The sequence below is a fragment of the Paracoccus luteus genome, assembly GCF_004522155.1.
In the GTDB taxonomy this organism is placed as follows: Bacteria; Pseudomonadota; Alphaproteobacteria; order Rhodobacterales; family Rhodobacteraceae; genus Paracoccus; species Paracoccus luteus.
This window is the reverse complement of record NZ_SDEA01000006.1, coordinates 1-57671: the sequence shown is the minus strand read 5'-3', so window position 1 is coordinate 57671 and position 57671 is coordinate 1. Positions and strand designations below refer to the sequence as shown.

The window sequence follows — 57671 nt, the reverse complement described above, 5'->3', positions numbered from 1 at the left end:
CGACCTCGTCGCGGTCCTTGATCGAGCCCGTGCGGCGGATGTCGAGGCGCACCGAGGCATAGAACTTGAGCGCGTTGCCGCCCGTGGTCGTCTCGGGGTTGCCGAACATGACGCCGATCTTCATGCGAATCTGGTTGATGAAGATCACCATGCAGTTCGACCGCCCGATCGAGGCGGTCAGCTTGCGCATCGCCTGGCTCATCAAACGGGCCTGGCTGCCCATCTGCATGTCGCCCATGTCGCCCTCGATCTCGGACTTGGGCGTCAAGGCCGCGACGGAATCGACCACGACCAGGCTGACCGCGCCGGAGCGAACCAGCGTGTCCACGATCTCCAGCGCCTGCTCGCCCGTGTCGGGCTGGCTGATCAGCAATTCGTCCAGGTTCACGCCCAGCTTCTTGGCGTATTGCGGGTCCAGCGCGTGTTCCGCATCGACGAACGCGCAGACCCCGCCCTTTTTCTGCTCTTCGGCCACGACATGCAGGGTCAGCGTGGTCTTTCCCGAGCTTTCCGGGCCGAAGATCTCGATGATGCGGCCCTTGGGCAGGCCGCCGATGCCCAGCGCGATGTCCAGCCCCAGCGAACCGGTCGAGGTCGCCTCGATCTCGGCCACCGGATTGTCGGCGCCCAGCTTCATGATCGAGCCCTTGCCGAACTGCCGTTCGATCTGCGCCAGGGCGCTGTCCAGCGCCTTTTGCCGGTCGGCACTGCGCTTTTCGTCCATTTTCAAGATGCTCGCCCCTGCCATGTTCCTGCCTTTCCCGACCTTATGCCAGCGCCGCGTGTCGCACAATCGCGCGCACGGTTCTTTGTTCCCGCAATGTTCTAGATCGTTCCCGCTGAATCGCAAGCGGAATCGCATTGCCTGCCGCATGAATGCACGGCAAATCTTAAGAATTCATTGACGCCGCAGCGCTTGTTCACCGCATCCGGCGGTGGCATGACAAGCCATGCAGTATTTCACCCGGCACCCGTGACCCCGGCAGCCCGCGCCCAGGCCGCGATCGAGATCCTTGACGTCATCCTGGACGGCGCCCCGGCCGAGGCGGCGCTGATCCGGTGGTCCCGCTCCAGCCGCTTCGCCGGTTCTGGCGACCGTGCCGCGGTGCGCGATCTTGTCTTCGCGGCGCTGCGGCGGCGCCGCTCGCTTGGCGCTCTTGGCGGCTCGGCGACCGGCCGCGGCCTGATCCTTGGCCTGCTGCGCGCCGCCGGCACCCCGCCGGACGAGCTGTTCACCGGCCACGGCCACGCCCCCGCCCCCCTGACCGTCGCCGAGCGCGAGGGGGGGCGCGATCCGACCCCGGCCGAGGCGCTGGACCTGCCCGACTGGGTCGCGCAGCGCCTGGCGGCGGAGCTCGGCCCCGACCTGCCCGTCGTGGCCGAGGCGTTGCGCCACCGCGCGCCGGTCTGGCTGCGCATCAACGCAGCCCGCACGGATGCCAGCCAGGCCGCCGGTATGTTGTCGCGCGACGGCATCGAAACGCAGCCGGCGACGCAGTGCCCGACCGCCCTGCGCGTGACGGCGGGCGAGCGCGGCCTGCAGTCGTCGCGCGCCTTTCGCGACGGGCTGGTCGAGCTGCAGGATCTGGCACCGCAGATCGCCTGCGCCGCCGTGCCGCTGGCGCCGGGCGCAACGGTCCTGGACTATTGCGCGGGCGGCGGCGGCAAGGCGCTGGCGCTGGCCGCCCGCGGCGCCAGCGTGACGGCCTGGGACGCCAGCCCCGCGCGCATGCGCGACCTGCCCGCCCGCGCCCGGCGCACGGGAGCCACGATCAACCGTGCGCCGGACCGCGGGCCGGACGGGCGATATGATGTCGTGCTGACGGATGTGCCCTGTTCGGGATCGGGGACATGGCGGCGCACGCCGGATGCGAAATGGCGCCTTTCCGCAGAGCAGCTGGACAGTTTTCCGGCCACGCAGCTGCAGATTATGGAAAATGCGGCGCAATATCTTAGGCCGGGTGGGCGGCTGGTCTACATGACCTGTTCGCTGTTCGCGGCCGAAAACCAAGGGGTAATCTCTCGGTTTCTTTCGGCGCATCAGCGGTTTGCACTGGAATCGTCGCTGTCCCAGCGTCCCGGCGCGGGCGAGGCGTCGCCGGATGGGTTCTTTCACGCGATCCTTCGCGATTTAACCGGCGGTTAACCCGCGTGCGGCTAGTCTGATGCGAATCGGGTCAAGGGGACAGGTGTCGATGACCGAACGGACCAACATTCCGGCCCGCGGCGTGGCGCTGTTGCCCTTGCTGATGCTGCCGGTCGCGATCGGCGCGGTGATGCTGGCCGTGCTGCCGGGCCACCCGCCGGGACGCTGGATGGTCATCGCCGGCTCGGTCGCCTGCGGCTGGTATCTGCTGGGGGGCATGCTGTCGCTGCGTCAGCTGTCCATTATCCTGCAGCGGCGGCGCGACCTGAACCGGGCGGTCCGGTCCTTGCCGGCGGCGGGTCTGGCGTGGGTCGTGGCGCCGGACGGGCGCATCCACGCTCAGACCGACGACGCCCACGCGTCACTGGACGTCGTCGGCGCAGAGGTCGGGGCGCTGGTCGCGAGGTTCACTGCGACGCCGGACCGCGTCGCGTCCTCCATGCTGGCACGCGCGCACGAACGCCGCCCGGCGGCGCTGGACCTGGCCGCAGGCGGGCGGATCGAGGCGCGGCGCATCGGCGGATCGGCCGCGCAGATCTGGCAGCTGACGCCCGCCGACACGCCGGCGGAACCGGCGATCCCGGCCCCCGCGGCCCACGGCGCCGATTTTGCGCGGCTGCCGGTCGCGCTGATGGAACTGGACGCGCAGGGTCTTGTGACCACTGCCAACGATGCGGCGATCGCGTTGCTGGGCCCGGTCGCCCCGGGCATGCCGTTGGGCGATCTGCTGGACGGGCCGGGGCGGCCGCTGGCCGACTGGGTCGCCGAGGTGCGGGAAGGCCGCGACATCGGCCGCGGCGAGGTTCTGCGCTGCAAGGCCGAGGGGCGCGAAAATCATGTCCAGGTCACGCTGGCCGCCGACGCCCGCACCGGCGGCGCCGTGGCCGTGCTGACCGACGCCAGCGCGATCAAGACGCTTGAGGCGCAGTTCGTGCAAAGCCAGAAGATGCAGGCGATCGGCCAGCTGGCCGGAGGAATCGCCCATGATTTCAACAACCTGCTCACGGCGATCACGGGACATTGCGACCTGCTGATGCTGCGGCGCGACAAGACCGACCCGGATTACGCCGACCTGCACCAGATTTCACAGAACGCCAACCGCGCGGCGGCGCTGGTCGAACAGCTGCTGGCGTTCTCGCGCAAGCAGACGCTCAAGCCGCAGATCCTCGACCTGCGCGACACGCTGTCGGACCTGACCCATCTGCTGAACCGGCTGGTGGGCGAGCGGGTGCTTTTGACCTTTACCAACGATCCCGCGCTGCGGCCGATCCGCGCCGACAAGCGGCAGCTGGAACAGGTGCTGATGAACCTGGTCGTCAATGCGCGCGACGCCATGCCGGGCGGCGGCGAGATCGTGATCCGGACCGACAATGTCCGGCTGGGCGCCGCGCAGGCGATGGACCGCGCCAGCCTGCCCCGGGGCGACTATGTCCGCGTCACCGTCTCGGACGAGGGATGCGGCATCGCGCCCGATCAGATCGACAAGATCTTCGATCCGTTCTTTACCACCAAGCGGCAGGGCGAGGGCACCGGGCTGGGCCTGTCGACGGTCTACGGGATCGTCAAGCAGACCGGCGGCTTTATCTTTTGCGACAGCACGGTGGGCGAGGGCACGACATTCACCCTGTTCTTCCCTTCGCAAAAGCGCGAGGCGATGGCGACGCCGGACCCGGTGCCCGCGCCGCAGCCGGTCGTGCAGGATCCGACCCTGCAGGACCGGCAGCGCAGCGTCCTTCTGGTCGAGGACGAGGGCGCGGTCCGCGCCTTTGCCGCGCGCGCGCTGCGCCTGCGGGGGTTCGAGGTGGTCGAGGCGGACTGCGCCGAACGCGCGCTGGACCTGCTGAAGGATGACAGGCTGGCGGTCGACCTGTTCGTGACGGACGTGGTCATGCCCGGCATGGACGGCCCCACCTGGGTGCGGGCTGCGCTGCGCGACCGGCCCGGCACCAAGGTGATCTTCGTGTCCGGCTACAGCGAGGTGACGCTGTCCGACGCGTCCTCGCCGATCCCCGGGGCGCTGTTCCTGCCCAAACCGTTTTCGCTGTCGGAACTGATCGCCAGCGTCGAGAACCACCTGGCGGGCCTTCCCGGGCCGGCCGTCCCAGCCGAGACTGCGGCGGTTGGCTGAGGGTGCGGCGACCGGCACCGGCAGATGGACCGACCCGCGACGCAGCCGGGCTGCGGCGGATGGCCGCCGTGTCGCCGAAAGGCCCCCCCAGAAGGCCACGGCGGGCCGCATCCGGTCCGCAACGCAAGTGCCCAGGGGCTGGGCCCGCCACGCAGCCGGGTTGCGGCCGCCCGATGCAAGCGGCCACAGCGACCTCAGGCCCTGCGCCGCTGGCGGTCGCGCCATTCGGGCGCGATGTCCGCCGGCAGGTTCAGGGGCGCCAGCATGCCGCGGCCCAGCACGTGGTCGGCGGCCTTCTCGCCCGCCATCAGGCTGGGCGCGTTCAGGTTGCCGTTGGTGATGCGGGGAAAGACGCTGCTGTCCGCCACCCGCAGCCCCTCGACGCCGATCACCCGCAGTTCCGGGTCGACCACGGCCAGCCTGTCATCGGCGCGACCGATGCGCGCGGTGCCGCAGGGATGATAGGCGGACTCGGCATGGTCGCGGATAAAGGCGTCGATCTCGTCGTCGCTTCCGGTCTGCGGGCCGGGCTGGATCTCTTCGCCCCGATAGGGGGCGAACGCCGGCTGCGCGAAGATCTCGCGGGTCAGCCGCACGCAGGCGCGGAAGTCGGCCCAGTCCTGCGCGGTCGACATATAGTTGAACCGGATCTCGGGCGTTTCGGCCGGGTCGGGCGATCGCAGCCGCACCGTCCCGCGCGAAGGCGACCGCATCGGGCCGACATGCGCCTGGAATCCGTGCCCCTCGATCCCCGCCTTGCCGTCATAGCGCACCGCCAGCGGCAGGAAATGATACTGGATGTCGGGGTAATCGACGCCTGCGCGCGACCGGATGAACCCGCAGCTTTCGAACTGGTTCGACGCGCCCAGGCCCTTGCCGGTCGCCATCCACTGCGCCCCGATGGTTCCCTTGCCCCACAGGTTCCAGTGCTTGTAAAGCGTGACCGGCAGGATCGCCTGATACTGCATATAGATTTCAAGATGATCCTGCAGGTTCGCGCCGACCCCCGGCCGGTCGGCAAGAACCTCGATCCCGTGGCCGCGCAGGTGTTCGGCAGGCCCGATCCCCGACAGCATCAGCAGCTTGGGGGTGTTGATGCTGCTGGCCGACAGGATCACCTCGGCCCGCGCCGCGACCGTCCAGCGCACGCCGCCCCGGCGCACCGCGACCCCGACCGCACGGTTGCCGTCGAACACCACCCGTTCCGCCAGCGCGCGCACGATCCGCAGCCGCCCCGTGGCCAGCGCCGGGCGCAGATAGGCGTTGGCGGCCGACCAGCGCCGCCCCTGCCAGATCGAGGCCTCCATCGGGCCGAAGCCTTCCTGCCGGGCGCCGTTATAGTCGCCGGTGACCGGATAGCCGGCCTGCGCGCCCGCCTCGATGAAGGCGTTGAACAGCGGGTTCGCCCGCGGGCCGCGGGTCACGTGGACCGGACCGTCGGTGCCGCGATACGGGCTGGGCTCGCCATCGTCGCCGTGCCACGTCTCCATCCGCTTGAAATAGGGCAGCACGTCGGCATAGGCCCAGCCCGCCGCGCCCTGTTCGGCCCAGTGATCGAAATCGCGGGCATGGCCGCGCACGAACACCATCCCGTTGATCGAGGACGAGCCGCCCAGCACCTTGCCGCGCGGCGTGACCAGCCGCCGCCCGCCCAGATGCGGCTCGGGCTCGGACTGGAAACCCCAGTCATAGCGGCGCATGTTCATCGGATAGCTGAGCGCCGCGGGCATCTGGATGAACGGTCCGGCGTCGCTGCCGCCGTATTCGACCAGATCGACGCGGCGCCCGGCCATGACCAGCCGATAGGCCAGCGCGCAGCCCGCCGAACCCGCGCCGACGATGACATAGTCAGCGACCTCGGCCGCGGGGCCGCCACGGCGGGCGTCAATACGGGGCATCGACCGCCCCCATCCCGACATAGACGGACTTGACCTGTGAATAGGCGTCGATCGCGGCGGCCGAGTTCTCGCGCCCGAACCCCGACATCTTCATCGCGCCGAACGGCATCTCGACGGGAGTCAGGTTATAGGCGTTGATCCAGCATGTCCCCGCCTGCAGCGCCGCGACGACCCGGTGCGCGCGCGACAGGTCGCGGGTGAACACCCCGGCGGCAAGGCCATAGATGGTCGCGTTGGCGCGGGCGACCGCCTCGGCCTCGGTGTCGAAGGGCAGGACGGTCATCACCGGGCCGAAGATCTCGTCCGTGGCGACGGACATCGCGTCGGTGGCGTCGGCCAGCACCGTCGGCGGCACGAACGCCCCCTGCCCCGGCCCGCCGCAGACCAGCCGCGCGCCCTCGGCCTGGCCCGTGGCGATGGCGGCGCGGATCCGGCCCGCCTGCGCGGGCGAGATGATCGGGCCCAGTTGCGTCGCCTCGTCCAGCGGATCGCCCGCGACGATGGCCGAGGTGCGTTCGGCCAGCCGGGCGAGGAAGGCGTCATACAGCCCGCGCTGGACAAAGACCCGGGTGCCGTTGGAACAGACCTGCCCCGAGGAATAGAAATTGCCCAGCATCGCCGCGCCGACCGCGTCATCAAGGCTGGCGTCGTCGAAGACGATCAGCGGCGACTTGCCGCCCAGCTCCATCGTGACGTGGCGCATCCCCTCGGCCGCGGCGGCATAGACGCGCCGCCCCGTCGGCACCGACCCGGTCAGCGAGACCTTGGCCACACGCGGATCGCCGACCAGCGCCGCGCCCACCGCGCCCGCGCCCTGCACGACGTTGAACAGCCCTGCGGGCAGGCCGGCCCGGGCCAGGATCGCGGCCAGTTCCAGCGCACCAAGCGGGGTTTCCTCGCTGGGCTTGAACACCACCGCGTTGCCCATGATCAGCGCGGGCGCGGCCTTCCAGCAGGCGATCTGGCTGGGATAGTTCCACGCGCCGATGGCCGCGACGACGCCCAGCGGCTCGCGCCGCGTATAGGCCCAGTCGTCGCCCAGCGGGATCATCTGCCCGGTCAGCGTGGGGCCAAGCCCCGCGAAATATTCCAGCGCATCCGCGCCCGACGGCCAGTCGGCGACGCGGGTTTCCTGGATCGGCTTGCCGGTGTCCAGCGTCTCCAGCCGGGCCAGCTCCTCGGCCCGGTCGCGGATGATGGCGGCGGCGCGGGACAGGACGCGGGCGCGGTCCACCGGCCGCAGGGCGGCCCAGGGGGGCTGGGCAGCAGCGGCGGCGGCGCAGGCCTGCGCGACCTGCGCGGCGCTGGCCTCGTGCAGGGTCGCAATGGTCTCCCCGGTGTAGGGATAGCGGACGGTCAGCGGCGCGCCCTGCCCCTCGACCGGGGCGCCGTCGATCCACAGGGATGCGGCGGGTTGGACGGAATGGCTCATGCCAGCACCTCGTTCAGGTAATCGGCGACCAGCGCGGTGGCGCGGTCGGGATCGGGGTCGCTGCGTTGTTCCAGCACCGCGCGCAGATAGACGCCGTCGATCAGCGCCCCCAGCGTCGCCGCGACGGGCACGGCGCGGTCGCCCAACCGGGGGCGCAGCGCATGGACCAGGTTCGACCGCAGCCGGCGGTGATAGACGGCCAGCAGCCGCGCCGCCTGCGGGTCGGTCAGGGCCAGCGCGTAAAAATTCAGCCACGCGGCAACGGCGTCCCGTTCAAAGTTCCCGCCCGAAAAGCTGGCCCGCACGATGGCAAGCGCGCGCCCATCCGGGCCTGCCTGCGCCAGCCCCGCCCGCACCCCTTCGGCATAGCGCGACAGGATGTGGCGCATGGCGGCCAGGAACATCTGGGTCTTGGACCCGAAATAATGATGCGCCAGCGCCGGCGACATGCCCGCGTGCCGCGCAATCTGCGCCACCGTCACGTCCAGCGACCCCGCCCGCCCGACGACGGCGATTGCGGCGTTGATCAGCGCCGCCTTTCGGATAGGCTCTGCGCCAGCTTTGTGCATGGGCTCACCGGCAGGAAATGGTTGCCAAGCGGGCCTAGCGCATCTTTAATTGACTAGTCAATCAACAACACGGGGAGAAAACCGCATGACATTCCGCCGCACCCTCGCCGCGCTGGCGCTGACCGGCGCGCTGGCCGGCCCCGCGACCGCCGCCGAACCCGAAAGCTGCAAGGCGGTCCGCTTTTCCGACGTCGGCTGGTCGGACATCACGGCGACGACGGCGCTGGCGACCACCGTGCTGCAGGCGCTGGGATACGAGACCGAGATCAAGGTGCTGTCGGTTCCCGTCACCTATACGGCGCTGTCCACCGACGATATCGACGTGTTCCTGGGCAACTGGATGCCCACGATGGAGGCCGACATCCGCCCCTATGCCGAGGCCGGAACCGTGGACACCGTCCGCACCAACCTGACCGGCGCCAAGTATACGCTGGCCACCAACAAGGCCGGCGCAGACCTTGGCATCACGGATTTCGCCGGCATCGCCGCGCATGGCGACGCGCTGGACGCCAAGATCTATGGGATCGAGCCGGGCAACGACGGCAACCGCCTGCTGCTGGACATGGTGGCGCAGGACAAGTTCGGCCTGGGGACGTGGGAGATCGTCGAAAGTTCCGAACAGGGGATGCTGGCGCAGGTCCAGCGCGCCGACGCGGCGGGCAAGCCCGTGGTGTTCCTGGGCTGGGAACCGCACCCGATGAACAGCCAGTTCACGCTGACCTATCTGCAGGGCGGCGACGAGGTCTTCGGTCCGAACCTTGGCGGGGCCGAGGTGCGCACCAACACCCGCGCGGGCTATGCCGCGGAATGTCCGAACGTGGGCAAGTTCCTGCAGAACCTGGCATTCACCCTGCCGATGGAGAACGAGGTCATGGGCGCGATCCTGAACGACGGCCAGCAGCCGCCCGACGCCGCCGCGGCCTGGCTGAAGGCGAACCCGGACGCGGCCGCGCCCTGGCTGGACGGGGTGACGACCTTTGACGGGGGCGACGCCGCCGCCGCGCTGGCCGCGGCCCTGGGCGACTGACGGATGGAGTGGGTGACGGCGCTGCTGACGGACCACAAGCTGCCGGTCGGCAGGACGGCCAAGGTCGTCTTCGACTGGCTCAAGGCCAACGCGGCGCCGTTCTTCGATTCGGTCGCGGCGGCGCTGGAAGGGCTGATCGCCGCCTTTGAACGCGCGCTGGAGTTCCCGCATCCGCTGGTTTTCACCGCGCTGGCCGCGGCGCTGACCTGGGCGATCCGCCGCAACCTGGGCACCTGCCTGCTGGTCGCGGCGGGGCTGCTGTTCATCCTGAACCAGGGCTATTGGGACGAAACGATGCAGTCGCTGACCCTGGTGCTGGCGGCGGGCGTGGTCTGCATGGCGGTGGGCGTGCCGCTGGGCATCGCCGCCGCCCACCGGCCGCGGCTGTATTCCTGGATGCAGCCGGTGCTGGACCTGATGCAGACGCTGCCGACCTTTGTCTATCTGATCCCGGCGATCGTGTTCTTCGGCATCGGGGCGGTGCCGGGGCTGATCGCAACCGTCATCTTCGTGCTGCCCGCGCCGATCCGCCTGACCCATCTGGGCATCGCGTCGACCCCCACCGAACTGGTCGAGGCGGCGCGATCCTTTGGCGCCACCCCCCGCCAGCTTTTGTGGAAGGTGGAACTGCCCAGCGCGCTGCCTCAGATCATGACCGGGCTGAACCAGACCATCATGCTGTCGCTGTCAATGGTCGTCATCGCGGCGCTGGTCGGCGCGTCGGGCTTGGGCGTGCCGGTCGTGCGGGCGCTGAACAGCGTCAACACCGCGATGGGGTTCGAAAGCGGCTTCGTCATCGTCGTCGTGGCCGTCATCTTGGACCGGATGCTGAAGTTCGGGGGCCGGGCATGAACGCGGTCGAGTTCGAGGACGTCAGCATCGTGTTCGGCGACCGCCCGCAGGCGGCCCTGCCGCTGATGGACCAGGGGCTGGACCGTGGCGCGATCCGCGCCGAAACCGGGCAGGTGCTGGGCGTCCACGACTGCCGGCTGGACGTCGCGCAGGGCGAGATCGTGGTGCTGATGGGCCTCAGCGGGTCCGGCAAATCGACGCTGCTGCGCGCGGTCAACGCCCTGAACCCCGTCTGCCGGGGCCAGGTGCGGCTGCTGGCCGACGGGCGCATGGTCAGCGTGACCAACGCCGACGCGAAAACCCTGCGCGAGATCCGCCTGCGCCACGTGGCGATGGTGTTCCAGCAGTTCGGCCTGCTGCCCTGGCGCACCGTGCGCGAGAACGTGGGGCTGGGGCTGGAACTGGCGGGGATGGCCAAGGCCGAGCGCCGCGCGCGGGTGGACGACCAGCTGGCGACCGTGGGGCTGGCCGACTGGGCCGACCGCCGGGTGGGCGATCTGTCGGGCGGGATGCAGCAGCGCGTGGGCCTGGCCCGAGCCTTCGCGACCGAGGCGCCGATCCTGCTGATGGACGAGCCCTTCAGCGCGCTGGACCCGCTGATCCGCGCCCGGCTGCAGGACGAGTTGCTGGAACTGCAGCAGAAATACCGCCGCACCATCATCTTTGTCAGCCACGACCTAGACGAGGCGTTCAAGCTGGGCAACCGCATCGCCCTGATGGAGGGGGGGCGCATCGTGCAGGTCGGCACCGCGCGCCAGATCATCCAGAACCCGGTCAGCCACTATGTCGAGGAGTTCGTAGCCCACATGAACCCGATGGCCGTCCTGACCGCAGCCGACCTGGCCGAGCCGGGCGAGGCCGCGGGCATACCGCTGCCGCGAGAGATGCCCGCCCGCGAGGTGATGGCCGCGCTGTCGGGGACCGAGGCGCTGCCGCTGGCGGGCGGCGGCCGGATCACGCGCGGATCGGTGCTGGAACGGCTGATCGACCCGCGCCGCTGACGGCCCGCGCTGCTGACGACCCGCGCCGCTGACGGTCCTAGTGCGCGGCGAACTGCAGGCTGTCCACCGGCAGCTCCATCACCGCCTGCAACGGCTGGTCGCCGTCCTCGGAAAAGCCGAAGACGTGCAGCGCCTCGCCGTGCAGGACCAGCCGGCAGAACCGGCCCGGCTGCGCCATCGCGGGCGGGCAGTCGGCCAGGTCGGCGTGATCGACCGTCGCCTCGAACGTGGCATAGTTCATCACCGCCATCGGCACGGGCCGCGCCGGGGCCAGGTTGATGGGGGCCGCGACGTGTTCCGTCTGCGGGCCGGTCTTGTATTCGCCGGGCTGCGAGGCAAGCGCGGGCGCGGCAAGCAGGCACAGGGCAAGGGTCAGCTTGGGGGTCATGCCGGAAACTCCTTGGCATTGCGTGCGATTGACTTACTGAAATACTAGGATTCTGGGAACGCGACATTTTGGCAGCGCCGCCGCGCCCCCGCGCCCCCGCGCCGCCGGGGGGGCATGACGCCGGGTCGGGTCACGTCCAGCTTTACGCTGCCGCCCGCTTGGGGCATGACGTCAACCCTGCCCCTTGAACAACAGCCGCCAGGACGCCCGCATGACCCGTTTTGCCGCCCCCATCGCCGAGCAGATCTGGGACATGAAATACCGCCTGCGCGACGCCGACGGCACGGCGCTGGACGGCTCGGTCGAGGAAAGCTGGCGCCGCGTCGCCCGCGACCTCGCCAGCGTCGAGGCCGACCCCGCCGCGTGGGAGGAGCGGTTCTACGCCGCGCTGGCCGATTTCCGGTTCCTGCCCGCGGGCCGCATTCTGGCCGGCGCGGGCACCGGCCGCAGCGTGACGCTGTTCAACTGCTTTGTCATGGGCACCATCCCCGACAGCATGGGCGGCATCTTCGAGGCGCTGCGCGAGGCCGCGCTGACCATGCAGCAGGGCGGCGGCATCGGATACGACTTCAGCACCATCCGCCCCCGCGGGGCCGAGGTGAAGGGCGTCGCCGCCGACGCCTCCGGCCCGCTGTCCTTCATGGACGTGTGGGACGCGATGTGCCGCACGATCATGTCGGCGGGGTCGCGCCGCGGCGCGATGATGGCCACCATGCGCTGCGACCATCCCGACATTGAATCGTTCATTGCCGCCAAGCAGGACAGCGCCCGGCTGCGGATGTTCAACCTGTCGGTGCTGGTCACGGACGCCTTCATGGACGCCGTGCGCGCCGACGGCGACTGGCCGCTGCTGTTCGACGGCGCCGTTTACCGCACGGTGCGCGCCCGCGCGCTGTGGGACCGGATCATGCGCGCGACCTATGACTATGCCGAACCGGGCGTCATCTTCATCGACCGGATCAACGCGGCCAACAACCTGCATTACGTCGAACAGATCGCCGCGACGAACCCCTGCGGCGAACAGCCCCTGCCGCCCTATGGCGCCTGCCTGCTGGGGTCGATCAATCTGGCGCGGCTTGTCACCGACCCGTTCGGCCCCGAGGCCGCGCTGGATCTGGACGCGCTGGACGAGCTGGTGGCGACCGCGGTGCGGATGATGGACAACGTCGTGGACGCCAGCCGCTTTCCGCTGCCCCAGCAGGCGGCAGAGGCGCGGGCGAAACGCCGCATCGGGCTGGGCGTGACCGGGCTTGCCGACGCGCTGATGATGGTGGGCCTGCGCTATGGCGCGCCCGACGCGGTCGCGGCCACGGGTGAGTGGATGCGGCGGATCGCGCGCGCGGCCTATCTGACCAGCGCCGATCTGGCCCGCGACAAGGGGCCGTTCCCCCTGTTCGACGCGGACGCGTTCCTCGCGTCCGGCTTCATGCAGGGGATGGACGATGACGTGCGCGCGGCGGTGCGCACCCACGGCATCCGCAACGCCCTGCTGACCAGCGTGGCCCCGACCGGCACGATCAGCCTTTACGCCGGCAACGTCAGTTCCGGGATCGAGCCGGTGTTCGCCCACGCCTATACCCGCAAGGTGCTGCAAAAGGACGGCACGAGGACCGAGGAAGAGGTCGTCGATTACGCCGTCGCCCTGTGGCGCGAACGGATGGGCGACGCGCCCATGCCCGGCCATTTCGTGGACGCGCAGACCCTGTCGCCGCTGGATCATGTCGCCATGCAGGCCGCCGCGCAGCGCTGGGTGGACAGCTCGATCTCCAAGACGATCAACTGCCCCGAGGATATTTCCTTCGAGGATTTCAAGGGCGTCTACCTTGCCGCCTGGGACCAGGGCTGCAAGGGCTGCACCACCTATCGCCCCAACGACGTCACCGGATCGGTGCTGTCGGTCGCGGCGGACAAGCCCGCCGACACGGCCCCCGCGCCCGCCCCCGCCTATCTTGACGCGCCGATGGACCGCCCGCAGGCGCTGGAGGGCGCGACCTACAAGCTGAAGTTTCCGGGCAGCGAACACGCGATCTATATCACGCTGAACGACATCGTGGACGCGGGCCAGCGCCGCCCGTTCGAGGTGTTCATCAATTCCAAGAACATGGAGCACTACGCCTGGACCGTGGCGCTGACGCGGATGATCTCGGCCGTGTTCCGGCGCGGCGGCGACGTCAGCTTCGTCGTCGAGGAGCTGAAGGCCGTCTTCGACCCACGCGGCGGCGCGTGGATGGAGGGGCGCTATGTCCCCTCGATCCTGGCCGCGATCGGCGGCGTCATCGAACGCCACATGGTCGCCATCGGCTTTCTTGCCGCCGAGGGCGCCGGCCTGAAATCCGACCCCACGGCCGAAGCCGCTGCCGACCGCCCCCGCGGCCCCAGCTGCCCCGCCTGCGGCGCGCCCGGAATGCGGATGGTCGAGGGCTGCATGACCTGCCCGACCTGCGGCCACAGCAAGTGCGGGTAGGATGGGGGGGGTGTCCCGGCAGCGGATAAAGCTCTTTTGCCGGGCATAGTGCTTCCTTTCGCTCGGCAAAAGATTTCACCGGTCGGTCCTTGAGCAAACGGCATCAGAATACCCTCCCTCTGGCGGTCGATCTTCGGAAAGCTACCGGCGCACCTACGGCTGCCGCTTTCCCATTCAGCTGAATGAAGGTCATGTCTTGGGCGACCAGGCTGGCGGCTGTCCACACCGGCGAGCAGATCGTGCCCTTCCTCAACGACATCGAGCTTCCGCTTAATGAGATCCTGAAGGGGACCGACGAGGCGCTCAGCCGGCTCTGCGAGGTCACCGCTGCAGATTTTCCGCACCTGCGCCGGAACGCGATCCACTCCGCGGAATGGCGCAAATACGACCTGCGGGGCGCAGCCTTTTCGGCCGAGTTCGCCCGCGGTGAATCGACGGCCTTGTAGGCGGAATGCCTTCTTGAGGACGATGCGCTGGCCCCCCGCCGCGAGCCGCAAGGGTCGGCTGCTGTGGCTCGTGCGCGCCGTCCGGACCTGCCCTCGCCACTCACACCGCAAGATTGAATCGTATTCGTTCTGAGAGACGACTTCCCAGACACTCCCCATCAGATTTCTAGGGCCGGCGCTGGTCGGCCGCAATCTGCATCGATGACCGACCGTGGCAGGATGTTCGCTCAAGCTACACGGCCGCTCGGCTTATAAGCCGTATCCTCGGCTGGCTCAATAAGGCGTGCGAAGGCGAGCTTCATGGAACCGATCAACCCTTTGATCCTGCCTTCATCTTCGATGGCTTTCGCCAGATTGTTGCGAGCCTTGACGGCCAACGGGCCATCCAGAGAGAAGAGCGGGTCCAAGTCTGGAAGTTAGACGATGCTGCAGCAGTTTCTTCTGATAACTGATTCCAAGTCGAACCACGGCCTACGTGCGGTCAATGTTCTTAGGTGTATTCTATGGTAGCGGCACCCCGGATACTGGTCACAGCAACTAGGCCTGGATCGATTCCTTTGATCCCCAGCCTGATGTTTCCGAGCACACTGCAACTGAGCCGTCCATTACTGGGCGAATTACAGACGATGCAGTGACTGTATCTGCAACCACCATGATCCATGATGAAACTATTCTAATTGCATCGCGAGCTGGGGTTCGCAAAATCAACACCACTAAGAAATCTCCCTGCGCCAGTCAGGACTTCACCACCATTGCCAACGGAAGTTCACCTTGAATACATTGCCTGCGGGGTAATCGGAATAACGTCACGTCTCTTGCGCAAGGAACATCCATAAAGGAAATTCCAACTACTGATATGAACCCCTTGGTTCATCCCCGCGCGTGCGGGGAACAGACCCAGCCCCCCGACCAGTAACACGGGGGCACGGTTCATCCCCGCGCATGCGGGGAACAGTTCCGTTACGATCTGCGGCAGGGCTACCGCTAGGCGGTTTTCCAGCACCTCATCGCCCAGCAGCCAGGCTTCGGTCAGTTCCCAGTGCCGCGCGGCCTGCGGCTTACCCTCGCGGATCATCGCGCGGAAGCCCGCCCCGATCTTGCCCAGGTCATGGAGGGCAATCAGAAGAACAAAGGCCGCCTTCCATTCGGCGGGTAAAGGACTGGGGCGCAGCAACTGCTCGGCAACGGCGGCCACGTCGAGCATGTGATAAAGGGCAGGATGCTCTGGCCCGCCATCCCGCGCGCTTTTTCCCGGCCAGTCCAGCAGATGGGAAGACATGAAATCCTGTCTGTGACGCGATGCCGCCATTCCATTCACTTAGGCCGCCATTTTTCTGGAAGGAAAGACAACCCGCATCCAGCCCGCGATTTTTTGGATGGAATGTGCCCCGACCACCTTCGGCCCGTCTTGAAGGCACATATCCTGCATCAAACGCGGGACGTCGCGGCGTGCCCTGCGGGCTGCTTGCGCCGTGCCGATCGGCGGGCAACAGCCCGCCCGATCGGCCTGCGTCAGTTCCCGGCCGGCTGCTCCGTCCCGCCGGCGCTGTCCGGCGCGGTCGGCTCGCTGGCCGGGGCGTCGCCACCCTCGGCCTCCTGCTCGGCGGCCTCCTGGTCCGAGACGGGCTGATCGCCGGCATGATCCGCCGCCGCCGCGTCACCGTCAGCCGTGTCGCCGGGCGCCGCGTCCCGTTCCGTGGTTGGCGCTGCGCTGCCGCCGCCGGCCGTATAGACGAGGATCGCGCCGGGGTTTTCCAGCCCCCCGGCCCCCCTCGCCCTCGGGCGTCTGCACCCCGCCCTGCGAGTCGGTCAGCAGATAGATCGTGCGGCCGCCGTCCGCGATCTCGATGTCGCGCAGGCGGTTCTGGCCCAGGTAATACCGGGTGAACCCCGCCCCCTCGCCCGCCGCCGGATCGAAGGCATAGATCGATCCGTGCTTCAGCGCGGTGCTGAGCAGCCGTCCCCGCAATTCGGGCACCTCGCCGTCATACCAGGCAATCGACGACGGTCCGACGCTGGGGCGGCAGAAATAGCCGAAATCCTCGCAGCCGGGTATCGGCTCGCTGATGGTGAACATGGTGGCGATGGGGGCGACGTAATTGTCCGGCGCCTGCCATTCGCTTTCCTTCTGCTGCGGCACGCTGTCAGGTGCGCCCTGCGAGGGGCCGATCCATTCCAGCTGCTCGCACGGCTCGGACGCCTCGGACCATTGCGCATAAAGATAGAAATTGTCGTCCTGCTGCCCCGCGACATGCGGCCATCCATAATTGCCGCCAGCGCGGATCAGGTTGATCTCGTCGTCGGAATCCGGCCCGTGCTCGTTGGCGTAAAGGGTGCCGTCGGGCGCGAAGGCGATGCCCTGCGGGTTGCGGTGGCCATAGCTGAAGATGTGGCTGCGCACGCCCTCGATTTCCGGGTTGTCCTCGGGGATGCTGCCGTCAAGGTTCAGGCGCAGCACCTTGCCCTGATAGGCAAAGTAATCCTCGGACCCCAGTTGTTCGGCGGTGGGCAGGGTCTGGGACTCGATCGGGCGGCACCAGTTCGCCAGCTGGTTGTGGCCCATGTCGCCGACGGTCAGATAGATCATGCCGTCCGGCCCGACCTCCATCCGGCCCGAGTTGTGGTCGTTGTTCGCCGGAATGCCGGTCAGCACGTCGGTCGGGTTCGACAATCTGCCGCTGGCCGCGTCATGATCAAGCCGCACGACCTTGTTGAACATGCGGTGATAGGGGTCCGCCTCGTCGGGTCGCGTCCGATCGGTGCGCGCGTCGTCCCGATAAGTGAGATAGACGAAGACCTGCGGGTGCTGCCGAAGTCGGGGTGGAACGCAAATCCCATGACGCCGGTCTGGGCGCCGCTGGTGATCTCGGGCAGCTGGAACTCGTATGCGCTCTGCACGCTGCCGTTCTCGGGGTTGACGCGGCTCAGCCGGCCGGCGGTGCGCTCGGTCACCCACAGCCAGCCGTCGGGACCGACGCGCACCTGGAAGGGATTGCCGAGGCCCTGCACCAGAACCGACTTCTGGAACGGGAACTCGGCGGGGGTCACGTCCTGGGGGGACTGGGCGGCGGCGGGCGACATCATGGCGGCCGCCACCGCGGTCGAAAGGCAAAGGCTGGTCCAGAGGCGCATCGGAAAGCTCCTGTTCCGGGGACGCGCGGGGACAATCACGCGTGCAGCGCAACGCCGCCTGATGCGCCCGGTTCCCGGCGCGGCACGCCTGAGCGGCCGGGGATGGGCGCTGCATTGGCGGGGACCGCCGCTGCGGTGCAGGCGGAAGATGCCGATACGGTCAGGATGAGGCTGTCGGGTAGCCACACCTGTTGACAGCCCGCCAATACCATCCATATACCATCCACATGGATGGCAAATAGAGGCATGTTCGATGAGAGACCCGGTCCCTGCGGATAGCGAGAAGATCACGATCAACCTCGGGCATGTGGATCTGGGCCGGATCGACCTGCTGGTGCAGGAGGGGTTCTATTCGAACCGCAGCGATTTCATCCGCACCGCGATCCGCAACCAGCTGGCGACGCAGGGCGACGCCTTGGGTCGCGCCATCGAGCGGCACACGCTGGAACTGGGCCTGCGCGACCTGACCCGCGCCCAGCTTGAGGCGGCGGTGGCGGCCGGCACCGAACTGCACATCAAGGTCGTGGGGCTGGCGCGGCTGGCCCCGGACATCACACCCGAACTCGCCCGCGCCGCGATCGGCTCGATCACCGTGCTGGGGGCATTGCAGGGGCCTGCCGCCGTCAAGGCCGCCCTGAAGGACCGAACCCGCTGAGACGCGGCTGACAGGAGAGACATGATGGACCAATCCTTTGCGACGGCGATGCGCCGGGCGCTGGAACAGACACGCGCCGGCGATCCCGCCGGGGCCACGCGCACCATCCGGGCGGTCCTTGCGCCGGGCGCATCCCCGCCTGCACCCGCGCCTGCCCGCCGCCGCGATACGGCGCTGATCGAGGATGCCGAGATCGTCGAGGATCGGCCCCGCGCCGCCGCTGGCCGCGTGCGGCCCACGTCGCCGGACACCCCCCCACGGCTGCGGATGCGTCTGGGCGAGGCGGTGCGCGCGCTTCGCCACAAGGTCGCGATGCCGGGCCTGCCCGACACCGCCCCCGCCGCGCCGCCCCCGGTCCCCGAAGGCGCGCGGTATGAGACCCGCAGCCATTCCGGTCGGCACGGCCAGCGCGACTATCGGCTGTATGTGCCCGCGCATCTGCCCGACGGGCCGCAGGGGCTGGTTCTGATGCTGCACGGCTGCACCCAGAACCCCGACGATTTCGCGCGCGGCACCGGCATGAACGCGCAGGCCGAGCGGCACGGGCTGATCGTCGCCTATCCCCATCAGACCCGCGCCCATAACGCACAGGCCTGCTGGAACTGGTTCCGGCCCGGGGACCAGACCGCAACGTCGGGCGAGCCTGCGATCCTGGCGGGTCTCGCGCGCGAGGTGGCGGCAGAGTTCGGCGTTCCCGATGGCCGCATCTTTGCGGCCGGGCTTTCCGCGGGGGGCGCGATGGCCGCCATCCTGGGCCGCGCGCATCCCGAGCTGTTCGCGGCGGTGGGGGTCCATTCCGGCCTGCCGCCGGGGGCCGCCCATGACGTCGTCTCGGCGTTCGCGGCCATGCGCGGCGAACCCGCCGCCCCGGCAGGAAGGGCGGCCCCCGGCGTGCGCACCATCGTGTTCCACGGGACCGCGGACGCGACAGTCCATCCTGCCAATGCCGACGCCCTTGTCGCGGCAAGCGCGGACATCGGCGCGGGCGCAGCCGTCACGGAACGCGGGCACGGTGGCGGCCGCGCGTATCAGCGGCGGCAGATCCGCGCGGCCGACGGCCGGGCGATGGTCGAGCAGTGGACAGTGGATGGTCTCGGCCATGCGTGGTCCGGCGGCGATCCCTCGGGCAGCCACACGGACCCGTCGGGGCCGGACGCCTCGGCCGAAATGACGCGGTTCTTCATGGAGGGGCGCTGACGGCGATCATGCAGGCCGCGACCAACGGCGATGCGGGCGGCGGCCGCCGCCCCGACACCTGCCGCGCGGCCCCGTGGCGAAGGCGCTGATCGTTCCCGATCCTCGCGGCAGGAAACTCTCTTCCTCAGCTGTAATCTTCGCTCGCATTCTCTCCAAGGCTCCAAGCCAGGGAGTCGTCAAAGCCCGCGCAAAACGCCGTCAATGTCTTTTGCGCCAGTTGGGCGATGATCCTTGGCAGCGTCGAGAGCGAGGGATTGGGCCAGATTACAAAATACTCCAGCGGCGGAAAACGCGGATAGACATCCAGGACCTGCAGGCGTCCGTCGCGCAGCTGTTCCTGAATAGCGACGGGCGGCAGGACCGCGATTCCAATCCGGCCTTCGACCATGCCGATGGTGGTGGTCAGGGTGTTCGAATGATGAACGTTAACGTCCCCGGCGGGCGTGCCCAGATACTCCACAATGCGCTGGTGGGTCGGACTGGCGGGTTCATACGAAATGAGCGAATGGTCCAGCAATTCGGCCGACTCAATGCGTCCGGCGCAGCCCGGATAATCCGCGGCCGCCACCCAGAACATCCCGAAGCGGCACAGTGGCTGAACCCGCAGGTTTTGCGGCTCGGCCGGGGCAAAGCCCAGAATGATGTCCAGCTCGCGCCGGTCCAGCTTCTGTTGCAGCACCCACGAGCTTTCCGTCGCGATCGACACCTGCACCCGGGGAAACCGGTCGCGGATCGCATTGACCATGTCGGGCAGGACCGTCAAAGCGAAAGTGGGCAGAACCCCGATGCGGATGGTGCCTTCTGTCGGCGTGACCGGCGACAGTTCGGCAGTAAGCCGGTGCCAGGCCAGCACGATCTTGCGCGCCTCGCGCAGGAACACCTCGCCGTCTCGGGTGAGCGATACCTCACGCGCATCGCGGTCAAAGAGGCGAATGGCCAGTTCCTGCTCGATCGCGGCAATTCGGTTCGAGATGGCGGCCGGCGTGATGTTCATCCGCTCGGCCGTCATCCTGAAGTTGCGCAGTTCGGCCAGGTTCACGACGGTTTCGAGAAAGCGGATGTTCATGTCGATACCGTCGCAAATCCTGCATCCGCAGTTATCGCCTCAACCCGCGAGCTTGGCCAGAACCTTGGCCGAGGCGCCCGACACCTCGCCCAGCTTCACCTCGCGATCGCGCACCTGCGCCTCGCGTTTCTTGCCCGCAGCCTGAATCGACAGGGCGCGCCCGGCGACCTCGCGGACCTCTGCACGGGGCAGGACCAGAACGCCGCTTTCATCGGCAAGGATCGCATCCCCTGGCATGACCACCGCCCCGCCGCAGGAAATCGGAATGTTCATCCCGCCACCCAGATCATAGATCCGTGTCGTGATGGGCGACAATCCACGCGCCCACATCGGGAAGTCGGAATCCCGGATCTCGGACAGGTCGGTGCAGGGGCCGTCCACGATCCCCCCCGCCGCGCCCGACGCCTTGGCCGCGACGGTCACCCCCCCGCCCCAGCAGGCATGACGGTCATCCCCCAGCCGATCGACACACAGCACGTCGCCGGGTCTCAGCAGCCCGGCTGCATGATGCAGAAGCGTCGAATCCGACCCAGAGATCGCCAGCGTCACTGCGGTGCCGACGATGCGGCGCCCCGGCAACAGCGGCTGGATGCGGCGATCCATAAAGCCCCACAGTCGCCAGTGGCCGACCGTTGCGGTTTCCACATCGGCCAGCAGCGCCAGATCGTCAGCCCGCACCTGTTCGGGCATATCACGCACAACATACATCGCGCCTGCCCTCAGCCGCAGGCCAGACGGCGATGCTCGCGCACCGGAATGAGATTACGCACCCGCGAAAGTTGCGCCGGGTCGACGCGAGCCGTCACCCAGCGCGGCCCATCCGAGGCGCGCGCGACCACATGGCCCCACGGATCGCAGACCAGCGAATGACCATAGGTGGCGCGCACCACGCCTTCGGAGACGGTCTGGCCGGTCGTTCCGCAGGCGACGAAATAGGTCTGGGTCTCGATCGCGCGAGCGCGGGCCAGCACCTCCCAGTGATCCTTGCCGGTCTGCAGCGTGAAGGCGGCGGGCAGCACGATCATCTGGCAGCCGCGCTTTTCCAGTTCGAGGAACAGCTCCGCAAAGCGGATGTCGTAGCAGATCGCGCAGCCGACCGTCATACCGTCGACGTCATAGGTCACGATATCCTCGCCCGGTTTGATGGTCGCGGATTCCTTGTAGGCCTGCCCGTCAGGCGAGGTGATATCGAACATGTGGATCTTGCGATAAGCCGCGACCTCATTCCCGGCGCGGTCAAAGACGAAGCTGGTGTTATAGATCCGGTTCTCGCCCTCGACCTTTTCCATGATCGTGCCGGCATGGACATGGACCTTGTGCTCGCGGGCGAAGTCCTGTGCCATGCGATAGGCGTCGCCGCCGTGCGGCTGGGCGAGTTCCATCTTTTCCTGAACCGTGGTGCCCAGCAGTTCGAAATACTCGGGCAGCACGACAAGATCGGGCGCGTCGGACGCGAACGCCTGCTCCATCAGCTTCCTGGCGGTTTCCAGGTTGCGGGCGCGATCCTGCTGCGGGTTGGTCTGGATCAACGAGATTTTCATCAGTGACATCCTTTCTGCATTTCTTTTCAATCTGCCTTGGCGGCGTTCAGCATCGCGGAAATCCCGGCGCGAAGCGTCATGATCTGCGTGGCGACGATCAGCATGTCGGCACCTTCCTCGCGGGCGAAAGCGCGCTCGGCCGGGGTCCAGGCGGGCATGATCCAGGGCTTGCCAGCATCGCGCGCGGCGGCCGCGATCCGGCGCAGATCGACCCGATCCGCATCGTTGAAGGCGTAGGCGCCGCGTCCGCAGGCGAGCGCCAGATCAGAAGGGCCGGGGAACAGTCCGTCCACTGTGTCCAGCGCCGCGATGGCCTCGACCTCGGCAAGGCTCTCGGCGGTCTCGATCATCGCGTAGCAGGGGCGCTCGCGGTTCATTCGATCAAAGACGGAGCTGTCGGGTCGGGCGTAATCGAAGGCCCGTCCGCCAGCATAGGAGCGCACGCCCACCGGCGGGTATTTCGCCCCTCGCGTCACCTCGGCGGCATGTTCGGCGCCCAGGATATGCGGGATGATAACGCCGTGCGCCCCGAAATCCAGCGCCTGCTGGATCGCCTCGGTCGTGGGGGCAAGCACCTTGCACAGCGGCTCGAAGCCGAGCGCGCGGGCAAAGGCAAGGAACTGGTCCAGCGTGGACAGGTCGAAGGTGCCGTGCTCCAGCTCCACCACAAGGTGCCGCGCGCCGGAGACATGGGCAATCTCAAGAAAGCCGAAATGCGGCTGCGACATCCACAGCGCCAGCTTTTCGGTGGGTTCAATGGTCATCTCGCTATTCCCTTACTCGGATTTTCCGACCGTTCGCGACAGCCCGAGGGTGCGCTCGATCACGATGATGAAGGCCAGGGTGACGGCGATGATCGCGACCGACACGGCCGCAGCCATCGGATCGGTGCGGCTTTCGACGTAATCGAAGATCTCGACCGGCAGGGTCCGCAGGCGCGGGCCGGTGACGAAAAGCGAGATCACCACCTCGTCGAACGACATGAGGAACGACAGCGCCGCGCTGGCCACCAGGCCCGGCATCATCAGCGGCAGGGTGATGCGGCGGAACACCGTCAGCGGCGAGGCGCCCAGCATCGTCGCCGCCTCTTCCACCGACGGCGGCAGCGTCGAGAACGAGGTCATCATGATGCGGATGACATAGGGCGTGGTCACCAGCAGATGCGCGAGCGTCAGCCCGGTCCAGGTGCCCAGCAGCCGCCACCGGACGAACACCAGCAGCACCGCAAGGCCAAGCACGATGGACGGCAGCAACAGCGGGGCGGTGAACAGCGCCGCCAGCGCCTCGCGGCCGCGGAACTCGAACCGCTTCAGCGCATAGGCGGCCGGAATACCTGCTGCGAGACTGATGAGCGTGACCACGGTCGCCAGAGTCACGCTGATGCCAAGCGCCTTCACGAAGTCCCGGTGCTGGAACATGGCGACATACCATCTCACCCCCCAGCTTTCTGGCGGGAAGGTCAGGAACTGGTCGTTGCTGAACGACAGCGGGACCACGATCAGCAGCGGTGCCAGAAGAAAGATATAAAGCGCCAGCACCAGCAGCCGGAACGGAATGCTCATATGGCCGATCATCTCGTCCTCCCTCAGTCCAGGCGCCGCGAGACGCGGCCATAGACGGCCAGTGCCAGGCCGAAGATCACCAGCACGACGATCGAGGTCGCCGCCGCGCTCGGCCATTCCAGTTGGATCACCGCCTGATCATAGATCTCGGTCGCCAGCAGGAAGACCCTCCCGCCTCCCAGCAGCTTGGGTGTGACGAAGCTGCTGATCGCCAGCACGAAGCAGAGCAGGCAGCCAAGCGCGACGCCGGGAAGGGTCAGCGGAAAGATCACCCGGCGGAAACGCGTGAAAGAACTGGCGCCAAGCGAGGCGGCCGCCTCCTCGTAGCTGCGCTCGAGCCGGCCGAAACCCGCAATCAGGGACAGCGCCATGTAGGGGATCAGGATTTCGATCAGCCCGATATAGACACCGAGCGTATTGTTGACGAGCCGCAACGGGCTGTCGATGATGCCTGCATTCATCAACAGACCGTTGATGACGCCGCGGTCCCCCATCAGGACCATCCAGCCATAGGTGCGGACAACCGCGCTGACCAGCAGCGGCGAGATCGTCATGACGAACAGGATGTTGCGCCACCTCGGCGACACGCGATGCAGGAAAAGGGCGATGGGATAGGAACAGATCAGCGTGCCGACCGTCACCACCAGCGACATCACGACCGAATTCCATATCAGTTCGAGGCTGAAGGGGTCGGTGAAGAAGCCGATATAGTTTTCCAGCGTCCAGTTGTCGGTCAGAACCCCGCCACCCGTGCTTTGGATGAACGAGATCGAGGTCAGCCGGACCACCGGAATGATGAAGCTCACCAGGTTGATGAGGGCCAGCGGCAGCAGCAGTGCTGCGATCAGCAGGCCGGTCGGAACGCGCTTTCCGGTCGCGACAGTGGGTTGGGTCGCGCTCATGCGTCGTCCCGCCCGAAGATCAGCATGTCGCGGGGCGCCCACTCGCACAGGACTTCGTCGCCCGTATTGTGGTGCAGGCCGCTGCCTTGCGTGTGCTGTTCGATCTTGAGCAGCACGCCTTCGGCGATTTCCACGTCATACTGAACGATGTCGCCGATATAGGTGACAGTGCGCACGATCCCCTTGACCGCATTCGTCGAGTTGCCGACCAGATTCGGGTCGCGCGCGGCGGTCAGATGGATGCGATGGGGGCGGATGGCGGCGATGCCCCGGCCTTCCGGCAGGTCATGCGCTGCGCTGCGACAGACCGTCCCCGCCAGCCTGACCCGATCCCCCGCGACGATCTCGCAGGGCAGCTTGTTGATCCGCCCGACGAACTCGGCCACGAACATCGAGGCCGGACGCTCGTAAATGTCGTCGGGCGAGCCGAGCTGCGCCAGCCGCCCCTTGTTCATGACGCCGACGACGTCGCACATGGTCAGGGCCTCGACCTGATCGTGGGTGACGAAGACGGAGGTGATCCCGAGGCGCTGTTGAATCTCGCGGATTTCCACCCGCATCTCGTCGCGCAGCTTGGCATCCAGGTTCGAGAGAGGCTCATCCAGCAGCAGCAGCCGAGGACGGATCACCAGCGCCCGCGCCAGCGACACACGCTGCTGCTGTCCGCCCGACATCTCGCGCGGCTTGCGGTCGCGATAGCCGGGCAGCCGGACCATCTCCAGCGCCTCGTCGACGCGCGCACGGATTTCCGACCGGGGCACGCCTCGCATCTCCAGACCGAAGGCGACGTTCTCGCCGACCGTCATGTGGGGGAACAGGGCGTAGTTCTGGAAGACAAGGCCGATATCGCGACGGTGCGGCGGTGCGGCAGACAGCTCCTGTCCATCGACGACCAGATGCCCCTCTTCGATCGGGACCAGCCCGGCCACCATACGCAGCGTGGTGGTCTTGCCGCAGCCCGATGGTCCCAGAAGCCCCAGAAGGCTTCCCTTGGGCACGTCGATGTGCAGATCGTCCACCGCCACAAACCCGTTGGGATAGCGCTTGGTCACGCCCCGAAGCGACAGAAAGGCAGGCTGCGCGGCAGGTGTCGTCTGCCTGTTCTCGGCTGGTTGCTGCATCGTGTTTCCTGTAGGTAGGGACGACCATGCGGGCCGCGGCACACGTCGTGCCGCGGCGCGTCGTTGGTTCAGCGGCTCGCCGGAATGATCCGACGCTTCCACGGTGCCAGGATGCTGTCGCGCATTTCGCCGATGGTCATCCAGTCCACATGGATCAGCCCCTCGCGCGTGGCAGGATCCATATAGGGGATGCGGGCGGCGGTCGCTTCGTCCAGCTCTGCCTTGCTGTTGGTGGGCGCGTAGAACATCGCTTCCGAAAAGGCCGCCTGCGCCTCGGGGCTGAGCGCGTAGTCGATGAAGCGCTGTGTCGCCTCGGGTTCCGGGGCGCCCGCGATCGCGCTGATGACGTTGATCTGTGCGGCCGTTCCCTCGGACGGCGCCACCGACAGCACCCGGCCGCCCGTCTGGTCGAAAAAGTGCTGCGCGCGGGCATTGTAGCCGATCGCCACATCGGCGGTGCCGTCGGCGACCAGGCTGTAGGCGTCAGGCTTGGGTTCCCAGGTCTGGATCAGGGGCGCCAGTTGCGTCGCCAACAGTTCGACGCCCGGCTCGATCGTTGTCTTGTAGTCATCTTGGCCCGCGATGCGATTGGCGATGATGGTGAGCAGGATCGCCTGGATGTCGCCGCCGCCTTGAGCCGGAACAACGACCTTGCCTTTGCGGACCGGATCCCAGAGCGCACTCCAACTGGTCGGCGCCTCGGGGAATGCCTCGGGGTTATAGATCAGCGAGAGCGTGTCATACGTCAGCGGGATCGCTTCGCCGCCAAGCTCCTTGCCGATGTCATGAAGGTCGGCATACGAGGCGAGCGCCGCCGTATCCAAGGTCTCGGTCAGCCCTTCGGTCGCGGCGATCTTGGCCACCGACAGGTCATAGATGACGGCGTTGGCGCTGGGGTTGTCCTTCTGCGCCCGCATCTGGCCTAGGGCCGTCGCCGCGTTCTGCACCCCGAAGAACGTGACATTGATGTCGGGGTTCGCCGCCATGAAGGGTTCGACCACTGCCTTCACGTAGTTTTCCTCGAAGCCGCCGCCCCGATAGCCCATCACCGTGATATCGGCTGCCTGGCCCGTGCCGGCGACCAAAACCGACGCAGCTGCGGCCACGATCGTCCGGTTGATCTTGCGGTCCATCATATCCTCCCTCGATATCCTGCGAGAGGAGCCCGAATGGCGCATCAGCGTCCAGCAACGAAAACTGATGGCATGACAAGAGAACCTGTTTCCAGCCTCGTTCGATGCAGGGTCAAAAGGCCTTTCCACAGGGCTGGGAGAGGCGTCCACCGCGCGATACGCCCGATCGCCGCCAAACCATCTGGCGATGCCGCAAGGCTGGCAGTCCGCCCCGAGCGGCGCAGGCTGCGCCGGGGAAACCTGCGGGCGCTGGTGCCCTGGCGATGGAACAGCATTCCGGTGTTCCTCTCACCATCCGGCTGATCGGCGCCGAAGGCCATGATTTCGGCCCTTCGGCGGCCCATCTGCTGGGGATCGGAGATCGGGGCGCCGTTGCGGTTCGGCCCGATGGCCATGTCCTGTGGCGCGACCCGACCGGCCGGAATCCCGGCGGGCTGGACAGGGCATTGAAGCTGTGGGCAGGCGCGACGGGCTGAATCAGCCGCCCAGCACTTCAGACCTTCAGGGGTGCGTTGTGGCAGGTGTTCATCACCCAACCTTCGCCCGAGCGGTGCCAGACCTGGGTCGTGAAGGCACGCACCTCCATCACCTCGCCGGTTTCCCGCACTATCAGCCGTTGTGTCAGCGGTCCGGTCATCACAGCGACGTCGCCGAACAGCCGGATGTTCAGATCGTCCCGTTTCACATCGCGGAAGCTGTATTTTTCGCGGAAGCCCTGCATGTAGCCCGCCTTGGTGTCGGCAGCACCGCTCAGATGAACACTGGGCGGCCATGTCGCGAGCTATGCCAGCGCGGCCGAGATCTTCGAGATGGGCTTCAACCATTTCTTCCGCGCGAAGACCGAGGACTTCGGTGGCGATCTGGTCTATTTCCAGCCCCATTCCGCCCCTGGCGTCTATGCCCGCGCCTTTCTGGAAGGCCGTTTGAGCGAGGAGCAGCTTGCCAACTATCGTCAGGAGGTCGGCGGCAATGGCCTGTGCTCCTATCCGCACCCTTGGCTCATGCCGGATTTCTGGCAATTTCCGACCGGCTCGATGGGCCACGGGCCGATCAGCGCGGTCTACCAGGCGCGATGCATGCGCTATCTGGAAGGGCGCGGGTTGGCCGACACGGCCGGGCGCCATGTCTGGGGCGTGTTCGGCGATGGCGAGATGGACGAGCCGGAATCGATTGCAGGGCTAACGCTGGCGGCACGCGAGAACCTCGACAACCTGACCTTCATCGTCAACTGCAACCTGCAGCGGCTGGACGGGCCAGTGCGCGGCAACGGTCAGATCATTCAGGAACTGGAAAGCCTGTTCATCGGCGCCGGCTGGAACGTCATCAAGGTGCTGTGGGGGTCGGAATGGGACGGGCTTTTCGCCCGTGACAAGGATCTGGCCCTGCTGCGCCGCTTTGCCGACACCGTGGACGGCCAGTATCAGAATCTGGGCAGCAAGGACGGCGACTACAACCGCGCAAGGTTCTTCGACGCCGATCCGGCAACCCGCGATCTGGTCGCCCACCTGACGGACGCGGAAATCCACGCGCTGAAGCGCGGCGGCCATGATTTCCGCAAGCTCCATGCCGCATTCGCCGCTGCCAAGGCTCACAAGGGCCGTCCAACGGTCATTCTGGCAAAGACCAAGAAGGGCTACGGAATGGGCAATGCCGGCGAAAGCCGGATGACCGCGCATCAGTCCAAGAAGCTGGACATGGAGGCGTTGGTCGCCTTCCGCGACCGGTTCAACCTGCCTTTGGCCGAGGGCGATCTTGAAGGGCTGAAGTTTTACAAGCCCGCCGACGACAGCCCCGAGATGACCTATCTGCGCGAACGGCGCGCGAGCTTGGGCGGCAGGCTCCCCAAGCGGCAGGCAGGCATCTCTGATGACAAGCGCACGGCACCGCCGGAACTTTCCACCTACGGCAAGTTTGCCATCGAGGCCGACGGCAAGGAGATGTCCACCACCATGGCCGCGATGCGGATGATGGGGGGACTGCTGAAGGACAAGACCTTCGGGCCGCGGATCGTGCCAATCGTGGCTGACGAGGCGCGCACCTTCGGCATGGACAACCTGTTCCGGCAGGTCGGCATCTATTCCCCGAAGGGGCAACTCTATGAGCCCGAGGACGCCGGGTCGATGATGTTCTACAAGGAAGCGGCGAACGGCCAGCTTCTGGAGGAAGGCATCACCGAGGCGGGCGCAATCTCGAGCTGGGCGGCTGCCGCCACCTCCTATAGCGTGCATGACACCCCGACGCTGCCCTTCTACATCTATTACTCGATGTTCGGCTTCCAGCGGGTCGGCGATCTGATCTGGGCTGCCGCCGATCAGCGTGCGCGCGGCTTTCTTCTGGGCGCCACCGCGGGGCGCACGACCCTGTCGGGCGAGGGATTGCAGCATCAGGACGGCACGAGCCATCTGACCGCCTCGACCATCCCGAACTGGGGTTGATTATCCCAGCCATGTGACCTTTGTGACGCGGCTGGGCGGGCACCTGCTGCACCGGTTCGAACATGCGCTGGACTGCAAGGCCGAACGGAACGAGCATTTCTCGGAACACGGCCAGTGGATCCCGCAATACAAGCTGGAACGGGTGCTGATCGACCACGCGCTGAGCCTGCCGGGGGTTGAGATCCTGTACGGCCAGACCTTCACCGGCTATCAGCCCGGACCTGACGGCGTGACGGTCAGCGTCCGCGACGCCGAAAGCGGCAGCGACTGGACGCTTGCGGCCGATTACCTGGTCGGGGCCGATGGGTCCGGCAGCGCCGTGCGCGAGGCGATCGGCGCGAAGATGGAAGGCACCTACGGGCTGTCGCGCAACCTCAACATCATCTTCCGCGCGCCGGTCTGGCCAAGGCGCATCCGCATGGCGATGGCATCATGTTCTGGCAGATCAACCCCGACATGCCCAGCCTGATCGGGCCGATGGACCAGGGCGACCTGTGGTTCTTCATGCCCACCGCCATCGGATCGGCGCAAAAGCCAACGCCCGCCGAGGCCGAGGAGATGATTCGGACATCAACCGGAATCGACACCGAGATCGAGGTGCTGAGTTCGGACGAATGGGTCGCCAGCAAGCTTCTGGCCGACCGTTTCAGGCGCGACCGGGCGTTCATGATAGGTGATGCCGGGCATCTGCCCCCACCCTTCGGCGGCTTCGGAATGCTTCTGGGCGTGGGCGATGCGGTTGATCTGGGCTGGAAGCTGGCTGCCGTGCTGCTGGGCTGGGCGGGCCCTTCGCTGCTGGACAGCTATGAGGTGGAACGCCGTCAAACGGCGCAACTGGTTCTGGACGCCGCCGAGGCGAACCATACCATTCTTGCAAACCAGCTGATCCTGCCGCATCTCGAGGACGATACGCCCGAGGGAGAGGCGGCGCGCGTCGAGGCGGCCGAAATGGTGCGCCGCCACAAGGCGGCCGAATTCTATGCCCGCGGCGTGGTGCTTGGGTATTGTTACCGCGATTCGCCCGCGATTGCGGATGATGGCACGCAAAAGGATTGGCGGCCTTCGCTGGATTACACCCCCTCGGCGACACCGGGCTGCATCGCGCCGCATTGCTGGCTGGCCGACGGATCGTCGCTTTACGACCATTTCGGGGCAGGGTTCACGCTGCTGGTGACGCGTGACGCCGATCCGGCGCAGATCGACGCGGCGCGTTCGGCCATCGAGGCGGAAGACATTCCGCTGACGGTCCTGGCGCCGCAGGACGACCGGCTGGCTGGGCTTTATCAGGCGCCGCTGGTGCTGATCCGGCCCGATCAACACGTGGCCTGGCGCGGCGATCGCGCGCCATCGCGCGACGTGCTGGAACGGCTGCTCGGCCGCCGTGCAGTGGCCGCCGCCTGAGAGGGTCCGTCAGGTTGCAGCACCCTCCTCCGCCGCGCGGCCGTATCGCAGTCCCGCGCGGCGGAACAGGTCGAACAGGTATTCCGCCAGCGGGGTAAGCGACAGGTCGATCCGTCGCACGAGGCAGATGGGTGCGGCAGCGATATCCTCGCGCACGAGAATGACATCGAACAGGTCGGCCGAAATCGGCGCGGTCAGTATCTGCCGGGGCACCGAGGTCAGCAGGTCACTGTTGGCCACGGCCAGAAGCGTGGCCGTGGCCGAGGTCGTGTGCATCACCACTTTCGGCTGAGGCAGCCCGTGCTGGATGAACGGGCGGTCGAAATCGCCCTCGCTTTCGCGGTCGTGCAGAGCCTGCTTGACCCATTCCGCCCCAGTCAGCTGCCGGATCGAGGCGGCGCCTGCCAGCGGATGCCCCTTGCGCGCGATCACGATGCGTCGGTTCTGGAACAGGGTTTCCGAGGTGACGCGGCTGCCCCGGCCCGGATCGGCGAATGGACCGACAAAGAAGTCGATCTCGCCGTTCAGCAGCTGGACCTCGATGGGCTGATAGAAGCTTTCGACGAATTTCAGCACTGCACGGGGATGCGCGTTCCGAAACGCCCGGACTGCCTGCGGCATCAGCGCGAATGTCGCAATCGCCGACATGGCCACGCGCACGTCGCCGGTCATTTCGCCCTTCAACTGCCCGATTTCCTCGCGGGCGCGGCGCAACTCTTCCTGGATGGCGCGGGCACGCCTCAGCATCACTTGGCCCATGGCGGTGGGCTGCATGCCGAACTGGTGGCGCTCGAACAGGGGCACGCCCAACTCCTGCTCCAGCTCCCGGATGCTGCGGGTGATGGCAGGCTGCGTGACCCCCAGATGCCGCGCGGCAGCCCGCAAGCTGCCGGCGTCGGCTGTCGCGATGATATCCCTGATCTGGTTCAGCTTCACGCGATCTCTTCTGCCATCGGCGAATTGGGATTGACCATGCTCATGTTGCCCACGCTGGCGGTGCCGTCAAACAAACCTGACGCTCACCGCTGACAGGCGGGCCGTTGCGGCGCCCGTTACCGCAGCATTGCCGTTGCATTCAGCGCCGTTAAATGTGGACCCGCACGCGATGGATTGCTGAAAGGAAAGCACGGGGCTGTCCGGGGGCAGCCGCTTCCGGTCCGACGCGACCTGGACACTTGCGCTGCCCTTGACCGTTATCGCGGCTCGCGCTCAGGCCGGCATTGCCTTCTCAACCCGTGGTTTTCGCAACAGGGCGAAGGGAGTGGTGCCGAAAGGGTTATGCCCTCCCGCGCTGTCCCCTTTTGCCGCGCGCCGTCGGTCAGACGGCGCCCGCAACCGCGCCCGGTGTGACCCGGTCGGCGTCTGCCGCCTCATAGTTGAAGACGAAATCCTGCGGGATCTCGGGGCCCCAGAGATAAATCCCGTCCTCCGGCGGATAGTCGCCCGCGTTCCAGTCCTGATCGGCCGGGATATAGTCGATGTCGGCCGAGTACTCGGAATAGCTGCCCCACGGGTCCTTGACGTAGTGGAAGTAGTTCGACCCCAGCACGTGCCGGCCGAGCCCCCAGCCCTTCTGATAGCCCTTGTCGGCCATCTGCGAGGCGCCAAGGCCAATTTCATTGACGCCGCCGACGTCCCACGAGCAGTGGTGCAGACCCGGCGCAGATGATTTGGCGAAGGCGATCAGGTGGTGGTCCGAACCGTGGATACCGTGCATGAAGCAGATCCCGTCACCCTGCCGGTCCGACAGACGCAGGCCCAGGTTGCGGGAATAGAACTCGATCGACTCGGGCACCGACGGCGTGAACGCCAGAATATGCGCCAGCCGCCTGGGCTGCACCTTCAGCGCCTTCGTTCGGGAGACCGAGCCCATCTGCCCAGGCGGACAGGACTGCGTGGTGAAGTCCATCTTTTCGTTTGGCGAGGACTTCTCGGCGATCTTGATCTCGATGTTCATCCCGAACGGGTCCTGGAACCAGAAGCCGTTCGAGTCGTAGCAATAGCCGCGCGGGGCATCCATGATGCGCACGCCGTTCCGCTCGATGCGCTTGCGGATCGGCTCGAAATCCTCCTCGAACACCGCGAAGCTCAGGTGGTTGAGCTTCTTGCGCGGACCCTCGGCAAGGCTGGCCCAGCGGTGGGACGAGCCGAAGGTGTAGATCCCCAGCCCCTGCCCTTCCTCGCGCACATCCAGCCCGAAGGAGCGGTAGAAATCCTCGGCCACCTTCAGGTCGGGCACCATCATGTTGAAGGTGTCCATCGAGTGGATGCCGAGTTCGCCGGGACGCTTGGTGACGCCCACTTTTCCGGTAATCGCAGTCATCGCTTCCTCCCCGAGATGGATGTCAGGCCGATTTCGCCAGCGCCGGACGCGCGCGGTCGCGGATCGGGTTGGACAGGACGCCAAGCTGGTCGATCTCGACCTCGCAGACGTCGCCATCCTTCATGAACAACTGCGGCTTTCGCGCCAGGCCCACGCCTGAGGGCGTGCCGGTCACGATCACGTCGCCGGGTTCCAGCGTCATGAACTGCGAGCAGATCGAGACGATCTGCGCGACCGAGAACACCATGTCGTCGATCATCGCGCTCTGCACCGTCTCGCCGTTCAGGCGGGTGACGAGCTTCAGCCCCTTGCAGCCTTCAGGCAGCGCGTCGGCGGTCACGAAATACGGGCCGAAGGCGCCGGTGTTGTCGAAGTTCTTGCCCGCCGTCCATTGCGGCGACTTGAACTGATAGTCTCGGATCGAGCCGTCGTTGAAGATCGAGTAGCCGGCGACATGGTTCAGCGCCTCTGCCTCGCTGACGTCGCGGGCCGACTTGCCGATCACGGCGACAAGCTCGCCTTCATAGTCGAGCTGCTCGGAAACATGGGGGCGCAGGATCGGCGCGCCGTGGCCGATGAGGCTGGAGTTGAAGCGCCCGAACAGGGTCGGATACGCCGGCTGCTCGAAGCCGCTTTCGGCCGAATGATCGGTATAGTTCAGGCCGACGCAGACGATCTTTTCGGGATGCGCGACCGGCGGCAGGAAGGTCGCCGAGTCAGGATCGATGTCGACAAGGTCGCGTTCTCGGCCGTGACTGTGACTGAGGAGTTGGCTCGGCATTGACGCAATGCTCGAACACAATCGCCAGCATCAACGGCAGCACGCCGACAACGGCCGCCTACGTAAGAGCCCGAGATAAGATCCCGGTCGGTCACCATGTCGCCTGCCGCGGAGGCGCGCGACCGCGCCGAGGGCGCGCCATCCTTCATGTCCCATCTCGTCCTCGACGCCGTTTTCAGCAACGGCGACCGCCCCTATCCCCTTTACCACGCAGATTGGCAATCGTCTGGCTCTTTCCGGTTCCCGGCGGGCCCTGAATGACCAGGTTGCGCCCCCGGCGCACCTCGTGGACGGCGAGCGTCTGCGAACTGTCGCTGTCGAGAATGTGGTGCATCTCGGCCGGTGAAATGATCGGGTCGATCGGCACATCGTCCGGAACCAGCGGTTCTCCGCGCTCGAAGCCATCTGCGAGAAGGCCCTTGAGCAGAGGACGCCCGGTCAAAGGGGCGTCCGCGGGCCAGTTGGCCGGATCGAGGCCGCGATACATCATGAACTTGGCAAAGGAAAAGAAGCTCAGCACGATGACATCGCGCTCGACGCCCCATCCGTCCTTCCCTTCAACGGCTGTTTCGACGCTTTCGAGATATGCCGAAAGATCGAAGCCTTCGCTCGGCTCCACCTCGGGCAGGCGGATGCCATGCAGCCGGTCCAGGAAGTTCTCGAGCGACAGGTTCGCCGCGAAATCCTCGGGCCGCGCCCTCAGCCGGAAACGCTCGCCCGCCGTCCCGCGCTCCAGAGCGACGGGGATCAGCAGCAGCGGGGCGCGGCGGGTGTTCTTCCTGTCGTTCGGATCGACCCAGCGCAGAGCGCCGAGAGTGAGATACAATACATTGACGCCCTGTTCGTCCTCGAGCGTCCTGGCGTCGTAATTTCCGACCGCAACGAACAGGCCGTCCCTTACGGCGAAGGCACTCGCCTCGGGCTGGTCTTCGTTGACGGTATGGACCTTGCCGTTGATGACCACGAGGTCGGCGGGTTGCTGGCCCTGTGCGTGGGCGGCGGACACCGCAGTGACCGCGGCGAGCGCGACCGCCAGCGGCGAGATTCCGTTGAACAAGCACATGGCACTCTCTCCTTGGTTTTCATGAATGATGGAGGCCGCCGGAGGGCGGCCTCCATGGCCGATCACCGGGCCAGAGTTGCTGGCCGCCTGCGGCCTTGTTCCCCGGCGGGGGCAGCGGCCGCTTGCGCGCGCGTGTAGCTCTCGACCACCGACTGGTATTCCGGCACCAGCTCGGCATAGAGTTCGCCCCACTGCGGCGCGTCCGGGCGTTTCCAGGTCCGGTGGGTCTCGCTGAGGATCGTGTTGGTCGTCACGGACTCGACCCCTCCGTCCGCCATCCGCAGCATCGCCGCGTCCGCCGCCAGCTTGCTGACATCGCCCGAGGCATCCATCACCGCGAGCACGTTATAACCGTCAGCCTCGGCCTGCAGGGCCGGCAAGGCGACGCAGACGCTCGTCCAGACGCCGGCCATGATGAGGGTCTTGCGCCCGGTCGCCTCGACGAAATCGGCTTGTCCCAGGCGCTCACCTCGCCCAGCTGTCCGGCGTTGATCGCGTCCGGCGCCACTTCGGCCAGTTCCTCCATGATCGGGCCGTTGGGGCCGTTCGGCTCGGACGCGGTCACGATGATCGGAATGCCGGCCAGTTTGGCGATCTTCGCCAACGCCACCGTGTTCCGACGCAGGTCGTCCACGGGAATGTCGTTGACGGTCGGGAACAGCCCGGTCTGGTGGTCGAGCAGCAGCAGGACCGGTGGATTGCGGGAGAAGCTGATGCACCCGGATCTCGTGGGCGAGTTCGTGGCCGAGTATCATCGTGAACAGTCCCTTCTCCGCCGGGAGCGTGGGGCGCGTCTGGCAGATCTCCAGCGCGAACTCGCGCAAGTCGAGGCCAAGATCGCCAACATGATCACTGCGATTGCCGATGGCCTGTACCAACCCAGCATGAAGGCGTCGATGCAGGCGCTCGAGATCCACAAGGCGGAGATCACGACGGAACTCGCAGGTTCTGCGGAAGATGCGGTGCTCCTGCATCCGAGGATGGCCACCGTGTATGAGGGCAAGGTGGACGACCTGATTGCCGCGCTGAACACACCGAATTGCCGCGCGGAAGCAGCGGAGATTCTTCGGGGAATGATTTCGGAGGTGCGGGCGGTGCCGGAGGGCGAGGGCGTGCTAGCACTGGATCTCGTCGGCGACCTGGCGGGAATTCTCGGTCACTGCGGCAACGACAAAGCCCCGTGAGGAGATCGCGGGGCGTCGAGTCAACCAGTTTTGGTTGCGGGGACCTGAGGCCACCGAGAGTTGAACTCGAGTTCGTCTGCGTCCGTTACCCTGACCTCCGATCTGGACTAATACCCCGACACGAGGCAAGAACCCGCGCTGAAATCGTCAGGGCGCTCGAGTTCAGCCCGGCGCTTGCGGTATGAAACGGCCAGAACCTGCAGCCACTACGCTGTTAGAGGTCACCGAACCACTCGGACCAGCCGTAACGGTATCTCAAGAGGACCCGTGCCGGCTACTACACCACCCATATGGCGCGGCGCGTGAGGGCATGCCAATATGCCCGTGTCACACCATGCCTATCCATGCCCACAGCCTGCCCGGTCGACCGGAAACCGAATGGGAGACCCTCCAGCAGCACGCTGAACGGGTTGCCGACGGCGCGGCGCGTCGGGCTGACGTGGCGGGCTTGGGAGCGTACGGACGGCTTCTCGGTCTGGTTCACGACATCGGCAAGATCAAGCCGGCCTTTCAGGCACGCCTGAGAGGAAGCCCGTTGGAGGTCTCCCACTCGGGCGAGGGTGCGCGTCTCCTGCAGGAGCGGGGCGGCGCCTTCGGCTGCATGCTCGCCGGCGCAGTCGCCGGCCATCACGGGCGGCTGCCCAATCCCGACCGGCTCAGGCAGCGCATCGCCGCGGCGGAGCGGCTCGACCTGCCCGACTGGCTGTTCTTTGAGATGCCCCCACCTCCCGAGAGGCTCCTCAACTGCGGTCCCGATCGGGCGCGGCTTTCCTTCAGGGCGCAGTTCCTCGTGCGGTTCCTCTACGGCTGCCTGACGGACGCCGACGACCGCGAGACAGCCGCGTGGGAGAGCGCGGCTCTGGGGCTGCCAGACGCGCCGCCCCGCCCCACCGCTCTCGCGTCCGCCATGCGGGACGACCTCAACCGCCATGTCGCGGGCCTCGCCGCCGACGGGCCGGTCAACGCCCTTCGCGCCCAGGTGCTCGCTCATGTCCGTGGCATGGCGGCGGAAAGGCCGGGGCTGTTCACCCTGACGGTGCCCACCGGCGGCGGCAAGACGCTGGCATCACTCGGCTTCGCGCTGGACCATGCCGCGGCACACGGGATGACGCGGCTCGTCCATGTCGCGCCCTTCACCTCGATCGTCGAGCAGACAGCGGCGGTGTTCCGGCGCGTCCTGGGCGAGGATGCGGTGCTGGAGCACCATTCGGCCTTCGACCTGGGCGGGGAGGACGAGAGTGAGCGCGAGCAGCGCCGGGTGGCCGGGGCGAGCTGGGACTCGCCGGTGGTCGTTACCACGGCGGTGCAGTTCTTCGAGAGCCTCTTCGCCGCACGCAAGAAGCGCTGCCGCAAGCTGCCCGCCCTCGCCCGCGCAGTGATCGTCGTGGACGAGGCGCAGACGATGCCGCGCGGCTTCCTGCGCCCCTGTCTCGCGGCGCTGACGGAACTGGCCGAAGGCTACGGCGCCACCGTCGTCCTCTGCACCGCGACGCAGCCCGCGCTGACAGTCGAGGCGGGGTTCAGGGCGCCCGAGGCGCTGAAGGGGGCACGAGAGCTCGCGCCCGATCCGCCGATGCTCCACGCGGCGCTAAAACGCGTGCGGGTGCGCGACTTGGGGCCGCAAAGTGATGAGGAGCTGGCGGCTCGGCTTCGTACAGCCCGTCAGGCGCTGCTCATTGTGGACAACCGAATGCAAGCGAGGCGGCTCTTCGATGCGGTGACACTGACAGAGGGTGCGGTACATCTCAGCACGCTGATGACCGCAGCGCACCGGCGGCAGGTGCTCGCAATCGTACGCGAAAGGCTGAAGGCCAGACAGCCGGTGCGCCTCGTCTCGACATCGCTAGTCGAGGCCGGTGTGGACGTGGACTTCCCACTGGTGATGCGCGCGGCGGCGGGCATCGACTCGCTCGCGCAGGCCGCCGGGCGTTGCAATCGCGAGGGGAGAATGGAGGCTCTGGGTGAGCTGCTGGTGTTCCAGTCCGACCATCCCGCCCCACCGGTTGTCGAGGACTACGCAGCCAAGGGTCGCGCGGTGCTGGAGCGGTTCCTGGATGATCCGCTGTCGCCCGCGGCCGTCTCAGAGTATTTCAGGACACTCTGGCATGCCTGGGGCGATGATGCGCTCGACAGCGCCGAGGTGGGCGAGACGGCCAAGGTCCGCGGCATCTTGCGTGCGATCGAGAAGGCAGGCTTGGCCTGCCCCTTCGAGGACATAGAACGCGCCTTCCGCCTGATCGGCGACGAGCAAAAGGCCGTGATCGTCCGCGATGGCGACTATGGAGTATCACAGGCGCTCCTGGATGAACTCCAATGGAGTTCCCCTGGGACTGCGGCGCGGGCGCTGCAATCCTTCACAGTCAATGTGCCCTTTCGACTCTGGCGTGACCTCTGGGCGGCGGGAGTGCTGGCCTGGTGGCAGGGCGACCGCTTCGGCGAGCAGTTCGCGCTGCTTGAGGCGCCGTCGCTCTACCACGAGCGGGCGGGTCTGGCTGTCGAGGGGTTGGGCGACATTGGTACGATGCTCGCCTGACAGTTGACCGGACGGGGGCTGAGCCCATAGCGTGCCGCGAAGGACAGAGATGGATGCAGAAGATTGTCGAATCAGGACGATGCGGGTTTTCGGCTGGTCGCGCGGGGACGCCATGCGTGCTTCACCCGTCCCGAAATGAAGGTCGAGCGGGTCTCCTATGACGTGATGACGCCATCGGCCGCGCGCGGCATCCTCGAGGCCATTCACTGGAAGCCCGCGATCCGTTGGGTCGTGAACCGCATCCATGTGCTGAAGCCTATCCGATTTCAGACGATCCGGCGCAACGAGGTGGCCTCCAAGATCCCCGAGCGCGCGGCGCGAACGGCAATGGGGCGCGGCAGCGTCGAGGGCCTTGGCCTGCGGGTGGACGAGGACCGCCAGCAGCGTGCCATGCTGTGCCTCGTGGACGTGGCCTATGGCATCGAGGCGCGCTTCGAGATCACGGACAGGGCCGGACCGGAGGATAGTGCAGCCAAGCACGCCGAGATGTTCCGCCGCCGTGCCGCGAAAGGTCAACATTTCCATCAGCCCTGCCTCGGCGTGCGCGAATTTCCGGCCGACGTCGAGCTGGTGAAGGTGTTTCCGCCATCGGCGCTGCCGGATGAGGCGCGGGACCGCGACCTCGGATGGATGCTTCACGATATCGACTATGCGAACGGGCGGCGGTCGGTGTTCTTCCACGCGATCATGGAGGACGGGGTGATCGACGTGCGGAAATGCCTCGCCCAAGGGACGGCGGCGTGACGGTTCTTCAGGAACTCGCGTCCCTCTACGAACGCCGCGCGGCTCGCGCGGGCTGGCCTCGGGCGGGGTTCTCGACCGAGAGCGTGGGAGCGGAGGTGGTGCTGAGACGCGACGGGTCGGTGGAGGCGATCCGGCCGCTCCTCGCGCCGGACGCGAGGGGAAAGATGCAGCCGCGCAAGCTGGCGGTGCCCGCAGCCGTTAAGCGGACCTCTGGAGTAAGGTCGAACCTCCTATGGGACAAGACGGCCTACGCGTTGGGCGTTACGGCCGTGCCCGGACCCGAAGGCAAATCCTTCGCTGGCCAGGGAGGGCGGACCGCAGCCGAGCACGCGGCCTTCCGCGAGGCGCAACTCGCACTCCTCGAAGGCGTCGAGGACGAGGCGCTCAACGCCTTTGTCGCTTTCTGCCGGACGTGGGAGCCCTCGCACTTTGCGCGCTTCCCCGATGCCCTGCCGCTGCTCGATCAGAACGTTGTCTTCCGAGTCGGCGAGGAGGATTGGCTTCACGACCGGGCGGAGGCGCTCGCGCTCCTGCTCACCCCCGAGAGCGAAGAGGGGGCGATGTGTCTTGTGACCGGTCGCTTCGGACCACTGGTGCGGCTGCATCCAACGATCAAGGGCGTGCCTGGGGCGCAGAGTTCGGGCGCTTCGCTCGTTTCCTTCAACAACGATGCCGAGACCTCGCACGGTAAAGTTCAAGGCGAAAACGCCCCCACTTCCGAGGCTGCCGCCTTCGCTTACGGAACCGCGCTCAACGCGCTGCTCGCGCGGGGCTCGGGAAACAACCTCCGCATTGGCGACGCCACGGTGGCTTTCTGGGCGCGTGGCGACGCGGCACTCTCCGAGGAGCAGGTGGAGGACCTGCTGCGCGCGGCATGGCATGGCGACGCGGGAGTTGAGACCGACGAGCAAGACGAGGAGGTGCTCAGGTCCAAGCTGGCAGCCGTGGCGCACGGCCGCGTGCCCGAGGGCACCGCGCTCCATCCTACCACGCAGGTTTTCGTCCTGGGCCTCGCGTCGAATGCGGCGCGGCTGTCGGTGCGGTTTTGGCATCCCGGAACGCTGGGCGATCTTGCGCGGCACATCGTCGCGTTCTGGAACGAATGCGCCATCGAGCCTTCGCCATTCCAGAAGGCCGGCACCCTGCGCCTGCCCAAGCCCTGGTCGCTGCTCTATGATCTTGCGCCGCAGCGGGACGCGAAGAAGATTTCGCCCACGCTCGGCGGCGACCTCATGCGCGCGATCCTCTCGGGCAGCCCCTACCCCGCCACGTTGCTGGCCGCGGTCATTGGCCGACTGCGGGTAGAGGGCGACCCTGATCCCAAACGGGACGGTAACCTGGACGGCCGCCGGGCGGCGCTGCTCCGGGCCGTTCTGATCCGCAACCACAAGCTGGAGGTGCCGGTGGCGCTCGACGAGGAAGCCGACGACGTGGCCTATCTGCTGGGGCGCCTCTTTGGCGCCTACGCCTATGCCGAGCGAAGTTATCAGGAGAGGGGCGCGGGCTTGCGTGCCAAGTACATGGGCGCGGCCTCGGCCACGCCGGCGCGGGTCTTCCCGGCGTTGATGCGGGGGTACGAGCACAATCTCGACGCGCTCCGCAAGGCGGGCGGGATGAAGGCTGGCGCGGGGGTGAAGGCGGATCGCGCCGTCGCCGCGATCCTCGGCCACCTGCCGGGCGGAGTGCCGCTGCCCGGCGCGCTGCCGCTGGAGGAGCAGGGCCGCTTCTTCATCGGCTTCTACCACCAAATCTCTGCCTTCTACACCAAGGCCGAGGACGCCGCCGAGGCGCTGATCGAGACGCCGGACCAGGGAGACGACGAATGACCGCGCAGGACCAACTCAACCTCGGGGCCGCATCGGCGGCGGAGCCGGGGCGCGGCACGCCCCTCGCCAACCGCTGGGACTTCGTCCTGTTCCTCGACGTGACGAACGGCAACCCGAACGGCGACCCCGACGCGGGCAACATGCCCCGGATGGACCCCGAGACCAATCATGGGCTGATGTCGGACGTCTCGATCAAGCGGAAGGTCCGCAACTACGTGGCCGAGGCCCGCGCGGGCCAGCCCGGCCACCGCATCTACTTCACCGAGCGCGCGGTGCTGAACGAGGCGCACGAGGAGGCGTGGAAGGCCACCGGAATCAAACCGGACAAGGCGGGCGACTACTCGAAGCTTCCCAAGGCCGACGCCGATGCGCGACGCCTCACCGGCTGGATGTGCGCGAACTTCTGGGACATCCGCACCTTCGGCGCCGTAATGTCCACCGGCATCAACGCAGGTCAAGTGCGCGGGCCCGTGCAGCTCTCCTTCGCCTGCTCCGAGGAGGCGATCATGCCGCTCGAAGTGTCGATCACCCGCTCCTCCGTCACCAACGAAAAGGACCGGGACAAGGAGCGTACGATGGGCCGCAAGGCGGTGGTGCCCTACGGGCTCTACCGCGTCCACGGCTTCGTCAATGCTCCCCTCGCCCGGCGCACCGGCTTCTCGGAGGAGGATCTGGCGCTGCTGTGGGAGGCGCTTGGCGCAATGCTCGATCTCGACCGCTCCGCTTCGCGCGGGGTCATGGCGGCCCGGCGGCTGATCGGTTTCCGCCACGAGAGCCCGCTTGGCAACGCCCAGGCGCACCGACTGTTCGAGCGGGTTACGGTGAGCCGCGTGCAGGACGGCGAGGCGGTCCCGGCGGGCGACACCCGCACCCATAACTGGCCACCCGCCCGCGCCTTCCGGGACTACCGCATCGAGGTGGACGACCACGACCTGCCGCAAGGCGTGACGATCCATGAGCCCTGGTGACGACAGCCTGCCGATTTCCGCGCTCCAGCACTGGCTCTTCTGCCCCCGCCAGTGTGCGCTCATTCATGTCGAGCGACTCTGGGTCGAGAACACACTTACGGCCGAGGGCCGCGTTCTGCACGAGCGCGCGGACTCTGGCCGGCCTGATACGCGGGACGGCATTCGCACGCTGCGCGCCGTGCAGGTGGCCTCGGCGACGCTGGGGCTGCATGGCGTGGCCGATGTCGTGGAGATGCGGGGATCGCAGCCCTATCCGGTGGAATACAAGCGCGGCCGCCCCAAGGCCCACCGTGCCGACGAGGTCCAGCTCTGCGCGCAGGCGATGTGCCTCGAGGAAATGACCGGAAGGGCAATCCCGGATGGCGCGCTGTTCTACGGCCAGAGCCGGCGGCGTCAGGTGGTCGCCTTCGACGCGCCATTGCGCGAACTCACGCGACAGGTGGCAGGGGAGGCACGCGCGGCGGTCGCCGAAGGCCGGGTGCCGCGGCCTGTCTATGAGCCCTCGCGGTGCGAGGCCTGCTCGTTGCGTGAGGGCTGCCGGCCCGAGGCGCGTGCCGACGGTGCCCAGACGTGGCTCGCGCGGCGGATCGAGCGCGCAGCGGTGCCGGAATAGGAGAAAGCGATGAGGCGGATGCTCAACACCCTCTATGTGACCTCCGAGGGCGCGCATCTGCGCAAGGACGGCGAGACCATGGCCGTGGACGTGGACGGCACCACCCGGGCGCGCACGCCCGCGCATCTGCTCGGCCAGATCGTCTGCCTCGGTCAGGTCTCGGTGTCCCCCGCCGTTCTCGGTTTCGCGATGGAGGTCGGGATCTCGGTCTCCTTCCTGTCCTATTCGGGACGGCTCCTCGGCCGCGTCGAGGGGCCCATGACGGGCAACGTGCTGTTGCGCCGCGCCCAGCACGCGGCGACCGCCGATCCGGCGCGATCCCTGCCGGTCGCGCGCGCCATGGTCGCTGCCAAGCTCGCCAATCAGAGGGCCGTCCTACGTCGCCACCTGCGCGACCACGCCGACGCGCCGGGCCGCGAGGCGGTCGAGGCGGCCGAGACGCGCCTGTATTACGCTGCCCGCCTTGCTCTGTCGGCTCCCGACCTCGATGCGCTGCGCGGCCAGGAGGGCGACGGCGGAGCCGTCTACTGGTCAGTCTTCCCGCACCTCCTTCGGAATCCCGATCTTGCGGGCTCCTTCCGGGGGCGCTCGCGCCGCCCGCCGCTCGACCCGGTGAATGCGCTGCTGTCCTTTCTCTACGTGCTCCTCGCTGCCGACGCCCGTGCTGCCTGCGAGGTGCACGGGCTCGACCCGCAGATGGGCTTTCTTCACCGCGATCGCCCTGGTCGGATGTCGCTCGCGCTCGATCTCATGGAGGAGTTCCGCGCGCCCATGGCCGACCGCGTCGCGCTTACGCTGGTTAACCGCCGACAGATGGAACCGGCGGATTTCGAGCATCAGGAGACAGGTGCGGTGCTGCTGACCGAGCGGGGGCGGCGCGCGGTGATCGAGGCATGGCAGGCGCGCAAGCGCAACGAACTCCGCCATGCCTGGTTTGACGAGGCGGCCCCGCTCGGCCTTTTTCCGCAGTTGCAGGCCCAGCTTCTGGCGCGGCACCTGCGGGGCGAGTTGGACGGATATCCTGCCTTTCTGTGGGGCTGACATGCTGGTGCTCGTGACCTACGATGTTCGGACGGACACGAAGGAAGGGCGGCGACGCCTGCGACAGGTCGCTCGAGCCTGCGAAGATTACGGGCAGCGGGTCCAGTTCTCGGTCTTCGAGTGCGACCTCGACCCGGCACTCTGGGTGCGCTTGCGCGCAAGGCTGGTCGGCTTGATCGACGCCGAGCACGACTCCCTTCGCTTCTATGTGTTAGGGCGGGAATGGCGGCGGCGGGTCGAGCATGTGGGAGCCAAGCCCTCAGCCGATCCAGAGGGCACGCTGATCGTGTAGCGAACCCCAAGCGGGCGCATTTTTACTGGCCGGTTCGCAACAGAGCTAAACGCTTGAAGACGCGTCTTATTTCCAACCACCATCCATTCGAACCTTGCTCGGCGCCACCCGCGCAGCGCGATCCGCAGCTTCGGGCAGCTTTTGTTCGCTTTTTCAATGGCATATTGAGGGGCCGTCGCCCCCCATCCGGGGGCGTGGATCGAAACATCCCACAGCGGAATGTCGCATGGTCTCCTCGAGTCGCCCCCCATCCGGGGGCGTGGATCGAAACCACGACGGCCAAGCCCGCGGCTGCGCGGTCGATCGTCGCCCCCCATCCGGGGGCGTGGATCGAAACAGCCGCACCCGAGTTGTGGTGTCGGTGCTGGGGCGTCGCCCCCCATCCGGGGGCGTGGATCGAAACGTCTGTCGCATCCCTGCCCGCCGGCCCCGTGACGTCGCCCCCCATCCGGGGGCGTGGATCGAAACGGGCTGATGCCAGTGTTTGTGAAGCCCGTCGTGGAGTCGCCCCCCATCCGGGGGCGTGGATCGAAACAATCCACATCGAGACGGGAGAGGCACGTCATGAAACTGTCGCCCCCCATCCGGGGGCGTGGATCGAAACAATCCGCCGGACACCCAGGAGGCCCTGCTGGACCGTCGCCCCCCATCCGGGGGCGTGGATCGAAACTGGCGGCATCGCTGCAGCCGACGGTCATCAGCCCCGTCGCCCCCCATCCGGGGGCGTGGATCGAAACGAGAGTGACGGGTTCAGGGGCTGTGTCGGGCCGGGTCGCCCCCCATCCGGGGGCGTGGATCGAAACATGATGATCCACAACGTCTGGGGCCTCACGGTCGTCGCCCCCCATCCGGGGGCGTGGATCGAAACAGCCAGCACCTGCGCGTCAACCACGTACCGGGCCAGCGAGTCGCCCCCCATCCGGGGGCGTGGATCGAAACAGCCGCACCCGAGTTGTGGTGTCGGTGCTGGGGCCGTCGCCCCCCATCCGGGGGCGTGGATCGAAACGTCTAGCGATTGCTGGGGATCCGGGCGGAGACCTGGTCGCCCCCCATCCGGGGGCGTGGATCGAAACCAGATCGCCGCGATGCCCGCCTTGAACTGCGCAAAGTCGCCCCCCATCCGGGGGCGTGGATCGAAACCTGCGCGAGATGGCGACGACCGGGACGATGACCGCGTCGCCCCCCATCCGGGGGCGTGGATCGAAACGTCCTGCGCGATAGCCGTTGCCAAGCGACGAACGTCGCCCCCCATCCGGGGGCGTGGATCGAAACCAGATCGCCGCGATGCCCGCCTTGAACTGCGCAAAGTCGCCCCCCATCCGGGGGCGTGGATCGAAACGTCCTGCGCGATAGCCGTTGCCAAGCGACGAACGTCGCCCCCCATCCGGGGGCGTGGATCGAAACTAGATGATGCGGGTGGATTTGACCGTCGCCAGCAGGTCGCCCCCCATCCGGGGGCGTGGATCGAAACAGCCCGACCAGGTTGGTCCGCATCATCCCGACCTGTCGCCCCCCATCCGGGGGCGTGGATCGAAACCATGGCCGAACTGGTCGACCGCCTCGGCATCGCCGGTCGCCCCCCATCCGGGGGCGTGGATCGAAACAGCTCATCGTGCTGCACCACGGGCAGGTGCATAACGTCGCCCCCCATCCGGGGGCGTGGATCGAAACATCATGATGAAGCGCACGTTCAACCTCGCCGGCGGTCGCCCCCCATCCGGGGGCGTGGATCGAAACACGCCAACGAAGTCTGCAAAGGTCGGCGGCTTTTGTCGCCCCCCATCCGGGGGCGTGGATCGANACGTCGCCCCCCATCCGGGGGCGTGGATCGAAACATCATGATGAAGCGCACGTTCAACCTCGCCGGCCGTCGCCCCCCATCCGGGGGCGTGGATCGAAACATTCGGGGCGGCTGTTGCCGTGCTCTCGCCAACAGTCGCCCCCCATCCGGGGGCGTGGATCGAAACTTGCCGGTCAGGGATTCGATCTTGGCGGTTGCCGGTCGCCCCCCATCCGGGGGCGTGGATCGAAACCGGCGCGGGATGGAGTTCGAGGAGCTGGTCCCTGGTCGCCCCCCATCCGGGGGCGTGGATCGAAACCTTGACCTCGGCGACCAGGCTGTCGGGCCGCGCGCGTCGCCCCCCATCCGGGGGCGTGGATCGAAACTGGACGCCAGCGGATATTCAGGGGATGGATGTCGGTCGCCCCCCATCCGGGGGCGTGGATCGAAACCGGCGCGGGATGGAGTTCGAGGAGCTGGTCCCTGGTCGCCCCCCATCCGGGGGCGTGGATCGAAACGCCGCCCGGCGCCACGCATGGTGCGGCTCATCACGTCGCCCCCCATCCGGGGGCGTGGATCGAAACGGCGACCTGGCCGCAGGCGGGCAGACGTGGCAGGTCGCCCCCCATCCGGGGGCGTGGATCGAAACCTCCGACGTGGTCTGAACGTGCGGCCGCCGCGCGGGTCGCCCCCCATCCGGGGGCGTGGATCGAAACCGGTTCGCGGATGGACAGCGCCGGCCCCGGCTGCGTCGCCCCCCATCCGGGGGCGTGGATCGAAACAGGCCGAGGTGCAGGGCAGCCGGGTCGTGGTACGTCGCCCCCCATCCGGGGGCGTGGATCGAAACAGGCTGGCCGAGAGCGAATATGACGTGACCGCCGGGTCGCCCCCCATCCGGGGGCGTGGATCGAAACCGCAAAAGGATTTGCCCGATGACCGCATTGCCGCGTCGCCCCCCATCCGGGGGCGTGGATCGAAACCGCAAAAGGATTTGCCCGATGACCGCATTGCCGCGTCGCCCCCCATCCGGGGGCGTGGATCGAAACTCCTCGGCGGCCGGGTTCCACGGATAGGGGTTCGTGTCGCCCCCCATCCGGGGGCGTGGATCGAAACTACACCACCAAGCGCGTCGGCGGCGGGGTCATCGGTCGCCCCCCATCCGGGGGCGTGGATCGAAACGGCTTTGAGACCACTCGCAGCGCCGGGGCGACCAGTCGCCCCCCATCCGGGGGCGTGGATCGAAACCGCGCCGCCAAGCTGCCGAAGCTGTCGCGGCTGCTGTCGCCCCCCATCCGGGGGCGTGGATCGAAACATGGATTTCCAGGGCGGCGCGAAGCGCTGGTGGAGTCGCCCCCCATCCGGGGGCGTGGATCGAAACAACGTCGAGGTCGGGCTTGCGCTGTCGCAGGACCGGTCGCCCCCCATCCGGGGGCGTGGATCGAAACGTCACGTCGCTGCGCCCGAGCCGCTGTTCGTCGGCGCGATGTCGCCCCCCATCCGGGGGCGTGGATCGAAACGTCACGCCGTCACCCTCGACCGACGGGGCACGCCCGTCGCCCCCCATCCGGGGGCGTGGATCGAAACAACGTCGAGGTCGGGCTTGCGCTGTCGCAGGACCGGTCGCCCCCCATCCGGGGGCGTGGATCGAAACGTCACGTCGCTGCGCCCGAGCCGCTGTTCGTCGGCGCGATGTCGCCCCCCATCCGGGGGCGTGGATCGAAACGTCACGCCGTCACCCTCGACCGACGGGGCACGCCCGTCGCCCCCCATCCGGGGGCGTGGATCGAAACCCGGCCAGCGCGGTCAGGTCGGCAAGGATCGCCTGTCGCCCCCCATCCGGGGGCGTGGATCGAAACCAGACACGGGGCATCGGCGGCGGGTTCTTCATCCGTCGCCCCCCATCCGGGGGCGTGGATCGAAACCGGTCGATCAGCACGTTCTGCTGGGGCAGCAAGTGTCGCCCCCCATCCGGGGGCGTGGATCGAAACAGCTCGAGGTTCGACACCGACCACCAGAACCCGCGTCGCCCCCCATCCGGGGGCGTGGATCGAAACTCAATTTCTCTCTCCGAAACATTCCTGATGCGGTAGGTCGCCCCCCATCCGGGGGCGTGGATCGAAACACGGTCAAGGGCGCGCGGCCCGACAGCCTGGTCGCGTCGCCCCCCATCCGGGGGCGTGGATCGAAACGGCCGCGGCGTAGTCACCTGCGACCGGCCAGTCGGGTCGCCCCTCATCCGGGGGCGTGGATCGAAACGACGGCGAGCTGCCGACGAGCGACGCGGCGCGCTAGTCGCCCCCCATCCGGGGGCGTGGATCGAAACACGGTCAAGGGCGCGCGGCCCGACAGCCTGGTCGCGTCGCCCCCCATCCGGGGGCGTGGATCGAAACGGCCGCGGCGTAGTCACCTGCGACCGGCCAGTCGGGGCGCCCCTCATCCGGGGGCGTGGATCGAAACGACGGCGAGCTGCCGACGAGCGACGCGGCGCGCTAGTCGCCCCCCATCCGGGGGCGTGGATCGAAACAATCAGGCGCTGCTGACAATTGGGCCGTCCCTGGTCGCCCCCCATCCGGGGGCGTGGATCGAAACTGGCACATCACGCCCCGACTGATGGCTGTAGAGATGGTCGCCCCCCATCCGGGGGCGTGGATCGAAACGCCACCGTCGCCGAGGACGATGGCGAAGCACTCGCGTCGCCCCCCATCCGGGGGCGTGGATCGAAACATCGACAGCACATGGCGCGGACTGATGAAGTCGCGTCGCCCCCCATCCGGGGGCGTGGATCGAAACAACTGGCACTCGGGATGGCCGCCCGCGCGGGGCGGGTCGCCCCCCATCCGGGGGCGTGGATCGAAACCGCTGGCCTTGGGCGGCGATGATGACGAGGAAAAGTCGCCCCCCATCCGGGGGCGTGGATCGAAACTCCGGCCCTGATGATCCAAGGGCCATAGTCGCTTGGTCGCCCCCCATCCGGGGGCGTGGATCGAAACATACGTCAGATCGATGTGCTGCTTGGGGTCATTGCAAGTCGCCCCCCATCCGGGGGCGTGGATCGAAACTTCCGGCGCAACGCCCCGCCGCGCGGGCGCTGGACGTCGCCCCCCATCCGGGGGCGTGGATCGAAACTAGGAGATGCCCTGTATGCCCCGCCTGACCATCCCGTCGCCCCCCATCCGGGGGCGTGGATCGAAACCAGATCCAAATGCTGGTGCAGGCAGGGATCGTGATGTCGCCCCCCATCCGGGGGCGTGGATCGAAACCAATATGTCGAGGAAAACGAAACGCGCGGCGCGGGTCGCCCCCCATCCGGGGGCGTGGATCGAAACATCACGGTGCGGGCCTCCTCGACCGTGATGCCCGCGTCGCCCCCCATCCGGGGGCGTGGATCGAAACAAGCATATACGACCCCTTCGACAGGGCGGATCATAGTCGCCCCCCATCCGGGGGCGTGGATCGAAACCTGATCGGCACCCGCGGCGCGCCGCGCACCACGCGTCGCCCCCCATCCGGGGGCGTGGATCGAAACGCGAGACGCTGCCCGCGCGCGTCGTCTGGTCGGAAGTCGCCCCCCATCCGGGGGCGTGGATCGAAACAGGGGCGATGCGGGCGAACTGACCACCAACAGCAGGTCGCCCCCCATCCGGGGGCGTGGATCGAAACCCGACCCCGCGCGCCCATGCAGTCACCGACCGGAAGGTCGCCCCCCATCCGGGGGCGTGGATCGAAACCCGAGCGCGATGGCACGGTCACGGTCGGCGGCCGGTCGCCCCCCATCCGGGGGCGTGGATCGAAACTTTCTGAACAACGGCGCGGCGCTTTACGTCACGACGGGTCGCCCCCCATCCGGGGGCGTGGATCGAAACTGGCAGCGCGCCCCTGATCCTGCCGCGCTGGCCGAGTCGCCCCCATCCGGGGGCGTGGATCGAAACCCGTCAGGCCGTCTTCATACCCTGCGTCGTCACTGGTCGCCCCCCATCCGGGGGCGTGGATCGAAACACCGTTGCCCTGAACATCGCGCCGGAATGGGTTTGGTCGCCCCCCATGCGGGGGCGTGGATCGAAACATGCGGCAACTGCCCGCCCGTATGCGGCTGGAAATGTCGCCCCCCATGCGGGGGCGTGGATCGAAACACCGTCAACCAGTTCGCCGGGCTGACCGACCCCTACGTCGCCCCCCATGCGGGGGCGTGGATCGAAACGACTGGCCGCTGTCGGACGCCACGGTGCCCGCCGGTCGCCCCCCATGCGGGGGCGTGGATCGAAACAAGCACTCGCCAGGCCGACAGCCGGTCCCCAGCATGTCGCCCCCCATGCGGGGGCGTGGATCGAAACAAGGGGATGGCGCGGCCGGCGTTCCAGGGTGCTCGTCGCCCCCCATGCGGGGGCGTGGATCGAAACGCCGAGACGTTCGCGGACAAGACGGCGCAGGCCGGTCGCCCCCCATGCGGGGGCGTGGATCGAAACAAGCACTCGCCAGGCCGACAGCCGGTCCCCAGCATGTCGCCCCCCATGCGGGGGCGTGGATCGAAACAAGGGGATGGCGCGGCCGGCGTTCCAGGGTGTTCGTCGCCCCCCATGCGGGGGCGTGGATCGAAACGCCGAGACGTTCGCGGACAAGACGGCGCAGGCCTGTCGCCCCCCATGCGGGGGCGTGGATCGAAACGGCCCCATGTTAATTTCCGCACCCGCTTCCGAGGTCGCCCCCCATGCGGGGGCGTGGATCGAAACCTTTCACGGTGAGAGTGGCTGCCCTGCTGCCACGGGTCGCCCCCCATGCGGGGGCGTGGATCGAAACGCGCAGGACGCGTTCCCGGATCACCGGATCGCGCTGTCGCCCCCCATGCGGGGGCGTGGATCGAAACATCGCCACGATGCGCAACAGCCAGAAGCCGTGGCAGGTCGCCCCCCATGCGGGGGCGTGGATCGAAACTTTGACACCGACGCGGCATTTCTGCCGCACATTCGTCGCCCCCCCATGCGGGGGCGTGGATCGAAACTTCGCCGTCCCACATGATCGTCAGGGTCTGGAGGTCGCCCCCCATGCGGGGGCGTGGATCGAAACTTTGTGTTCGCCGGGACATTCGCAGGGATGATCGGTCGCCCCCCATGCGGGGGCGGGGATCGAAACTTGGACACCGACGCGGCATTTCTGCCGCACATTCGGCGCCCCCCCATGCGGGGGCGTGGATCGAAACTTTGTGTTCGCCGGGACATTCGCAGGGATGATCGGTCGCCCCCCATGCGGGGGCGTGGATCGAAACTTCGCCGTCCCACATGATCGTCAGGGTCTTGAGGTCGCCCCCCATGCGGGGGCGTGGATCGAAACCTCATCGCCCTTACGCACAATGTAGGACGGCTCGTCGCCCCCCATGCGGGGGCGTGGATCGAAACTTCGGGGTCTTGAGCCGGATCTTCTCCACGGTCGTCGCCCCCCATGCGGGGGCGTGGATCGAAACCTAGGTTGCGGCAGGGATGACAGCTTTTCGACGGTCGCCCCCCATGCGGGGGCGTGGATCGAAACAACGGCATGGCCGGCCAGCCGGTCGATCATTTTGACGTCGCCCCCCATGCGGGGGCGTGGATCGAAACTCTGGCTTCGGCATCGACTGGATCGCCAAGCCCGGTCGCCCCCCATGCGGGGGCGTGGATCGAAACTCTGGCTTCGGCATCGACTGGATCGCCAAGCCCGGTCGCCCCCCCTGCGGGGGCGTGGCGCGAAACCCGACGATCACGGCAGCCGCCGACGCGCTGATGTGTCGCCCCCCACGCGGGAGCGTGGATCGAAACAACGGCATGGCCGGCCAGCCGGTCGATCATTTTGGCGTCGCCCCCCATGCGGGGGCGTGGATCGAAACACCCTGACGTTCCCGCGCCCGATGGCCGACGAAGGTCGCCCCCCATGCGGGGGCGTGGATCGAAACCCGACGATCAAGGCAGCCGCCGACGCGCTGATGTGTCGCCCCCCATGCGGGAGCGTGGATCGAAACAGAGCTTCGACTTCGACGCGACGGCCGAGCGGCTGGTCGCCCCCCATGCGGGGGCGTGGATCGAAACTTCGATCGCTCCCGAATGAGCCGGTCCCGCCGCTGTCGCCCCCCATGCGGGGGCGTGGATCGAAACACGTCGAAGACGAGCTTGGCGGCCGCAGACTTCTGTCGCCCCCCATGCGGGGGCGTGGATCGAAACTTCACGCTGCCGATCGGACCCTGGGGCGCGGTCGTCGCCCCCCATGCGGGGGCGTGGATCGAAACACCGGGCAATCTGGTGACGTGCTGTCGGTTATAACGTCGCCCCCCATGCGGGGGCGTGGATCGAAACGAGCGGCTGGTCGGGCAGGTCATCGCGTCCGAAGGTCGCCCCCCATGCGGGGGCGTGGATCGAAACTTCACAGCCATGTCGGCCTCCATGAATAGGGGGTGTCGCCCCCCATGCGGGGGCGTGGATCGAAACACCCGCGCCAGAAGCGCGTCCTTGTCGCCGTCCCAGTCGCCCCCCATGCGGGGGCGTGGATCGAAACTCATGGTCATGCCTCGTTGGTGGAAAGAGTGCCCGTCGCCCCCCATGCGGGGGCGTGGATCGAAACTCATGGTCATGCCTCGTTGGTGGAAAGAGTGCCCGTCGCCCCCCATGCGGGGGCGTGGATCGAAACTCATGGTCATGCCTCGTTGGTGGAAAGAGTGCCCGTCGCCCCCCATGCGGGGGCGTGGATCGAAACTCATGGTCATGCCTCGTTGGTGGAAAGAGTGCCCGTCGCCCCCCATGCGGGGGCGTGGATCGAAACTGCCCGCAGGCGCCGCATGACGATGTCCGCTGCGGGTCGCCCCCCCATGCGGGGGCGTGGATCGAAACAGACTGTCGCGCAGCCGGTTCATCGCGTCGGCCGGGCGCCCCCCATGCGGGGCGTGGATCGAAACTCGCCCATGCCGGTCTGGTCCATGCGCACCCGCCCGTCGCCCCCCATGCGGGGGCGTGGATCGAAACAGACTGTCGCGCAGCCGGTTCATCGCGTCGGCCGGTCGCCCCCCATGCGGGGCGTGGATCGAAACTCGCCCATGCCGGTCTGGTCCATGCGCACCCGCACGTCGCCCCCCATGCGGGGGCGTGGATCGAAACGGCGGCAGCGGCGCAAGCCGGACGCCGACCATCGTGTCGCCCCCCATGCGGGGGCGTGGATCGAAACTCCAGCATCCAGCCCTGCGCCCAGGCGCTGGCGGGTCGCCCCCCATGCGGGGGCGTGGATCGAAACCCGGTGCAGATCGCCGAGCACAAGAGGATCCCCAAGTCGCCCCCATGCGGGGGCGTGGATCGAAACGCCCAGACGGTGAACGCATCACGCCAGCCCTGCACGTCGCCCCCCATGCGGGGGCGTGGATCGAAACCGCCGACGTGCTGGGGCAGGACGCGGTGACGTTCGTCGCCCCCCATGCGGGGGCGTGGATCGAAACCGCCTCGCGGTGGACCAAGCGACCTGCAATGTCCCGTCGCCCCCCATGCGGGGGCGTGGATCGAAACGCGTCGCGGATCATCTTGTCCTGAAGCGGGCGGAAGTCGCCCCCCATGCGGGGGCGTGGATCGAAACATCAGCGAATAGGAACGCACATCCTTGTCGGACATCTGCGCAGGAGGGCCGGCAATGATCGCGCCCGCCCGCCATCATCTCGTCCTCGAGCAGCGGCCCGCGAGCGATTTCGAGCGTCTGGAGGACATCGGCGCAACCGCCATTGCGGCGGCACGACACGCACTCGCGCGGTCCCAAGCGATCGACGGCGAGACCGCCTGCGCGCTGCGGCGCGGACTGGCGGACCTGCGACAGATCGCCGAGGACCGCTCCGCGCTCACGAAGGACGCGCGCCAGCACCTGCACGATCTTGCCCGCGTCCTGCAGGACCGGGCGGATGCCCAGACCTCGGCCGCCATCGGTCCCGTGCTGGAGGCCCTGCTCGAATGCCTCGCGGCGTCCGAGCACGTGGCCGACCTCCTCGCGTCCGAGAAGTACATCGGCCGCTGCCGCGGCATCGTGTGAATTTCCCTGCCGGCGCGTGCACGCGCCGGCGACCCCATGACATCAGAACGAGACATTCATGACCACCAATCCGACCAACCGATCCGCATCGCTGCTGCGCGTCGGCACCATCGTGTTGTTTGCGTTTCTATTGGGTGAGGGGAAGGCCGAGCGAAGCGGCGAGATGGTCACAGCGAACGAGCTCCTGCGGGAGTTGCTGGGCACCGTCGCGGTCTGGCCGGACGAGACTGCACGGGACGGGCTGCGGGTGGAAATCCGCAGCTCGGCCGTCCGGCTGTTCTTGGGGGATCGCAATGGCCGAAATGCAAACGGCCTCCCGAGGGAGGCCGCTTTGCTGCTGAGTCAAGTTTCGTTGGCTGCGAGGACAGGATCTAATCTTCACTTGCGGCCCGAGCAAATAAAGATGGTTGCGGGGGCACGCAACTACCGAGACCAACACTCGCTTGAACTCTTTGTATAAAAAGAGATGATCGCCTTTACGGCCACTCTCTACGGACACGGAAATCGGTCTCAGCCGCTGGGAAAGCCGTGACAAGCCTCTCTTCCTCGACCTTACCCTTCCCGCTCAATCTGTCAATGCCAAGCTGGGCTGCCGATCCGAACGCTACCAGCTTCGTGTCTGATTGGCCCGGGCCTGGATACTGCGGCACCGCCGGTTGACAGCCTCGAAGGGCGGCGCGTCCGCGAGCAGAAGCCCGTCCTCGCTCATGCTCCGGTAGTCATTGCCAAGCGCCGCCGGGGCGCCGCCCTGGGGACGAGCCACAGTTGCCCTGCCACGGCCGCACAGTAGGCGATACAGAATACCGGTCCAAGTGGTGAAGCAAGTACTCTGTAGTCAAGCCGGTTTTCTTTCGTAGAATTCCACAAAGCAAAGCGAGGGGCGAATGAACGGTAGAATTTCTGCGTTCACTGCGGCGAGCCTCACCCTAGTCGTCGCCCTGCCGGGGAACGCCCAAGATGCCGCACCACTTAGCCGGCTGACCCGAGACGCTTGGGGGCATCACTTCTATTCCGAGCGGATCCTGGGCCAGTCAGGCAGGATAGATTACGTGGTCTGCAACCAGACCGCCGCAACCAGCGACTTCTTCTGGCCATACGCCGCCTTCGGCGCGGGGTCGGCCACCGGTCTACCTGCAAATTACTGCGTTCAGAAATCCGACTATCTCACGCGGATGGTCGATGGCGGCGAGAGCTTCCTAAACGTCGCAGCAAAAGCGGAGATCATCAAGGAAACCGCCGAGGTGCCGACCGTCATCTGGTGCGAGTTCGGTTTGGGTGATCGCTGCGACCAGAGCCTGGTTGGCGGGATCGTCTCCTGGACCTCAACCCTTCGCGCCTTTGCGCAAGGCGCCGACAACCCTGCCACTCCACCGATCCTGTCCGGGCGCGCCCAGCTTGAGGGTGGCCGGTATGAGATTGATATCCGGCGCGATGGCCAGGGGCGACTCCTCATCGTCGCGGTTTCCCCGTCCTCGGAGGGACTCCAACTGCAGGCCCCTAGCGTCGAGAGCATCTCCGGCGTGCTTGGTGAACTCCCGCCGTTGTCGGAAACCGGTCTGTATCAGGGCCTTTCGTCGGGCATGAGCGCCGTTCTGGTGCCCGCCGCGACGGACCCGGAAGTCGGGACGCGCATCATCTTTTCGAACCAGACATCGACCCCGGTCAGTCTCGCGATCATAGCTCTTGCCGATGATGTGCCGGCCCTTCGCATTGACACCGTGCCCGCTGCTGGCGCCGCTGCCGTGAGGTCGTCATGAAAGAGCACGGCTTCATGACCGGAATCTACGTCCTTTTGCTCGGCCCTTCGCACGGAGAATCCTCGATGGTCCTCGTGAGATTGGGCTGAGCCCGATGATCGAAGATCTGTTTCTTGTTGCCGCCGCCTCGATCGCCGCCGCTTTCATGGCAAGCCTCGTCTTCAACAAGTGCCTGCGCACTCTGGACCTGGGAAAGGGCAAACGGCTGACCGTCGAGCAAAAGCGCGAGGTCATAACCAAGGCCGTCCCATATGTCCTGATTGCGGTTGTCGGCGTCCTCGTGCCGACCCTCCTGCAGATGCTGGGGGTTGTCAGCTATGAGGGAAAGCGCCGTATATCCTGGCGCTTCTTATCATTTCGTTCTCTGGAGCGTTCCTCGTGGCCCTAGTGAAGCAGCTTGCGGGCTTGAAGAGGAATTCCAAGTAGTACAGCCGTTCAGCAGACGGTCTGACTATCATCGTCCGAATTCGGCGCGCCCGGCTAACGATTGCCCCGGGTGACGATCTCGGAGCATCTCGCCATCCGGTCGCGGACCTTCTTGCCGAACCCTTTCTCGCCGACTTTGCGCATGGTGAGCATGACATGGGCATGGGGTTTGGAGCTTCCGGCCTCGCCAATGACCCAATGCACATTCAAATCGGCGATCATGCCATGATCGACAAATTCCACCTGCGCGAAGTCGCGGGCCAGTTCGATGCCCTGTTGACCAGCGTGGAATGGCGAACTCCGCCTCTCGGGCAGGCTGGGCGTCCTGCCTTACGTCGAACACCTCAACATAATTCCAGAGGGCCGCCGACCGGGACCGAAGTCTCGGGTGATGCTCACGCGGCCAAGGGTGTCGAGGCGAAGGAATTGCCACCTTGCACGCGGCAGCGCATGTCGAGCAGGCGGGCACGTTCGTGGAGCGGCAGGGTCATCACTGGATCGGGTTGCGACCGAAGCGCAGTGCCAGTGCGAGCGTATCCTCGACAGCCTCCTCGAATCCGGCACCTGTCATGGGCTTTGCGCATGAGCCGCATCGCCGACAAGCGCCACGACACCGTCGACAAGGTCGAGAGCGTCAATAAGCTATGGTCAGCAGTCTACCGGTCGGATACAAAGTGAGGGTGGAGGTTGTCCCTTGGCCCGCGGCGAACTGGTGAAAAAACTGCTCGCTAGCTACGGCCGGGACGAAGAGTTCCGCGCCGTTGTCGAGCAGATCATTGCCGACGAGGAAAAGAAGAACAACAATGTCTTGGCGCGGTCTCTGCGCAAAATGCTGGAGAATATCGGCACGGCCTCTCCCTCAACAAAGACGGGGCTATCCCGTCTCCTGCCCTTCCCTGACAAGGCCAAGGACCTCATTCAGCGGATCGAACCACAGCACAATGCTCAAGATATCGTGCTATCCCATGAAAACTTGGAACAGTTCGTCAGTTTGATTCAGGAGTTCCGGCAGGCAGACCGTTTGAAGCGACATGGGCTTCCGGTGAGATCGAAGCTGCTCTTTTGTGGCCCTCCGGGCACGGGCAAAACCCTTTGCGCCGAGATCTTCGCAGCCGAGCTCGGCTTGCCCTTCTTCCATGTTCGCCTCGACAGCCTGATTTCTTCGTATCTGGGGGAAACTGCCAGCAATATCCGGAAAACTTTTGAATTTGCCCGGCGGCAGCCCTGTGTGCTGTTTTTCGATGAATTCGATGCACTCGCCCGGTCCAGAGACGAATCCGGCGAACACAACGAGCTGCGCCGGGTCGTCAACAGCCTGCTGATTTTCATTGAGCAGATCGCGCCAAGCGGGTTTCTCATTGCCGCGACCAACCTTGACCGAGATCTCGATCCCGCAATCTGGCGGCGGTTCGATGAAGTTATCTGGTTTGAGCTTCCTGACACAGGGATGATCAAGAAGTAACCTCGCTCACACTTTCAAAAACACAAATATCGCATTTGACCCGGAAGCCTTCGTCACGGAGCTGAAAGGCTATTCTTACGCGGATTTGGAGAAACTATGCGTTCAGGCGTTGAAGATTTCGATTCTCGAAGGCGGCAAGCAAGTGAGCGAAGCCCACTTCCGCAACGCTCTGCGCCAAGCGAACCGCCGCCGCAGGAGAGAGACACAAATCGAGGATCGACAAACGACGGGGTGATCCGTGCCGCAACTTGATCACTTGCAGCTTATTCGCCTCCCAGAAATTCTCCCCCGCAGAAAAACTGGTTTTCCTGGCCCACCCCCCCAACTGAACTGGCCCCCGTTTCGACCGGACACCTGGGC

At 67.0% G+C, this 57671-nt stretch carries 50 protein-coding genes, 2 pseudogenes and 2 CRISPR repeat arrays (1 of these 54 running past the window's edge); of the genes and pseudogenes, 27 read left to right on the top strand and 25 right to left on the bottom strand.

Features of this window, described 5'->3' with window-relative positions; genetic code table 11:
• Nucleotides 1-748, bottom strand: partial view of a recombinase RecA gene (gene recA, locus EPA64_RS09335; protein WP_134726047.1) — the 5' portion only. 323 nt of this gene lie to the left of the window's left edge; only the first 748 of its 1071 coding nucleotides appear in the window; the start codon lies at nt 746-748; its stop codon lies off the left edge, out of view.
• Nucleotides 749-973: 225 nt separating this feature from the next.
• Here recA and EPA64_RS09330 point away from each other — a divergent pair, with 225 nt between their 5' ends.
• Nucleotides 974-2146 (top strand): RsmB/NOP family class I SAM-dependent RNA methyltransferase, encoded by a 1173-nt coding sequence (locus tag EPA64_RS09330; RefSeq protein WP_134726199.1) that lies wholly within the window; start codon nt 974-976, stop codon nt 2144-2146.
• A gap of 49 nt (nt 2147-2195) precedes the next feature.
• Nucleotides 2196-4274: a hybrid sensor histidine kinase/response regulator gene (locus tag EPA64_RS09325; protein ID WP_246026699.1), complete on the top strand. Its 2079-nt coding sequence runs from the start codon at nt 2196-2198 to the stop codon at nt 4272-4274.
• A gap of 194 nt (nt 4275-4468) precedes the next feature.
• On the opposite strand, the gene betA is transcribed toward EPA64_RS09325, so the two are convergent.
• From betA to betI, 3 genes are read right to left on the bottom strand one after another with little or no spacing between them, the layout of a single operon-like run.
• Nucleotides 4469-6172 carry a choline dehydrogenase gene (betA, locus tag EPA64_RS09320; RefSeq protein ID WP_134726044.1) on the bottom strand — a complete coding sequence of 568 codons (1704 nt, stop codon included), beginning with the start codon at nt 6170-6172 and terminating at the stop codon, nt 4469-4471.
• Nucleotides 6159-7604: a betaine-aldehyde dehydrogenase gene (betB, locus tag EPA64_RS09315; RefSeq protein ID WP_134726042.1), complete on the bottom strand. Its 1446-nt coding sequence runs from the start codon at nt 7602-7604 to the stop codon at nt 6159-6161. Before betB ends, betA begins: the two co-directional genes overlap by 14 nt.
• A complete protein-coding gene (gene betI / locus EPA64_RS09310) occupies nt 7601-8173 on the bottom strand; it encodes a choline-binding transcriptional repressor BetI (protein ID WP_134726040.1) in 573 nt (190 codons plus the stop codon). The genes betB and betI overlap by 4 nt, the downstream gene beginning before the upstream one ends.
• Nucleotides 8174-8258: 85 nt before the next feature.
• Between betI and choX the strand changes: the two genes are divergently transcribed.
• From choX to choV, 3 genes are read left to right on the top strand one after another with little or no spacing between them, the layout of a single operon-like run.
• Nucleotides 8259-9200, top strand: a complete 942-nt coding sequence (gene choX / locus EPA64_RS09305; protein ID WP_134726038.1) for a choline ABC transporter substrate-binding protein — start codon at nt 8259-8261, stop codon at nt 9198-9200.
• Between the two features lie 3 nt (nt 9201-9203).
• The gene (choW, locus tag EPA64_RS09300; protein ID WP_134726036.1) at nt 9204-10052 is read left to right on the top strand and encodes a choline ABC transporter permease subunit; all 849 of its coding nucleotides are present in this window, start codon (nt 9204-9206) and stop codon (nt 10050-10052) included.
• Nucleotides 10049-11053: a choline ABC transporter ATP-binding protein gene (choV, locus tag EPA64_RS09295; protein WP_134726035.1), complete on the top strand. Its 1005-nt coding sequence runs from the start codon at nt 10049-10051 to the stop codon at nt 11051-11053. The genes choW and choV overlap by 4 nt, the downstream gene beginning before the upstream one ends.
• A gap of 37 nt (nt 11054-11090) precedes the next feature.
• Here the strand turns inward: choV and EPA64_RS09290 are convergent, their stop codons facing one another.
• Complete coding sequence (locus EPA64_RS09290; RefSeq protein WP_134726033.1) at nt 11091-11441, bottom strand: hypothetical protein; 351 nt, start codon at nt 11439-11441, stop codon at nt 11091-11093.
• Between the two features lie 211 nt (nt 11442-11652).
• Between EPA64_RS09290 and EPA64_RS09285 the strand changes: the two genes are divergently transcribed.
• From EPA64_RS09285 to EPA64_RS17085, 3 genes are all read left to right on the top strand, one after another.
• A complete protein-coding gene (locus tag EPA64_RS09285; protein WP_134726031.1) occupies nt 11653-13905 on the top strand; it encodes an adenosylcobalamin-dependent ribonucleoside-diphosphate reductase in 2253 nt (750 codons plus the stop codon).
• Nucleotides 13906-14087: 182 nt separating this feature from the next.
• Nucleotides 14088-14351, top strand: coding sequence for a hypothetical protein (locus EPA64_RS09280; RefSeq protein WP_134726029.1), 264 nt, complete (start codon nt 14088-14090; stop codon nt 14349-14351).
• 191 nt (nt 14352-14542) lie between these two features.
• The gene (locus EPA64_RS17085; RefSeq protein WP_134726198.1) at nt 14543-14803 is read left to right on the top strand and encodes a hypothetical protein; all 261 of its coding nucleotides are present in this window, start codon (nt 14543-14545) and stop codon (nt 14801-14803) included.
• A 314-nt stretch (nt 14804-15117) separates the two neighbouring features.
• On the opposite strand, the gene EPA64_RS16720 is transcribed toward EPA64_RS17085, so the two are convergent.
• The 4 genes and pseudogenes from EPA64_RS16720 to EPA64_RS17010 all read right to left on the bottom strand — a co-directional run bounded on the left by EPA64_RS16720 (nt 15118) and on the right by EPA64_RS17010 (nt 17432).
• A complete protein-coding gene (locus tag EPA64_RS16720; RefSeq protein WP_246026697.1) occupies nt 15118-15630 on the bottom strand; it encodes a CRISPR-associated endonuclease Cas3'' in 513 nt (170 codons plus the stop codon).
• 384 nt (nt 15631-16014) lie between these two features.
• On the bottom strand, nt 16015-16428 hold the full coding sequence (locus EPA64_RS16715; protein WP_246026704.1) for a PQQ-dependent sugar dehydrogenase: 414 nt from the start codon (nt 16426-16428) through the stop codon (nt 16015-16017).
• Nucleotides 16429-16650: 222 nt separating this feature from the next.
• Nucleotides 16651-17085, bottom strand: a pseudogene (locus tag EPA64_RS17015) (PQQ-dependent sugar dehydrogenase); the annotation flags it as partial.
• Nucleotides 16998-17432, bottom strand: a complete 435-nt coding sequence (locus tag EPA64_RS17010) for a PQQ-dependent sugar dehydrogenase (protein WP_342773366.1) — start codon at nt 17430-17432, stop codon at nt 16998-17000. The gene EPA64_RS17010 and the pseudogene EPA64_RS17015, both read right to left, overlap by 88 nt.
• Nucleotides 17433-17736: 304 nt before the next feature.
• Here EPA64_RS17010 and EPA64_RS09255 point away from each other — a divergent pair, with 304 nt between their 5' ends.
• Complete coding sequence (locus EPA64_RS09255; RefSeq protein ID WP_134726023.1) at nt 17737-18138, top strand: CopG family transcriptional regulator; 402 nt, start codon at nt 17737-17739, stop codon at nt 18136-18138.
• A gap of 21 nt (nt 18139-18159) precedes the next feature.
• On the top strand, nt 18160-19335 hold the full coding sequence (locus tag EPA64_RS09250; protein WP_246026696.1) for an extracellular catalytic domain type 1 short-chain-length polyhydroxyalkanoate depolymerase: 1176 nt from the start codon (nt 18160-18162) through the stop codon (nt 19333-19335).
• Nucleotides 19336-19459: 124 nt separating this feature from the next.
• Here the strand turns inward: EPA64_RS09250 and EPA64_RS09245 are convergent, their stop codons facing one another.
• The 8 genes from EPA64_RS09245 to EPA64_RS09210 form a co-directional block, all read right to left on the bottom strand.
• Nucleotides 19460-20401 carry a LysR family transcriptional regulator gene (locus tag EPA64_RS09245; RefSeq protein WP_134726021.1) on the bottom strand — a complete coding sequence of 314 codons (942 nt, stop codon included), beginning with the start codon at nt 20399-20401 and terminating at the stop codon, nt 19460-19462.
• A 39-nt stretch (nt 20402-20440) separates the two neighbouring features.
• Nucleotides 20441-21109, bottom strand: coding sequence for an RraA family protein (locus tag EPA64_RS09240; protein ID WP_134726020.1), 669 nt, complete (start codon nt 21107-21109; stop codon nt 20441-20443).
• An 11-nt stretch (nt 21110-21120) separates the two neighbouring features.
• A complete protein-coding gene (locus EPA64_RS09235) occupies nt 21121-21942 on the bottom strand; it encodes a carbon-nitrogen hydrolase family protein (protein ID WP_134726018.1) in 822 nt (273 codons plus the stop codon).
• Between the two features lie 26 nt (nt 21943-21968).
• Complete coding sequence (locus EPA64_RS09230) at nt 21969-22706, bottom strand: aldolase/citrate lyase family protein (protein WP_134726017.1); 738 nt, start codon at nt 22704-22706, stop codon at nt 21969-21971.
• 12 nt (nt 22707-22718) lie between these two features.
• Nucleotides 22719-23516: an ABC transporter permease gene (locus tag EPA64_RS09225; protein WP_134726015.1), complete on the bottom strand. Its 798-nt coding sequence runs from the start codon at nt 23514-23516 to the stop codon at nt 22719-22721.
• 11 nt (nt 23517-23527) lie between these two features.
• Entirely contained in the window at nt 23528-24406 is an 879-nt protein-coding gene (locus EPA64_RS09220) for an ABC transporter permease (protein ID WP_134726013.1), read from the bottom strand.
• Entirely contained in the window at nt 24403-25458 is a 1056-nt protein-coding gene (locus EPA64_RS09215) for an ABC transporter ATP-binding protein (RefSeq protein ID WP_220443739.1), read from the bottom strand. Before EPA64_RS09215 ends, EPA64_RS09220 begins: the two co-directional genes overlap by 4 nt.
• 137 nt (nt 25459-25595) lie before the next feature.
• Nucleotides 25596-26660 carry an extracellular solute-binding protein gene (locus tag EPA64_RS09210; RefSeq protein ID WP_220443738.1) on the bottom strand — a complete coding sequence of 355 codons (1065 nt, stop codon included), beginning with the start codon at nt 26658-26660 and terminating at the stop codon, nt 25596-25598.
• 263 nt (nt 26661-26923) lie between these two features.
• Between EPA64_RS09210 and EPA64_RS09205 the strand changes: the two genes are divergently transcribed.
• On the top strand, nt 26924-27136 hold the full coding sequence (locus EPA64_RS09205; RefSeq protein WP_134726008.1) for an aromatic-ring hydroxylase C-terminal domain-containing protein: 213 nt from the start codon (nt 26924-26926) through the stop codon (nt 27134-27136).
• A gap of 17 nt (nt 27137-27153) precedes the next feature.
• Here EPA64_RS09205 and EPA64_RS09200 read toward each other — a convergent pair whose 3' ends face one another.
• Nucleotides 27154-27414 carry a nuclear transport factor 2 family protein gene (locus EPA64_RS09200; protein WP_281278566.1) on the bottom strand — a complete coding sequence of 87 codons (261 nt, stop codon included), beginning with the start codon at nt 27412-27414 and terminating at the stop codon, nt 27154-27156.
• A gap of 7 nt (nt 27415-27421) precedes the next feature.
• Between EPA64_RS09200 and aceE the strand changes: the two genes are divergently transcribed.
• From aceE to EPA64_RS17075, 3 genes and pseudogenes are all read left to right on the top strand, one after another.
• Nucleotides 27422-29095 (top strand): pyruvate dehydrogenase (acetyl-transferring), homodimeric type, encoded by a 1674-nt coding sequence (gene aceE, locus EPA64_RS09195; protein WP_425467023.1) that lies wholly within the window; start codon nt 27422-27424, stop codon nt 29093-29095.
• 13 nt (nt 29096-29108) lie between these two features.
• Nucleotides 29109-29884: pseudogene (locus EPA64_RS17080) on the top strand (FAD-dependent monooxygenase); the annotation flags it as partial.
• Nucleotides 29885-30043: 159 nt separating this feature from the next.
• On the top strand, nt 30044-30496 hold the full coding sequence (locus EPA64_RS17075) for an aromatic-ring hydroxylase C-terminal domain-containing protein (RefSeq protein ID WP_425467022.1): 453 nt from the start codon (nt 30044-30046) through the stop codon (nt 30494-30496).
• Nucleotides 30497-30505: 9 nt separating this feature from the next.
• On the opposite strand, the gene EPA64_RS09180 is transcribed toward EPA64_RS17075, so the two are convergent.
• The 5 genes from EPA64_RS09180 to EPA64_RS16460 form a co-directional block, all read right to left on the bottom strand.
• Nucleotides 30506-31432 carry a LysR substrate-binding domain-containing protein gene (locus EPA64_RS09180; protein ID WP_134726002.1) on the bottom strand — a complete coding sequence of 309 codons (927 nt, stop codon included), beginning with the start codon at nt 31430-31432 and terminating at the stop codon, nt 30506-30508.
• Between the two features lie 382 nt (nt 31433-31814).
• Nucleotides 31815-32819 carry a VOC family protein gene (locus tag EPA64_RS09175; protein WP_134726000.1) on the bottom strand — a complete coding sequence of 335 codons (1005 nt, stop codon included), beginning with the start codon at nt 32817-32819 and terminating at the stop codon, nt 31815-31817.
• 22 nt (nt 32820-32841) lie between these two features.
• Nucleotides 32842-33600 carry a fumarylacetoacetate hydrolase family protein gene (locus EPA64_RS09170; RefSeq protein ID WP_134725999.1) on the bottom strand — a complete coding sequence of 253 codons (759 nt, stop codon included), beginning with the start codon at nt 33598-33600 and terminating at the stop codon, nt 32842-32844.
• A gap of 175 nt (nt 33601-33775) precedes the next feature.
• Nucleotides 33776-34657, bottom strand: a complete 882-nt coding sequence (locus EPA64_RS09165) for a DUF4011 domain-containing protein (RefSeq protein ID WP_220443737.1) — start codon at nt 34655-34657, stop codon at nt 33776-33778.
• Between the two features lie 68 nt (nt 34658-34725).
• Nucleotides 34726-35124 carry an isochorismatase family protein gene (locus tag EPA64_RS16460; protein WP_281278565.1) on the bottom strand — a complete coding sequence of 133 codons (399 nt, stop codon included), beginning with the start codon at nt 35122-35124 and terminating at the stop codon, nt 34726-34728.
• Between EPA64_RS16460 and EPA64_RS09155 the strand changes: the two genes are divergently transcribed.
• The 12 genes from EPA64_RS09155 (at nt 35116) to EPA64_RS09100 (ending at nt 55811) form a co-directional block, all read left to right on the top strand.
• Nucleotides 35116-35847, top strand: a complete 732-nt coding sequence (locus EPA64_RS09155) for a hypothetical protein (RefSeq protein ID WP_220443735.1) — start codon at nt 35116-35118, stop codon at nt 35845-35847. The two genes, EPA64_RS16460 and EPA64_RS09155, sit on opposite strands and share 9 nt — an antisense overlap.
• Before the next feature lie 334 nt (nt 35848-36181).
• Entirely contained in the window at nt 36182-38380 is a 2199-nt protein-coding gene (locus tag EPA64_RS09150) for a CRISPR-associated endonuclease Cas3'' (RefSeq protein WP_134725993.1), read from the top strand.
• A gap of 63 nt (nt 38381-38443) precedes the next feature.
• Nucleotides 38444-39124, top strand: a complete 681-nt coding sequence (gene cas5c, locus EPA64_RS09145) for a type I-C CRISPR-associated protein Cas5c (protein ID WP_134725991.1) — start codon at nt 38444-38446, stop codon at nt 39122-39124.
• Nucleotides 39121-40950 carry a type I-C CRISPR-associated protein Cas8c/Csd1 gene (cas8c, locus tag EPA64_RS09140; protein WP_167626638.1) on the top strand — a complete coding sequence of 610 codons (1830 nt, stop codon included), beginning with the start codon at nt 39121-39123 and terminating at the stop codon, nt 40948-40950. The genes cas5c and cas8c overlap by 4 nt, the downstream gene beginning before the upstream one ends.
• Entirely contained in the window at nt 40947-41918 is a 972-nt protein-coding gene (cas7c, locus tag EPA64_RS09135) for a type I-C CRISPR-associated protein Cas7/Csd2 (RefSeq protein ID WP_134725987.1), read from the top strand. Before cas8c ends, cas7c begins: the two co-directional genes overlap by 4 nt.
• Complete coding sequence (gene cas4 / locus EPA64_RS09130; protein ID WP_134725986.1) at nt 41905-42531, top strand: CRISPR-associated protein Cas4; 627 nt, start codon at nt 41905-41907, stop codon at nt 42529-42531. The genes cas7c and cas4 overlap by 14 nt, the downstream gene beginning before the upstream one ends.
• 9 nt (nt 42532-42540) lie before the next feature.
• The gene (gene cas1c, locus EPA64_RS09125; protein ID WP_134725985.1) at nt 42541-43572 is read left to right on the top strand and encodes a type I-C CRISPR-associated endonuclease Cas1c; all 1032 of its coding nucleotides are present in this window, start codon (nt 42541-42543) and stop codon (nt 43570-43572) included.
• Nucleotide 43573: 1 nt separating this feature from the next.
• Nucleotides 43574-43864 (top strand): CRISPR-associated endonuclease Cas2, encoded by a 291-nt coding sequence (gene cas2, locus EPA64_RS09120; RefSeq protein ID WP_134725983.1) that lies wholly within the window; start codon nt 43574-43576, stop codon nt 43862-43864.
• Between the two features lie 174 nt (nt 43865-44038).
• Nucleotides 44039-52492: a CRISPR direct-repeat array (repeat unit 32 nt; unit sequence GTCGCCCCCCATCCGGGGGCGTGGATCGAAAC).
• A gap of 231 nt (nt 52493-52723) precedes the next feature.
• Nucleotides 52724-53222: a CRISPR direct-repeat array (repeat unit 32 nt).
• A gap of 54 nt (nt 53223-53276) precedes the next feature.
• Nucleotides 53277-53666, top strand: a complete 390-nt coding sequence (locus tag EPA64_RS09115; RefSeq protein WP_134725981.1) for a hypothetical protein — start codon at nt 53277-53279, stop codon at nt 53664-53666.
• 58 nt (nt 53667-53724) lie between these two features.
• On the top strand, nt 53725-54126 hold the full coding sequence (locus EPA64_RS09110) for a hypothetical protein (RefSeq protein WP_134725979.1): 402 nt from the start codon (nt 53725-53727) through the stop codon (nt 54124-54126).
• Between the two features lie 424 nt (nt 54127-54550).
• Nucleotides 54551-55423 carry a hypothetical protein gene (locus EPA64_RS09105; RefSeq protein WP_134725977.1) on the top strand — a complete coding sequence of 291 codons (873 nt, stop codon included), beginning with the start codon at nt 54551-54553 and terminating at the stop codon, nt 55421-55423.
• Nucleotides 55424-55517: 94 nt separating this feature from the next.
• Nucleotides 55518-55811, top strand: coding sequence for a hypothetical protein (locus EPA64_RS09100; protein WP_134725975.1), 294 nt, complete (start codon nt 55518-55520; stop codon nt 55809-55811).
• Between the two features lie 92 nt (nt 55812-55903).
• Here the strand turns inward: EPA64_RS09100 and EPA64_RS09095 are convergent, their stop codons facing one another.
• A complete protein-coding gene (locus tag EPA64_RS09095) occupies nt 55904-56092 on the bottom strand; it encodes a MobA/MobL family protein (RefSeq protein WP_281278563.1) in 189 nt (62 codons plus the stop codon).
• A 451-nt stretch (nt 56093-56543) separates the two neighbouring features.
• Between EPA64_RS09095 and EPA64_RS09090 the strand changes: the two genes are divergently transcribed.
• On the top strand, nt 56544-57311 hold the full coding sequence (locus EPA64_RS09090) for an AAA family ATPase (protein ID WP_220443734.1): 768 nt from the start codon (nt 56544-56546) through the stop codon (nt 57309-57311).
• Between the two features lie 94 nt (nt 57312-57405).
• Here EPA64_RS09090 and EPA64_RS16455 read toward each other — a convergent pair.
• The coding region (locus EPA64_RS16455) for a hypothetical protein (protein WP_220443733.1) at nt 57406-57671 on the bottom strand (266 nt) is incomplete at its 5' end.

Bases quoted from the DNA above. Each gene is read 5' to 3' on its own strand.
- EPA64_RS16720 (WP_246026697.1), bottom strand. From the start codon at position 15,630: ATGTCTTCCCATCTGCTGGACTGGCCGGGAAAAAGCGCGCGGGATGGC.
- EPA64_RS17075 (WP_425467022.1), top strand. From the start codon at position 30,044: ATGGTGCGCCGCCACAAGGCGGCCGAATTCTATGCCCGCGGCGTGGTG.
- cas7c (WP_134725987.1), top strand. From the start codon at position 40,947: ATGACCGCGCAGGACCAACTCAACCTCGGGGCCGCATCGGCGGCGGAG.
- EPA64_RS09245 (WP_134726021.1), bottom strand. From the start codon at position 20,401: ATGAACATCCGCTTTCTCGAAACCGTCGTGAACCTGGCCGAACTGCGC.
- EPA64_RS09235 (WP_134726018.1), bottom strand. From the start codon at position 21,942: ATGAAAATCTCGTTGATCCAGACCAACCCGCAGCAGGATCGCGCCCGC.
- cas4 (WP_134725986.1), top strand. From the start codon at position 41,905: ATGAGCCCTGGTGACGACAGCCTGCCGATTTCCGCGCTCCAGCACTGG.
- EPA64_RS09150 (WP_134725993.1), top strand. From the start codon at position 36,182: ATGCCTATCCATGCCCACAGCCTGCCCGGTCGACCGGAAACCGAATGG.
- EPA64_RS09210 (WP_220443738.1), bottom strand. From the start codon at position 26,660: ATGGACCGCAAGATCAACCGGACGATCGTGGCCGCAGCTGCGTCGGTT.
- EPA64_RS17010 (WP_342773366.1), bottom strand. From the start codon at position 17,432: ATGTCGCCCGCCGCCGCCCAGTCCCCCCAGGACGTGACCCCCGCCGAG.
- EPA64_RS09290 (WP_134726033.1), bottom strand. From the start codon at position 11,441: ATGACCCCCAAGCTGACCCTTGCCCTGTGCCTGCTTGCCGCGCCCGCG.
- EPA64_RS09255 (WP_134726023.1), top strand. From the start codon at position 17,737: ATGAGAGACCCGGTCCCTGCGGATAGCGAGAAGATCACGATCAACCTC.
- betB (WP_134726042.1), bottom strand. From the start codon at position 7,604: ATGAGCCATTCCGTCCAACCCGCCGCATCCCTGTGGATCGACGGCGCC.
- EPA64_RS09205 (WP_134726008.1), top strand. From the start codon at position 26,924: ATGGAACAGCATTCCGGTGTTCCTCTCACCATCCGGCTGATCGGCGCC.
- choV (WP_134726035.1), top strand. From the start codon at position 10,049: ATGAACGCGGTCGAGTTCGAGGACGTCAGCATCGTGTTCGGCGACCGC.
- EPA64_RS09250 (WP_246026696.1), top strand. From the start codon at position 18,160: ATGATGGACCAATCCTTTGCGACGGCGATGCGCCGGGCGCTGGAACAG.
- EPA64_RS09105 (WP_134725977.1), top strand. From the start codon at position 54,551: ATGAACGGTAGAATTTCTGCGTTCACTGCGGCGAGCCTCACCCTAGTC.
- EPA64_RS09220 (WP_134726013.1), bottom strand. From the start codon at position 24,406: ATGAGCGCGACCCAACCCACTGTCGCGACCGGAAAGCGCGTTCCGACC.
- EPA64_RS09285 (WP_134726031.1), top strand. From the start codon at position 11,653: ATGACCCGTTTTGCCGCCCCCATCGCCGAGCAGATCTGGGACATGAAA.
- EPA64_RS09325 (WP_246026699.1), top strand. From the start codon at position 2,196: ATGACCGAACGGACCAACATTCCGGCCCGCGGCGTGGCGCTGTTGCCC.
- EPA64_RS09170 (WP_134725999.1), bottom strand. From the start codon at position 33,600: ATGCCGAGCCAACTCCTCAGTCACAGTCACGGCCGAGAACGCGACCTT.
- EPA64_RS16715 (WP_246026704.1), bottom strand. From the start codon at position 16,428: ATGTTCACCATCAGCGAGCCGATACCCGGCTGCGAGGATTTCGGCTAT.
- choW (WP_134726036.1), top strand. From the start codon at position 9,204: ATGGAGTGGGTGACGGCGCTGCTGACGGACCACAAGCTGCCGGTCGGC.
- EPA64_RS09110 (WP_134725979.1), top strand. From the start codon at position 53,725: ATGACCACCAATCCGACCAACCGATCCGCATCGCTGCTGCGCGTCGGC.
- EPA64_RS09115 (WP_134725981.1), top strand. From the start codon at position 53,277: ATGATCGCGCCCGCCCGCCATCATCTCGTCCTCGAGCAGCGGCCCGCG.
- EPA64_RS09100 (WP_134725975.1), top strand. From the start codon at position 55,518: ATGATCGAAGATCTGTTTCTTGTTGCCGCCGCCTCGATCGCCGCCGCT.
- EPA64_RS09280 (WP_134726029.1), top strand. From the start codon at position 14,088: ATGAAGGTCATGTCTTGGGCGACCAGGCTGGCGGCTGTCCACACCGGC.
- EPA64_RS09230 (WP_134726017.1), bottom strand. From the start codon at position 22,706: ATGACCATTGAACCCACCGAAAAGCTGGCGCTGTGGATGTCGCAGCCG.
- betA (WP_134726044.1), bottom strand. From the start codon at position 6,172: ATGCCCCGTATTGACGCCCGCCGTGGCGGCCCCGCGGCCGAGGTCGCT.
- EPA64_RS09240 (WP_134726020.1), bottom strand. From the start codon at position 21,109: ATGTATGTTGTGCGTGATATGCCCGAACAGGTGCGGGCTGACGATCTG.
- EPA64_RS09225 (WP_134726015.1), bottom strand. From the start codon at position 23,516: ATGATCGGCCATATGAGCATTCCGTTCCGGCTGCTGGTGCTGGCGCTT.
- EPA64_RS09175 (WP_134726000.1), bottom strand. From the start codon at position 32,819: ATGACTGCGATTACCGGAAAAGTGGGCGTCACCAAGCGTCCCGGCGAA.
- betI (WP_134726040.1), bottom strand. From the start codon at position 8,173: ATGCACAAAGCTGGCGCAGAGCCTATCCGAAAGGCGGCGCTGATCAAC.
- cas2 (WP_134725983.1), top strand. From the start codon at position 43,574: ATGCTGGTGCTCGTGACCTACGATGTTCGGACGGACACGAAGGAAGGG.
- cas1c (WP_134725985.1), top strand. From the start codon at position 42,541: ATGAGGCGGATGCTCAACACCCTCTATGTGACCTCCGAGGGCGCGCAT.
- choX (WP_134726038.1), top strand. From the start codon at position 8,259: ATGACATTCCGCCGCACCCTCGCCGCGCTGGCGCTGACCGGCGCGCTG.